Here is a 56,732-nt window from a genome sequence, read left to right on the forward strand (position 1 = left end):
CAGGCCTATCTGGCCGGCGGCGCGGTGCCGTCGTTCACGTATCACCGGTTCTGGGCCCAGGCGGACATCGCCCTGGCCATGGGCTCGTACGCGGAACTCCTCGAGTAGCCCCCGCTGAGACCGCGTGCGCGACCCCGTCACCCGGCGACGGGGTCACCAGCCGGGCGGCCTCCACCCCCTTGGGGGCCGCCCGGTACCCGGATCCACAAGTTGTCGGGGCCCGTTCCACCCGCATCACCAGCCGCTTCGGAGAATCACCTCAAGACACCCGAACCACCCCCTTGTCAGGAACATGATCCTCTCCTACAGTCCCAGCGAGGTCGCTGTTTGGGAGCGCTCCCAATCCCATGCACAAGCCCTCGCCCCCACATCCCTCGCGGAGGACCCGCATGCAACCCTCACGCCATCAAGTCCGCAGGATGCGCGCGCTCTGCGGTGCGCTGCTGACCACGCTCGTCGCCCTGGCCGCGCTGCTGACCGGCGCCACGGCCTCCCAGGCTGACACAACGATCTGCGAGACGTTCGGCACCACCACGATCCAGGGCCGTTACGTCGTGCAGAACAACCGCTGGGGCACCAGTGCCACCCAGTGCATCTCCGTCACGGACTCGGGCTTCAGGGTCACCCAGGCCGACGGCTCGGTTCCGACGAACGGGGCCCCGAAGTCGTACCCGTCCGTGTACAACGGCTGCCATTACACCAACTGCTCGCCTGGCACCAACCTCCCGGCCCGGCTCAGCTCCATCTCGAGCGCGCCCACGGGTATTTCCTACTCCTACGTGAGCGGTGCGACCTACGATGCCGCCTACGACATCTGGCTGGACCCGACTCCGCGCACCGACGGCGTGAACCGGACCGAGATCATGATCTGGTTCAACCGTGTGGGGTCCGTGCAGCCGGTGGGCTCTCCGGTCGGTTCCGCCACGGTGGCCGGACGCCAGTGGCAGGTGTGGTCCGGCAACAACGGCTCCAACGACGTCTTGTCCTTCGTCGCGCCGTCGGCGATCGGCAGCTGGAACTTCGACGTGATGGACTTCGCCCGGCAGGCCGTCTCGCGCGGACTCGCTCAGGACAGCTGGTACCTGACCAGCATTCAGGCCGGCTTCGAGCCGTGGCAGAACGGTGCGGGCCTGGCCGTGAACTCGTTCTCCTCCACGGTGAACCTCGGTGGCAGCACCCCTGGCGGTCCCGGCACCCCCGGCGGTCCCGTCGCGTGCAAGGTGACGTATGGCACGAATGTCTGGCAGGACGGCTTCACCGCCGACGTCACCGTGGCCAACACGGGTTCTTCCCCGGTCGATGGCTGGAAGGTCGCGTTCACGCTGCCTTCCGGGCAGCGGATCGCCAACGCCTGGAATGCCACCGTCTCGGCGTCAACGGGGTCCGTGACGGCCGCCAACGTCGCGCACAACGCGTCCATCACGCCAGGTGGGCAGGTCTCCTTCGGGTTCCAGGGCACCTACAGCGGCAGCTTCGCCAAGCCGGCCGCCTTCAGCCTCAACGGCACCTCCTGCACCACCGCGTAACCCGCAGAGGAATCCTCCGCGGGGCCCGCCCGGCCGGCCGCCTGCCGACAGGGCGGGTCCCGCTCCTCTCCTCGCGGATCTCCTCGCCGCATCCGGCGACGAGTGCAGAGCAGAGACTCCGCAACGACCAGCACCACACCCCCCTTGGCTGACACGGCACGGGTTCCGGACGGAAGGCGTGTGCCCGGTTCCCTCGGCCCGTAAGATCGGCTATCTCGTGGGGGAGGTGGTCATGGGCACGCGACGCCCCGGTACGCCGACGCTGGAAGAGGTGGCCGCTCACGCCGGGGTGGGGCGGGGCACGGTCTCCCGCGTCATCAACAACGCGGCGGGCGTGAAGGAATCGACACGCCGGGCTGTGCAGCACGCCATCGAGGAACTGGGGTACGTCCCCAATCTCGCGGCCCGCTCCTTGGCCGGCCAGCGAAGCAACGCCGTCGCTCTCGTCCTGACCGAACCTGACTGGAGAGTGTTCGCGGAGCCCTTCTTCTCCGAGATCGTCCGCTCGCTCGGTGACGCGCTGGCGGGCGTCGGAATGCAGCTGATGCTGACCCTGGTCCGCTCGGACGACGACCGGAAGCGCTTCCTGGAGTACGCACGCGGCAGCCGGGTCGACGGAGTTGTGCTGCTGTCCGTGCACGCCGGGGACCGGCTGCCGGACATGCTCGCCGAGGCGCGGCTGCCGACCGTGATGCTGGGTCGCCGCTCGGGCGACGAGTACGTCAGTTATGTGGACGCGGACAACGTGGGGGGTGCCCGCAGCGCCGTCTCCCATCTTGTGTCGCGGGGCCGTAGGACGATCGCCACCATCACCGGGCCATTGGACATGTACGCCGCCCAGTGCCGACTTCGCGGCTATCAGGACGCTCTGGCACTGGCCGGCCTGGACAGCGAGAGGTCCCTGGTCGCCGAGGGTGACTTCACGCAGGACAGCGGACGCCGCGCCATGACCGAACTACTCGAACGGCATCCGGAGATCGACGGCGTGCTCGCCGCGTCCGACACAACGGCCGCAGGGGCTCTGCAGGCCTTGCGCGCGGCAGGCCGAAGCGTGCCGCAGGACGTCGCCGTGATCGGCTTCGACGACTTCCCGCTGGCCCAACGCACCGAGCCACGGCTCACCACGGTGCGTCAACCGCTGGAGGAGATGGGCCGGGCCATGGTCCGGCTGCTCCTGGAGGACATGGAAGAGCCGTCCGTGGCCTACCGCCATGTCATCCTCCGGACCGCGCTGGTCGTCCGCGAGTCGGCCTGAGAACGCCCACCGCTCTGCAACCGACGTGACCACGCAGGATTCGGGAGCGCTCCCGGCCTGCAGGGCACTCGTACGCGTGCCGGCCCGCCCCCAGTTGGGCCCCAAAGTCGTCGGCAACCTTTTCGCCCTGGGCGGCCACTGACCAGTGCACCATCGGCTCGATCCTGAACGGACTGATTGATGACAACGAGGCAGGTCGCGCGGCAGCGCAGGCGCAGACGCAGACTCGTGTTGGGCACCACGGCGGCGGTGGCGACCGCGGGGGCTCTCGCGTTCCTGGTCATGGCGTTGCTCCCCAGCCACAAGGTCGACGCGGGGCCGGCCGCGGCCACCCCCCTCGTGACCACCCAGCCAAAAGCCGCCGACACCTCCGGCCCAGCGTCTCCCAGTGCGACGCCGAGCCCGTCGTCGAGCCCGAGTGCGAGCGGCTCGGCCAGCCCGACAACCACAGCGAGCCCCAAGGCGGCGAAGTCCTCGTCCAAGGGCGTCCAGAAGTCCTCGCGCGGCTCCACCACGCCCCCGTCAGCAGGCCGGATCCGGCCCAACACCTCTTATCAGGGCGTCGCGACCGCCTATGAGGCCGGTGTCGGGGATGGGGCGTGTCTCTTCGGTCCGAGCCCGGACATGATGATCGCGGCGATGAACACCACCGACTACGAGACGTCCAGGGCCTGCGGCGCATACGTGCTCGTCCGCGCGGCCAACGGCAAGTCCATCACCGTACGGATCACCAACGAGTGCCCTCTGCCCTGCGCACCCGGGCAGATCGACCTCAGCCAACAGGCCTTCGCCAAGCTCGCCGACCTCAAGGTCGGCCGGCTCCCCATCACCTGGAGCCTGGTGAGCCCCGGCTCCGTCGGCACCATCTCCATCCGGTACAAGACAGGATCCAGCGCCTACTGGTGTGGCATCCAAGTCATCGGTCACCGCAACCCGGTCGCACGGCTGGAGGTGAGCACCGGGAGCGGCTGGCGACAGTTGCCCCGCACCAGCTTCAACTACTTCATCGCCGCCGACGGTAGCGGCTGCGGAAAGGCGATCAGAGTCACCGACATCTACGGCGAACAACTGACCGTCAGCGGACTCGCAGTGCTGGCGAACGTCGTACAACCGACGCAGGTCCAGTTCGCCCGGCACTGAGGCATGACCGGCCCTTCCAAGCTCGCGGACAGCCGGGCCAACGTCCGGTCCCCAGCACACGTGTGCATCGTGGGGGCCGGACGGGAAGAATCACCGAAGCGGTCTTGGGTCCGCCCAGCGGCGTCGGGCGGCGGTCATCAAGGCCAGTAACAGCGTGATGGCTGGGCCGCGCCACCGCAGAACCAAGAGGCCGCCGCCTGTGACCAGTGCACCACCGACCAGGAGCCACATTCCCAGCCACGCCATCGTGGGCGCACCGGGCAAGCTGCCCTGATCGCAGCCGTCGGCCCAGCCGGTCATCCCATAGCGGAACACCAACCACCCGATGACCAGCAAGTCGACGATGAGGAGCGCCAGGCTGACCCCAACCTGTCGACCGGTCGACGGCACACTTCCGCGTTCCATTCTCACCACCGGTGCCCAAGACGGCTTGTTGACCACATAAGGTCCGCCTGCAGCAGTGACAGACCCTGCACATGAGTACGGCCACTCAGCGAACTGTCGATAACGGGGATGCAGAACTGGCCACAGGATCGTTCTCACTACAGGGCTGCTGGTGCACCTCCTATCTGAACTTTCACTCAGTGTGACCACACTGCACGAAGTGGACCGAGCCCGCTGTCACCTACGAAGCCGACCTCACAGGACGCTCGACGGCAGCCCTGCACCCTCGCCTGTCCACCACCCAACCGCCCTTTCGGTAAGGACACTTCCGACCTCCCGGCGCCGACGGTCGCTACGATCTGCGGCGTGTGCGCAAACATTGTGGTCGCCGAAGACGACGCGAAGCAGGCCGAACTGGTGCGCCGTTACCTGGAGCACGAGGGTCACGCCGTCACGGTCGTCGAGGACGGCCGGACGGCTCTCGAGACGGTCCGGCACCAGGAACCCGACCTGGTCGTCCTCGACGTGATGATGCCCGGAGCCGACGGCCTCGACGTCGTACGGATCCTGCGCGCCGAACGCCGGGAGGTACCGGTGCTGATGCTGACGGCCCGCAGCACCGAGGACGATCTGCTGCTCGGCCTCGACCTCGGCGCCGACGACTACATGACCAAGCCGTTCAGCCCGCGTGAACTCACCGCCCGCGTACGGACGTTGCTGCGGCGCAACCGGCGCGGCCCCGATCCGGCTCCGGTGACCGCACTTGTCTCCGCTCCCGTCTCGGAGCCCGAAGCGGCCCCGGACGACGAGGTGTTGACGGTCGGCGCGCTCAGGGTCGATCCCTCGCGGCACGAGGTCTCGGTCGACGAGACACCCGTCGAGTGCACGCCCGGTGAGTTCCGTATTCTGGCGGCGATGGCGGCCGAGCCCGGCCGGGTCTTCACCAGGGCACGGCTCCTGGACGAGCTGCACGGCTTCGACAAATACATCAGCGGCCGGACCGTCGACGTGCACGTCATGAACCTGCGCAAGAAGATCGAGCGCGCCCCACGACGGCCGGCCCGCCTCATCACCGTCTTCGGCGTCGGATACAAACTCACGGACCCCGCGAAGAACGTGCGCCATGCGTCGTCCTGACAAGGGAGGTGCGGCGGGGGCCGCCCGGCTGCCGCTGCGCAAGAGCCTGGCGGGGCGGCTGTTGACCGTGACGGCGCTGGTGGCCTCGTGCTCGGTCGCCGCGACCGCCTGGCTGGCCGTGCAGACGACCTCCGTCGCGATCCGCCAGGAGCAGGGGCAGAACCTCAAGTCCGACGCGAAGATCTACAACACCCTGCTCGGCTACGCGGCCACCCACCCCGACTGGGACGGCGTCGACACCACCGTGCGAGATCTGGCCCAGGAGTCCGGGCGCCGGATCGTGCTCACCACGCCGGGCCGACGCCCGATCGTGGACTCGGCCGACCCCCGCTCAGCGGGCGGCGGTTCGTCCGACGATCTGCTCGCTCAGCAGGCCTCGGCGGTCGTGGATCCACGCTCCGTCGACCCCGTGCTGGTGCCCGACGCGGCCAAGGCCGGCGCCAACCGCGTCGATCCACGGGCCGTGGGGCCCTTCCGGCTGCCCGCGAAGGAACGCGACGCACTGCGGAAGGCCGCCGCCAGGAGGGTGGAGTGCCTCAGTCAGATGGGTATCGCCGCCGACGTCGTCGAGAGCCCGGGCGGACGGCCCCGCGTCCAGTTCGTGAGCGACGAGACCGAGGGCGGGACCGACAGCGTGACCGACCGTGACATGGCGGCGAAGTGTCTGTCGTCCTACCCGGTCGGTCCCACCGCGACCGAGCGGAAGGCCCTGAGCGCCCTCAACCAACTGGCCGACGCCTGCCTGAAACGACAGGGCCGCACCGCCGTGAAACTGAACCTGGACCTGTCCTGGGACCGGAGTTACGGGTACGGGCGGGACGACGCGGCCCCCGTTACCGAGGACGGCCTCAGCGATCGGGAGGCGAAGGCCCTGGCCGCCAAGAAGGCGGAGGACGCCGCGACGGCCCAACGCGAGGCGGCATCCGGCGGCGCACTCGACTACGCCCCCGGCGAGATCCGCGACAGCGCGTACGACCGGGCCGTGGCCAACTGTGTCGACAGCGCCCGCCGGGAACAGCTCACGGGCTATGTCGCAGATCCCGCACTGCTGTTCATCGACGGCCCAGGAGCCGCCGGCGTGCCCGGCTTCGACCTCTCCCGCGCCAACACCGCGCGCATCGCCGGTGTCACCGCCCTGGTCCTCGCCCTCACCGTCGGCGCCTCGGTGCTCGCCGGAGCCAGACTCGTACGCCCGTTGCACGCGCTCACCGGCGCCGCTCAGCGCATGCGGGACGGCCTGGACGCGACGCCGGTGCCCGTGCCCGTCGTCTCCGACAATGAGATCGGACGGCTGACGGCGGCCTTCAACGACATGGCCGCGCACCGGGCCCGTCTGGAGGAGCAGCGCAAGGTGATGGTCAGCGATGTCGCCCATGAGCTGCGAACGCCGCTGAGCAACATCCGGGGCTGGCTGGAGGCGGCCCACGACGGACTGGCCGTGCCGGACCCCGCGTTCGTCTCCTCGCTCCTGGAGGAGGCGGTGCAGCTCCAGCACCTCATCAACGACCTCCAGGACCTCGGCGCGGCCGACGCGGGCGCCCTGCGGCTGCACCGGAAGCCGGTACGGATCGACGAGCTGCTTGGCCAGGTCGCCGCCGCGCACCAGGGGCTGGCCGAGACTGCGGGCATCACCCTCACGGTCCTGACACCGCCACCGGGCGCCCCTCACCCGCCGCTCCTCGACGCCGACCCCGTACGGCTGCGGCAGACCGTCAGCAACCTGCTCTCCAACGCGGTGCGCCACACCCCGGCCGGCGGCACGGTGACCCTGCGCCGATACGTCACCGACCCGGGGGGCGAGCTCGCCGTGGAGGTGTCCGACACCGGCAGTGGCATTCCGGAGGGCGACCTCCCGTACGTGTTCGACCGTTTCTGGCGGGCGGAGAAGTCCCGCAATCGCAGCACCGGCGGCAGCGGCCTCGGCCTGGCGATCGTCCTCAAGCTCGCCGAGGCCCACGGCGGCACGGTGGACGTGGCGAGCACGGAGGGAGAGGGGGCCACCTTCACCCTGCGGCTGCCGACAGCCGAGTCACGGAAGCCGGAGGGCCCCGGTCGGCCCTGATGGGATGACGACAGCGCTCTGACAGTTTCTTCACAAGTGGCCGTCAGGGTGTGGTCATGCCCGGAACCTGGTGCGGATCGGCAACCAGGAACGACCAAGCCGGGCTGGAACTGGAGCCCTTACATGTCCCGCCGTCTCACCCTGCGCCCGCTGCGTATCGCCGTCCTGACCGGCGTCGCGGCCGGCGCGCTGCTCGTCCCGGCCACCGCGGCCTTCGCCACCGACCCGACGCCGAGCGCGACCGCCGCGACCCAGGCCGACAAGGAGGCCCTGGCGAAGAAGAAGGCCGAGGACGCCAGGACGCGCAAGGAGACCGAGGCCAAGAAGGCCGCCGAAGCCCAGAAGACCGGAGGCAAGGGCTACCCCCGTGGCGGTGTCGCCGCGGGTGAGGCCCCCGCCCAGGACGACAACACCGGCACGCTCATCGGTTCGGCCACCGGCGCGCTGCTGCTCGCGGGCGCCGGCACCTACGTACTGCGCCGCCGCACCACCGCCCGCCGCGAAGGCTGACCCGGCAGCACGACCTCTCGTACGAAACGGTGGCGCCGCCCTTCACCAGGCGGCGCCCTGTCCGTTCCGGCGAACCCTCGCACCCTGTTCTGGAGCCCGAGTTGCCCCCTGCACACCGTCCGGCCCTGTCCCGGGCCCACCTCGCGACCCTCACCCTGTTGACCCTTGTCACCCTGCTCACCGGTTGTTCGTCCGGCCCCGACCCGACGGTCCAGGTCGCCCCCACCGCCCCCGCCGCCGCGTCGGGCGCTCCCAAGTCCGAGCGGCCTGCGGCCGACGCTCCGGCGGCCCCTGCCAAGGTGGCCGTTCCCTCCGTGGGGATCACCAGTTCGCTGATGGAGTTGGGCCTCAACACGGACCAGACGATCCAGGTCCCGCCGGCCGAGGAGGGGATGACCGCGGGCTGGTACACGGGCGGTGCGGTGCCCGGTGAGATCGGCGCGGCCGTCATCATCGGCCACAACGACACCCGCTTCGGCAAGGCCGTCTTCCACGACCTCAAGAAGATCAAGGAGGGTGCGGACATCACCGTCACCGACAAGACGGGAAAAGCCCTCCACTTCACCGTCACGGCCACGGAGAGCGTCGCCAAGAACGCCTTCCCTACGGAGAAGGTCTACGGACCGACCCAGGAACGTGCTCTACGGCTCATCACGTGCGACGGCGACTTCGACGCGCAGGGGCACCCTGTCGACAACCTCATCGTGTACGCGACAGCGAGCTGAGGGCCGTAGGCGTGTCCGTTTCGCCCTGTCGTCACGAGTAACGTCCGCGGCTCGATCGTCAGCGGCCGGTTCCAGAAGTGCGCCGCCGAACCGTCGATACGCGTCAGCCACGGCGAGGCGATCCGCCGCGACTGCCTGGAGGCCGTCACCGCTCTCGCCTGCGCCGCCGGCGACCACCGCCGGGCGATGTGGATGCGCGGCAACGCCGCCTTTGAGGAGGCCGGCACCGAGCGGATCGAGGCCCTGCGCGGTGAGAGCCACATGACCCGGTCTGCCGTCGCCCGCCCGCTGGTGGCACTGCGGGGGCGCTGTCACGTTGTTGAGCATGTTGGAATCTGACATGGTGCCAGGGTGTGGCCGGCCCTGGCCTCCACTCTTGATTCAAGCTGCGGTGGGCTGGCCGACGATGCTGGTGATCTGGTCCCAGATCGTGAAGCGGGTGGTCATCTCGGTGCGGTGGTCGGGGGCGTTCATCAGGTGCCGTCGGGGGCGGAAGTGGGGCGAGATGCCACTGAAGGCGGACAGAAACCGCTGGGCTGCGCCGACGCTGCGGAAGCCCTTCATCGCGCGTTCGCGTTGTCTGGTGCGCTGGTGGGCTGGTGGCTGTACTCGGCCCGGTCGTTCAGGTACTTCGACTGCCGGTGCCCGACAGAGGGCATGACCTCGCGGTGGGCCGCGCCGTAGGTGGTCCCGGGCGTGACGGGTGAAGTTCCGTTCCACCAGGTGAGCGACGGATGGGGTGACGTGCTTGGCGCGGGGCGCCGGCTGCCGGGCAGGCCGACGCACTACATCAGCAGCTCCACAGTGCCGTGGCCGACATGGACGCGCAGGCCCAGGCCGAGTTCGGCATGGACCCGTCGGGAGCCGTAGGTGCCGCGGGCGACGGTGTGGATGCCGACGACGGCCTCGGCCAGTCAGGCGTGCTTGACCAGGCGGTTCGACGGCGGACGGTCCTGCCAGGCGTAGTACCCGGACTCGGCGACGTACAGCACCCGGCAGGCCACTTGCACCGGCAGATGCTCACCGGCCATCACGCGGATGGCTTCGAACCGCCTTTTGGGGACGTCACCTCACCCAGCAGTCCGGCAGCACGGCGATGGATGGCCAACTCGGCCTCCTGCTCGCGCTCGCCCGGCGACGGGTCGACGTGCTGTGGGCCATGCTGCGCGACAAGAGGCTGTTCACCACCGTCTCACCGGTCACGCAGGCGGCTTGACACGGTCATTGAGATTTACCTTGCTCGTGCTGATGAGGTGCAGTTCGGGCGTCCGGCGCCGCGAGGAGTACGACGGCGTCGGCGACCGCAGTGCCGCCCGAGGTGAGCTCGACGACGGAACGGCTCAGGGCCGGCTCGTGCAACGCGGCGTCGATGAACGCCGCCACGTCCTCGCGGGGCACCTCTCCGTACTCGACGGCAGGACCGGCGGTGACTCGACCGGTGCCGGGGGTGTCCAGGAGCGTGCCGGGCCGGACGATGAGCCAGTCCAGAGCGGTACGGGTCAGATACACATCAGAGGTCTTCTTGACCTTCATGTAGTGCTCGAAGCCCTCACCGCCCTGGCCACCGCGGAGGGCATCCGGGAACACGGACACGAGCACGAACCGCTTCGCCCCCGCCCTCGCCGCGGCATCGGCGGCCTTCTCCAGGCCACGGCCATCGATCAGCGTGGTCTTGTCCAAGCCGGTGCCATGAGCGCCGGCCGAGAACACCACGGCGTCGTGCCCGCGCATCTTCTGCGCGAGCTCGTCCACCGAGTCGCCGATCAGGTCCCCCACCAGCGGTGTCGCACCGGCCGCACGCACGCTCTCGCCCTGCTCGGGCCCGCGGTGCATGCCGGTCACCTCGTCCCCGCGGGCGGTGAGCAGCCTGCTGAGGGGGCGGCCGACTCCTCCGGCAGCTCCGATCTGGAATACCTTCATGATCTTCTCGCTTCTCTGCGGACGTCGTACGAGGGGCTCGAACGTGCGGATCACCGGTCAGGCGGCGAAGACCTGGGAGTCGTCGGCGAACGCCTTGAACTCCAGTGCGTTGCCGGCCGGGTCGAGGAGGAACATCGTTCGCTGCTCGCCCTGCTGCCCCGCGAAGCGCACATAGGGATCGATGACGAACTCGGTGCCCGCGGCGCGCAGCCGTTCGGCGAGCCGGTCGAACGCCTCGATCGTCAGGATCAGACCGAAGTGCGGCACCGGGACGTCGTGGCCGTCGACCGGGTTGTGCATGCGCTGGGCGCGCTGCGGCGCGAGGTGGGTGACGAACTGGTGGCCGTGCAGATTCCAGTCCACCCAGGTGTCCGCGCTGCGGCCCTGTTCCAGGCCGAGCAGCTCGCCGTAGAAGCGGCGTGCAGCCGCCAGGTCATCGACCGGCACGGCCAGGTGGAACCGCGGGATCGGGGAGTCGAGAACGCTCATGACACTGCCCTCCTGTGACGGGTCCGGGCGCACCGTCCCGACACATGTAGGAATGTTGACATTACGACAACGCTGGAATGTTAACATTAGAACAACGAGAAGGGGAGGCCATGATCAATCGGGACGAAGTGGCACCGGCGCGCCGCCGGGGGCTGGCCGACGAGGTCGCCGACCGCATCCGGGAGGCCATCTTCAGCGGCACCTACGCTCCCGGTGCCCAGCTGCGCGAGGTCGAGCTGTCCGGCGTGATGGACGTGAGCCGCGGCCCGGTGCGCGAAGCACTCCGGCTGCTCGAACGCGAGGGCCTGGTTCACTGCGCATGGCACCGAGGCACCACGGTGACGACGCTGTCCCCCGAGGATGTGGCCGAGCTCGACAGCCTGCGAGCCGCACTGGAGGACCTGGCCGTCCGGCAGGTGGTCACTCACGCCTCGGACGAGGACCTCTCGACCATCGCGAAGACCGCCGAAGCAATGGAGCGCGCCGCCGACGCACACGAAATGGTCCGTTGCGACATCGAGTTTCACGACGCCGTCTTCGCCGCCGCCCGCCACCAGCGCCTCGCCGACGCGTGGGAGGCCCTCCGCTGCCAGGTCCACCTGTTCCTGCTGACACGGATCAGCCACAGCACTGAGGGATACCTCAGCCGCATCCCGCGAGAACATCGCGAGCTCGTCACGGCACTGCGCTCCCGCGACATCGAGACCGCACTCGATCTCTTCGCCGCACATCGCCGCCACGCCGTCGACGTGGTCGCCGGAACCCTCACCTGAGTGTCGTCAAACGAAACGAATGACGACAGGCGTCCCGTACGTCCAATGTGTGCAACATTCCGCGAGTTCCTCTGAGCCCTGCTGAGTCCGTATCCGTGTGGGCAGGGTGTTCTGTCTTCCCGGGCGTTCGCACTGAGGGCCGCCGGCCTGCCCGCTGGTGTTCCTCCCCCATGGCCGGGGTCAAGGCCCGCAGCCCCCCGGGCCAAAACAGCCCTCATGCCGATGACCGTAGGCCGGACCAGGCAGCGGCATCGGCCAAACGGCTGAAGGTCTGGTAGGTCCGGCCTGCGGTCCTGACCGTTCGGCCGAGGCGCATGTCCGGGCCCACGGGCGAGGGTGGAGCCGCATCCTCACCACCGGACACCAGGAGTACGCGATGCAGCGAAGCAAGTTCCTCATCGGCGTCGGCGGCGGCGTGACAGCTGTGGTCGCGCTCGGCGGTCTCGGAACGCATCTGCTCGCCGGCACCGAGTCGACCACCGGGCTGGACGACCACACCACGGCATCGGTGGACGGCCACCGGGCGCTCGCGGCGAACATCGTCGCGGGCCGCACCGAGAGCAAGTACCACCCGCTGCCCTGGGTCGGCGACAAGCTTTCCGACGTCACCTGCCCGACCGGCCTCAAGGCCGTGACCGGGGCAACCCTCACCTGCACCGGCAAGAAGAGCGACGGTGCCACCATCAAGATCCCCGTCCGTGTGACCAAGGCCGGCGCCAAGAGCGTCACCTGGAAATTCGAGCGCTGAGAAGGGCCGACCACACACTATGAGCACCGTCCTGGCCGGACACGGCCTCGTCAAGAAGTACGACTCCACCACCGCCCTGGCCGACGTGGACGCAGACGTCCGCAAGCGCGACACACTGGCGATCATGGGCCCGTCGGGGTCCGACAAGTCGACCCTGCTGCACACCCTCGCCGGTATCGTCCAGCCCGACGGCGGCCAGGTGCTGCTGCGCGGCGAGCGCATCGACAAACTGGGCGAGAACAGGCTCAGCACACTGCGCCGCAAGCGGTTCGGGTTCGTGTTCCAGTCCGGCCAGTTGCTGCCGGAGCTGCCGGCTGAGGAGCACGTGGCGCTGCCGCTGATGCTGGAGGGCATCCCACGCAAGGCAGCCGTCGAGCGAGCCCGTGAACCTTCCTCTTGATCGTGGACACCTGGAGACTGGGGCCTGAGGGTCCAGAGGAAGTAGCACCAGGTGGGAAGCAAGTACACGAAGCGGTACACCGAAGAGTTCAAGCGGGACGCGATCGCGCTCGTCGACTCCTCGGGCAAGACGGTCACGGCGGTCGCCCGGGAGCTCGGCATCAGCTCCGAGTCCCTGCGTGGCTGGTACCGCAATGCAAAGGTGGACCGGGGCGGGGGCGCGTCCGGCGAATTGAGCAGTACCGAGCGCGAGGAGCTCAAGCGGTTGCGGCGGGTCACGTCCGCTGATGCCAGAGCCAACCCTCGGATCAGGTCGAACCCGTACGCCACTTCCCTGAACGCAACCGCCTTCCGCACCCCACCCGGCGGCCCGGCGCAGACCGCCTCGGCATACGACAGCCGCGCGTCAAGCCGAACACCACCGCATCAGTTTCAGGAGTTCTCATGACACTCGCCCCTCCGCCCTCGGTCTCCTCGTTGTCCGACGTCCGCCTGCGCCCGGTGGCTCAGCCGTCACGCGGCCTCACACCCGAGCGCATCGACGGCACCTGGTGGCCCCGTTCGTACGATCTGGCGTCCGAACTGCCCAGGCTGCTGGACGAACTCCCGCATACCTGGGGGTAAATCACCAGCATCCTGGTGGACGGGGCGGTGTGGCCCCCGTTCCCGGGCCGGCTTCTCGTCGCCGGCGAGGTCGTACGCCTGCTCCGGACGACTGCCCGGCATGCCCCTCCACGGTCTGCCTGTTCGCTCCGGGCCGCCGCCGGTGGGACCTGGTGGTGGCCGCCCGGTGCCACGGAGGCGGAGGCGCAACGGCTCATGGATGGTAGGGACGGTGCCGTGGCGGACAACAGCGCGGCGTGAACGGACCGGAACCCGGCAGCCACAGCCGGGCGGGGCGGGGTCCATGGGGCGGACGCCCGGTCCAAGGCCGGCATGCTGTCCGGACGTGGAGCCCGTTTGAGGCGCCGACGGAGTAGCCTTGGGCTACCGAGGGTATTCCGTGCATCGGCTTCCGTGCCTGTGTCACTTTCGGCGAGTGACTACGCCGGGCCGGTTCCGGCCGGTCCGGGGCAGGGTCCGCGTCATGACTGCGACCGCTTCCCCCACGCCGATTCCAGCAGGGCCCTCCGCTTCGTCTCCCCCACTGCCTCCGGCCCTCCTCGGTTTCCCGATCGCTCTGCCCCATCCGCTGTGGGAGCGGACCACGCGGGGCACGGCGAATCCGCCGTATCCGCCTGCCGGTTCGGGTGACATGTCCGTCGCCGGGCAGGTGTGGTCGCCTCCCGTCTCGGCTGCCCAGCTGATGGCGGCCGGGAGCGACGGCCTACGTACATCGGCCGTGCGCGGGCTGATGTCGGAGGCGGCGCGCCTGCGCACGGTGTCGGAGACCGACTTGGCCGTGGAGACCGCCTGGGAGTCCGAAGGGGCCCCCTCGGTCCGCGCGGCCCGCGATCCGGGCGCACGTCCACGGATCCCGGCGGTTTCCGCCGCGCCGGTCGATCCGGCGAGGGGGCGTTGAAGCCCGTGGAGACCCTGGTGACCGTGGGTGTGATCCTGGCGATGATCGCCCTGGGGACGCTGCTGATCCGCCTGCTCGACAACCCAGTACGGCCGGAACGGCACGTCCGGAGGCGAGGGAAGGAAGTCACCATGAACACCGTCAGGCTCCTGGCCGACTCCGGCGACGAGCCGGTGCGTCCCGGCACCGCGGTCCCGTGATGGCGACGGCGCCCCGGCGCACGGGGACGTTCGACGCAGTGCGGTGGCTGCGGTCACGTGACGACGTCGAGAGCCGGTTGCCCGGCCTCCTCGGCGTACCGACGGGCCGCCTGGGCCCCATCACCCGGGCCGACGTACCGCGGAGTTCACCCGGCTGAGCCGGGTCGACGCGACAGAACTACGACAGCAGCCCCGGACCCCGGCCGCACCGCAGACGACGGACCGGGGTCCTCCCGTGTCGTGTGCATTCCGGACCACTCGGGTCCGGGACCGTCATCGACGTGAGGAAGGTGAGAACCATGGGTGTTCTGATCACCGTGCTGGCAGTGTGCGCCGTGGCCGGACTGGCCCTGCTGGCCCTGAGCCTGCGCAGCGTCCAGCAGTACGAGAAGGGCGTGGTGTTCCGCTTCGGGCGGCTGCTGCCGGACATCCGAGGGCCGGGCCTGCGTGTCATCAGGCCGATCGGGGACCGGCTACGGAAGGTGTCCGTGCAGACCGAGGTCCTGGGCATCCCGCCGCAGCGGTCCATCACCGCCGACAACGTGACTCTCACCGTCGACGCGGTCGTTTACTTCCGGGTCGTCGACCCCGTCAAGGCCCTGGTGAACGTGAGCGACTACCCCAGCGCCGTCTCCCAGATCGCCCAGACCTCGCTCCGCGCGGTCATCGGCAGGGCCGACCTGGACACGCTGCTCTCCGACCGCGACCACATCAACGCGGAACTCAAGAAGGTGATGGACGCCCCCACCGAGGAGCCCTGGGGGCTGCGCGTCGAACGCGTGGAGATCAAGGACATCGCGCTTCCGGAGTCGATGATGCGCTCGATGTCCAAGCAGGCCGAGGCCGAGCGGGAACGTCGTGCCCGGGTCATCGCCGCGGATGGAGAATTCCAGGCATCCCAGCGGCTGACCGACGCCGCCGCGACCATGGCCGACACTCCCGGAGCACTCCAACTGCGCCTGCTCCAGACCGTGGTGGACGTCTCCGCCGAGAAGAACAGCACCCTCGTGATGCCCTTCCCCGTGGAGATGCTTCGCTTCTTCGAGCGCCAGAGCGGGGACAGCGACGGCGAGTCCGCCGGACGGCGCGTACACCGGACCACCAGGCGCCCCGCGCTCTCCACGGGCGCTGCGATCCCCGGACCCGCCACCCCGGCGCCGGTCGTCGTGCCGTCGCCCTCGCTGCCCGGGGAGCGGATCGGCGGCCGGGCGGAAGTGGCACGGGAGCGACGGAACAACTGGCCGACGAGGAGTGACGCCGAGGAGGCGCTGAACGGCTGACCCCGGACGGCCCGCCGGTCACGCGCACAGCAGAGAGAGCCGGCTCCGCATCACAACGTCGGCCGTCACACGTCACAGCACTGACCACCCAGCGCACAGCGTCAGTCGGACACCACGCGCCTGGGAGGCCGGACAAGCCGTCCGGCCCCTCAGGGCGTACCGCTGGTACACCACAAGGCCGGGTCCGGCCCGCGTCGCGCATGCTCCGACGGACACCGAGAAACCGAGGCGTCAATGTCCTTCCCACCATCAGACATCCTCCGGTACCACCGGATCCCGTGCGGTGCGCCGTGACGGCCTCGCCGCCGCGGAAGCAGCCGCCGCGAGGTGAGGCGAACGCGCCCACCCCCATGCACACGACGCGCCTGCGCAGGCTGAACCGCTGGCAGGCCGAGACCCGGCGGGAGGACCTGGCCGATCTCTACGTGGAGTCCGTCCGGACGCGGTCCGGTGAGGAGTACCGGGGCCGGGAGGCGTTTCTGCGACGGCTGACCGGCGACATCCGCCGGCCCGGGTTCGCCCTCCTGGTCGCGGAGGACACGGGTTTCGCGGGGTGTGTCTTCGGGTTCCCGGTGGGGCGTGAGGGGACCTGGTGGAAGGGGTTCTGCGGGCCCCTGCCGCGGAACGTCGGACAACTCACCGCGTCCGGGCACGCCTTCGCCATCACCGACACCGTGGTGCACCCGCACGCACGGGGCCAGGACATCGCCCGCAGGCTGCAGGAGCGTCTGCTCGCCGACCATCACTCCTCGCTCGGCGCCACGCTCGTGGATCAGGACGACGTCGTGTCCCTCGCCGCCTTCCGGTCCTGGGGATGGCGGGACATCGGGGAGGTCCGTCGCTCGGGCGACAGCACGGTGCTGCTGGCCCTGGTCCTGTCCGTCGGGCCGCGTACAGCCGCTCATCCGGACGGACTCACCCACGAGGACCGCACCCAACGCCCCGACTGACTGCCGCGTCGACGGCCTGGTGGTCGGTCGCGCGGGACGGCCGCGCTGTACGGACCGCCGGTCGGCCGCCCGCGACGGCCGTACGACGCACACGACGCGCGCCGGTCACGGTGTCACAGCGGTCCGGGGTGGCTGAAGCGGCCGGCCCGGCGCTGGATGCGGTGCCGGCGGGTGCGGTGGCGTACACGCGGATGTGCGGCCCGCGCGTCGAGGCGGGCGTAGAAGACGTGTTTGGCACCCTCGATCAGCACCAGGTAGCTCACGACCATCAGGCCCAGGGTGAGGAGGAGTCCGAGCGGCAGGGACTCGAAACCGAGTGGTCCAGCGAGCGGAGACAGAGGTAGCGCGACACCGACGGCGACGACGCCGATGGCGCTGACCAGCAGGGGTCGGCTCGGCCGACTGCGGTAGAACGGCACCCGGCGGGTGCGGATCGCGAAGACGACCAGCGCCTGCGTGGCGAGGGACTCCACGAACCAGCCGGAGCGGAACAGATCGGCGCCCGTGTGGAAGATCTCGATCATGACCGCGAAGGTGAGGAAGTCGAAGGCGGAGCTGACGGGTCCGAAGAAAAGCATGAAGCGACGGATGAAGGCGATGTCCCAGTGCGAGGGCGCGCGCAGTTGCTCCGGGTCGACGTGGTCGGTGGGGATGGTCAACTGCCCCGCGTCGTAGAGGAGGTTGTTGAGCAGGATCTGCGAGGGCAGCATCGGCAGGAAGGCCAGCACCAGGGAGGCTCCGGCCGCACTGAACATGTTGCCGAAGTTGCTGGAGGTGCCCATCAGGACGTACTTGATGGTGTTGGCGAAGATCCGGCGGCCCTCGGCGACGCCGTCGGCGAGAACGCCGAGGTCCTTCTCCAGGAGCAGGACGTCGGCCGCGTCCTTGGCCACGTCGGTCGCGGTGTCCACGGACAGCCCCACGTCGGCGGCGTGCAGGGCCAGCGCGTCGTTCACGCCGTCGCCCAGGAACCCGATGTCCCGGCCCCGACGCCGCAGCGCGCGTACGACCCGGGCCTTGTCCTGGGGCGAGACACGGGCGAAGACGGTAGTGCTTTCGGCCGCCCTGCTCAGCTGGTCGTCGTCCAGCTCCCCGATGTCCCGGCCGGTCAGGGCGCGGCCGGGCGGCAGGCCGAGGTCGGCGCAGACCTTCTGGGCGACGAGCGCGTTGTCGCCCGTACAGATCTTGACGGTGATGCCGAGGTCGGCGAGGCGGCGCAGTGAGTCGGCGGCACCGGTCTTGGGCGGGTCGAGGAAGACCAGGAAGCCGGCCAGGCGCAGCCGGTACTCGTCGGTGGGGGTGAGGGACGTCTGCCCGTCCGCGTCCCGGGTGGCCACGGCGACCACCCGGCTGCCCGCCGCGAAGTGCCCCTGGAGCACCGCCGCGGCCGCCTCCGGTACGTGACCGCAGCGGGCCAGGACGGCTTCCGGCGCGCCCTTGGCGACGAGCAGGCGGCTGCCGTCCGGGCGCTCGACGAGCGCGGAGCCCAGCTGTCGGTCGTGGTCGAAGGGCAGCAGCGCGAGCCGGTGGTGTCTGGCCGGGAGTGTGCCCGTGGCCTGCCACAGCGCGCTGTCCAGCGCGTTGCCGCCCACGTGGTCGAGGTCGCCCTCGGTGGCCAGCAGGCCGAGTTTCAGCACCGTGTCGGAGAGTGTGCCGGTCGGGTCGACGGCCGCCTCGAAACGGATGCGGCCCTCGGTGAGCGTGCCGGTCTTGTCGGTGACCAGGACATCCATGTCGCCCAGGTCCTCGATGCACACCAGCCGCTTGACGAGGACCTTGCGCCGGGCCAGCTGCCGTGAGCCGGTCGCCAGGCTCGTGCTCACCACGGCCGGCAGCAGCTGCGGGGTGATGCCCACCGCGATGGCCAGCGAGAAGAGCAGGGCGTCGAGCAGCGGCCGGTGGAGCAGCACGTTGATGACGAAGATCCCCGTGGTGAGGGCGGCCGCTACCTGGAGGAGCAGCATGGAGAACCGGCGCAACCCCGCCTGGAAGTCGGTCTCCGGCTGCCGTTCTCCCAGTCCCAGCGCGATCCGCCCGAACTCGGCACGGCCCCCGGTGGCGACCACCACTCCGATCGCGCTGCCCGCGTGCACCACCGTTCCCATCAGCGCGCAGGAGGTCAGCTCGGCCAGTGCCGCCCCCGCGGCGACCGGCTCCGGGTCCTTGTCGGCGGGGGCGGACTCTCCGGTGAGGACGCTCTCGTCGCAGGCGAACGCGGTGCACTCCAGCAGGCGCAGGTCCGCCGGGACCACCTGCCCCAGCGCCAGCCGGACGACATCGCCCGGCACCAGCTCTGTCACATCGACCTCGGTGGCCGCGCCGCCGCGGATCACCACAGCCGTGTGCCGCACCCGCGAGTGCAGGGCCTGTGCAGCCTTCTCCGCCCGGTACTCGTTGACGAAGCCCAGCGCCACACTCAGCACCAGAATCCCCGCGATGATGACCGCACCGGTCCGCTCGCCGAAGAAGTACGAGACCCCGGCCGTCACCGCGAGCAGGATCAGCAGGGCACTGCGCAGCTGCCGCCCGAGGACCGCCAGGACGCGGACGTGGTGAGTGCGCACGGCGTTCGGCCCGACGGCCGCGAGCAGCTCGGCCGCCTCACCCCCCGACAGGCCGTCGGGGCTGCTCGCGAGCGCGGCCAGCACGGCCTTCGCATCCTCGGCGGCGGCGTCCCCCACCCGCAGCTCCGCCGCACGGGTGGTCACCGACTCCGTGGTCACTGACTCCAGGTCCATTCGGCGACCTCGGGCAGGTCCGCCCCATGGGCACGGATCCAGTCGTGATGGCGGTAACGGGCGTCGACCATCCGCTGCCGCAACGCAGCCGCGCGGACCGCGAGGCCGGGCACCCGGTCGATGACGTCCATGACCAGCCGGTAGCGGTCGAGGTCGTTGCGTACGACCATGTCGAACGGGGTCGTGGTGGTGCCCTCCTCCTTGTAGCCGCGCACGTGCAGGTGCGGGTGGTTGGCGCGGCGGTAGGCGAGCCGGTGGATCAGCCACGGATAGCCGTGGTACGCGAAGACGACGGGCTTGTCGGGGGTGAACAGCGCGTCGTACTCGCTGTCGGGCATGCCGTGCGGATGTTCCTCCACGGGCAGCAGCCGGGCGATGTCCACAACGTTGACCACCCGTACCGCGAGGTCGGGCAGATGGCGGCGGAGCAGCGAGGCCGCGGCCAGCACTTCCAGGGTGGGGACGTCACCCGCGCAGGCGAGCACCACATCGGGCTCGCCGGGGTCGGACTCGGTGCCCGCCCACTCCCAGATGCCGGCGCCGCGGGCGCAGTGCGCGCGGGCGGCACCGAGGTCGAGCCAGTCGAAGCAGGGCTGCTTGCCCGCGACGACGACATTGACGTAGTCGCGGCTGCGCAGCACGTGATCCGCCACGCACAGCAGGGTGTTGGCGTCCGGCGGATAGTAGACCCGTACTACCTCCGGCGACTTGTTGAGTACGTGATCGACGAAACCGGGGTCCTGGTGTGAGAAGCCGTTGTTGTCCTGGCGCCACACGTGCGAGGTGAGCAGGTAGTTGAGGGAGGCGATCGGGCGGCGCCAGGGCAGCCGACGGGCGACGCGAAGCCACTTGATGTGCTGGTTCGCCATGGAGTCGACGATGTGGACGAATGCCTCGTAGCACGAGAACAGACCATGCCGTCCGGTCAGGAGATAGCCCTCCAACCAGCCCTGACAGGTGTGTTCGGAAAGGATCTCCATCACCCGGCCGCCGCGCTCCAGGTGCTCGTCGGTGTCCAGGACCTGGGCCTCCCACGCCTTGCCGCTCGCCCCGTAGACGGCTTGGAGCCGGTTGGAGGCCGTCTCGTCCGGGCCGACCAGCCGGAAGTCGCGCCGCCCGCCGGTGTCCGTCATCACCTGCGCCAGCAGGTCGCCGAGGACACGGGTCGGCTCGTGCGCCGTCGCACCGGGCTTGTCGACCGGGACGGCGAACCGCTCCAGGGACGGCAGGGGCAGGTCGTGCAACAGCAGGCCGCCGTTGGTGTGCGGGTTGGCGCCCAACCGGTGTGCGCCATCGGGGACACACGCCAGGACCTGCTCCCGGGGGCGCCCGTGCTCGTCGAAAAGTTCCTCGGGCCGGTAGGAGCGCAGCCACCGCTCCAACTGCCTCAGGTGATCCGGGTTCTCGCGTACGGCCGACAGCGGCACCTGGTGCGCTCGCCAGGTGCCCTCCACCGGGAGGCCGTCGACCTCGGCGGGCCCGGTCCAGCCCTTCGGCGTACGCAGGACGATCACCGGCCACCGTGGGCGTTCGGCAGTGCCCTCAGTGCGGGCGGCCCGCTGGAACGCGGCGATACGGTCCAGTGCCTGGTCCATGGCGCGGGCCATCGCCCGGTGCACGTCGTAGGGGTTGTCGCCGGTGACGTGGAGGGGCTCGTGGCCGTATCCCCTGAGCAGGGAGTCGAGTTCGGGCTCCGGTATCCGCGCCAGGACCGTCGGGTTGGCGATCTTGTAGCCGTTGAGGTGCAGGATCGGCAGGACGGCACCGTCCCGTACCGGGTCGAGGAACTTGTTGGAGTGCCAGGACGCGGCCAGCGGGCCCGTCTCGGCCTCACCGTCGCCGATCACGCAGGCCACCAGGAGCCCCGGGTTGTCGAACGCGGCCCCGTAGGCGTGCGAGAGGCAGTAGCCCAGCTCGCCGCCCTCGTGGACCGATCCCGGGGTCTCCGGTGCGACATGGCTGGGGATGCCGCCCGGGAAGGAGAACTGCCGGAAGAGGCGGGTCATGCCGGCCGCGTCCCGCGTGATGTCCGGGTACGTCTCGGTGTAGCTGCCCTCCAGCCAGGAGTTCGCCACCACGGCCGGCCCGCCGTGACCGGGCCCCCAGACACAGATCGCGTCCAAGTCCCTCGCCTTGACGACCCTGTTGAGGTGGGTGTGGACCAGGTTCAGCCCCGGTGAGGTGCCCCAGTGCCCCAGCAGCCGCGGTTTGACGTGCTCAGGCGCCAACGGCTCGGTCAGCAGCGGGTTGGACATCAGGTAGATCTGCCCGACGGCCAGGTAGTTCGCGGCCCGCCAGTGGGCGTCCAGCGCGATCAGTTCCTTCTCGTCGGGGCGGTCCGGGCCGTCGGGGCTGTCGCGTGTGTCGAGGGAGGTCTCGGGAGGAGGATCGAGGGGCATGACGAGCCCTTCTTGTGGGGGTCGGCTCAGGAACTTCGGGCACTGAGGCCGGGGAGGTGTTCGGAATCCTCGATGAAGGCGCGGGCGACGTCCGCGAGGCGGCGGTTGTGGGAGCGGGCGTAGGCCCGCAGCGTGCTGAAGGCCTTTTCCATGTCCGTGTGCTGGCGTTCGGCGAGTTTCCCCTTGGCCTGTTCGATCAGGACACGGCTGTTGAGGGCGGTCTGCAGCTGCTCGTTGAGCAGCGTGTCGCGCTTGGTGGTGCGTTGTTGAAGCAGGCTGATGGTGGCGACGTCGGCGAGGGCCTGGGCGAAGGGGGTGGCGGCGGCGCTGATGGGCGCCGGGGTGGTGTGGAAGAGGTTGAGGGCGCCGACGACCTCGTCGCGCAGGCGCATGGGCAGGGCCTGGACGGCGGTGAACCCGAGGCGCTGGGCCTGGGCGGTGAACAGGGGCCAGCGTGCGGCCTCCTCCCGCAGGTCGGGAACGGACACGGGGATCCCGGTGTGGAAGCAGTCCAGGCAGGGGCCTTCGTGGTTCTGGAGCTGGAAGAGCTCCAGGAGGCGCACCCGTTCGTCGGAGGCTGCCATGACGCGCAGCACGCCGTCACGGTCGGCGAGCAGGACGCCCGCCGCACTCGCGTCGAGCAGGTCGACGCAGCGGTCGGTGAGCAGGCGCAGGAAGTCCATGAGATCGAAGTCGGCGACCAGGTTGTCGGCGAGCTCGACGAACGTCCTGGCCATGAGCTGTTCCTTCATCGGAGATACCTCTGTCGGGAGATTCCGGGGGCTGGTCCCGCCCGCGGGGGGACGGAGAAGCGGGGGCGCCATCGTTCGGATGGGGGCGGGTACATCAGGACTCCTCGGCGGGCGGCTGCGCGTCGGACGGCGGGATGTCCGAGGAGAGACGGAGCCGGTGAGCCAGCACGTCGGCGGCGACCACGCCCAGGCGGATCCCATGGGCGTAGGCATAGGCGCGCAGCCGGACGAAGGCCTCCTCGACGCCGACACCGAGCTGGACCATGAGAACGCCCGTGGCCTGGTCGATCTCGGCCCGGTAGCCGCCCAGGCCGTCGATCCGACCGCCACCCTGGGGGTGAGTGTCGGGCGGGTCGCCGCCGGATCGGTTTGCATCAGATCGATATGTGTCGGCTCGGTCGATATCGACGAATGAACCGGCATCGCTGATCCGGCTGTCGAGCAGGAGGAGGGTGGCGGTGACGGCGAAGGCCATCGCGTCGGCCACTTCGTCCGCGTCCAGCTCGACCGAGCTGCTGGAGTACAGGTCGAGTACGCCGGGGCTGATGGCCCCGATCTGCAGCGGGAAGGCGAAGACCGCCCTGGCGCCCGCGTCCAGGGCGGCGTCGGCGAACATCGGCCAGCGTTCTCGGTGTTCACCCGCCAGCAGATCGGACGACAAGACCGTCGAGCCGAGCACGTAGGCGTCCACGCACGGCCCCTCGCCCAGCGTGAGCTGTAGTTCTTCCAGCTGCTCGCTGATGCCATCGGTGCTGCACAACAGATGACTGGCCCGGTCGCGGGACATCGCGGACACCCCGGCCCCGCCGACCGGCAACGCCGCCACTGCCGCCGTACACACGTCGAGGACGGCGACACTGGCGCCCCGCAGGGCCGCCTGCTCGGCCACCAGGACCTGGATCCGCTCCGACCGGCCGCCGGGCATCATGCGGACTCCCGGGTCCAGGAAGGATGGTCAAGTCCCTCCAGCCTCACGCTCGTTCGCTCCCCCAACGCGAGAACCAGCGACGGGGACACAGTGTCGTCGGTCAGTCTGCGGACATCTCCGATGTCCCTCCAGCCCCAAGAGCGGAGGGCGGTGAGCAACGACCGGTCGGTCCGGTCCACCAAGGTGACACCGAGCGACGCCTGGTGGTCGGTGAGCAGCCGTTCCTGAAGCGGTCGGGCCACGTCCACGCCGCGCGGGTGAGGGTGGACCAGGATCCTCGTGATCGCGAAGGCACGGTCGGAGCCCGTGAGTTGCCTGATGCTGAGCGGAGTCGCTCCGTCGAACCCGAACCACCAGGTTCCGTCACCGCGTACAGGCAATCCGAACGCCCGTCCTGCGAGGCCCGTCGTCTCCGCGATCACCAGGGCGAATCCGGGCTGCCGCAGGGCGCCGGCGCAAGGTTCCAGGAAGCCCTCCCGGATCTCCCCGCGAACCCCTTCGCCGGGAGGCCCCGCGACAGCAGAGTCCAGGTACAGGTCCGCGAGGTCCCCCTGCAGACTCACGACCTGCCAGCGGTTCAGCCGGCGCAGACGCATCGGCTCGGTGGCCGTCGGCTCGCGGCTCTCCCCCATGCTCGATGGCCTGTGCACCTGGCCTGCAGTCATCAGGCACCGCCCGTGGGAGCGTGCGCGACCGGGGCGCGCCGATGCGGGGCGGGTCGGTGGATGTTCGGCTGCGGAACGCGCACGACGCCTCTGTTCAGATCTGCTGGAGACTCACTCGGCGCCGCGACGCCTCGGGCCTCGCGCCCTGAGTGGCGGCCCGAAGTCGGGGCCTACGAGGGATGGGGCAGGCAGGTCACCAGGTGGGCGCTCCGAGCATCGAGCCCGGTGCACGTCTGGATCTCCTCGGGGATGCCACGAGGCCGAACAAGAGACCGCCCCCGATGCATCACGATCAGCTCGAACTGGGTGCCGCCGGGGTCCTGGGCGTCTACTCAACAGTGTAGCCCCCGGCCCCGCGCCACGATCGGCCCCCTGCTGTTCGGACGCTCCTCCGTCGGACGGCTCGGCCTGTTCGTCGAGATCACCGCCCCCTTTGGGGACCTCGGCTTCCACGGCCAGTGGACCCTGATGCTGACCCGATCCGCCCGCTGCACGTCTACGCGGGCATGCGGGTCGGGCAGATCATGTTCTTCGCCGCCACCGGCCCCGTCGCCCTCTACTGCGGCAAGTACCAGTCGGCCACGAGCTCGCAGCCGCCCGGCTACTGGCGCGACCTGGCGAAAGTGCGGGCGGTGGCCTCGTGATCCTCACCGGATCCGCCATCGCCGCCGCACAGACGGCGGACGAGATCACCATCGAGCCGTACGACCCGGCTCGTCTGTCTCTCAACGCCTACGACTGGTGCCTTGCGTGCCGCTCTCGCTCGCCTGTGGCCTGCGGGCGGGCGCCGTTCACCTGACCGGGGTGGCGGCGTGGGACTACGACCTGCGGCTCAAGGCGACGGCACGCCGTCGGTGCCGATCGGCAGGGTCTGCTTCACCAACGTTCTGACATAGCCGACCTTGAGATGGTCGGGTCTGGCGATCGCGTCCTGAAGGGGGAAGGCGGTGCCGGGTGTCCGGTCCGTACCGTGGCCATGGCCGGTTCGTCGGTGGTGGTGTCCACGTAGACCGCCTCCAGGACACCGATCTTGTGCGACTCGGTGTCGACGACATCGCGGTCGCGCCAATCCCGGACGTCTGCTGCGTGAATCATGGCCTCTCCCTGGACCGCTCATCTGCCGGGGGGTGAGTCGCACCGTCGGTCTTCCGCGTAAAGCCGCCGCAGGGTACGCCGCAGCCCCCGCTGCATCCGCTCCGGGAGCGGCTTGCCCTCCCAGGCGGCGACCATGGCCGCGGCCACCTCCGGAAGTTTGGTGTTGCACTGCCGAGAGATGTCGACCAGGAGGTCCCTCGCCGTCCCGCGACTGCAGGGGGCCAGGACCATCATCATGCCGCGGGCCTGGTCGATGACAGCGCGGCCGGCCAGCGCCCGCCGCAGCTGATCGTTCTCGGCGCGCAGCGCGACGAGATCCTCTCCCGCGGCTGCGTTCCCCCACGTCGCCTCGGCCCGCAGTTTCCAGTAGTCCTCATGTAGCAGGGTTGTGCGATGCATGACATGTGCCTCTCGATGAGTTCGACGTGTCCGGTCCGGCTGGAGCCGCCCGGAAACCGTGGCTGCCGGCCCCTCCACGGAGTCACCCGTGGTGTTCGTGGTCCCGGCGGTCCTCGCGCCTCCAGCGCGTCCGGTTCTGGCGGCTGTAGCGGCGGTCCCAGCGGTCCTGACGATCCCGGCGCTCCCGGTAGTCCCGGTAGTCCCCGAGATCGGAACCGCCGCCGCGGCTCCGGCCTCCGCCACGATCGCGGGCGTGCCGGGTCGCGCCGTAGACCAGCACCGCTGCGGCCACCCACCAGATCGGGTGGAGGAAGCCGAAGCCGAACAGGGCGGCGATGAGGATGAGAAGCAGGACGAACACGGCGGGCCTCCCCGGGAGTGGACACTGCATCGATACCGGGGACTGGGGCCTCACACCTGAGCGTAGTCCTGCACAACGGTTGTGGATACCGTGCGAGGTCAGCGCATCTACCCGGCATGGATGGCTGCTTGACACCTGTCGGTGAACCGCTGCGAGGGCTAGCGTGCGACGTGCCGCCCCTGCCCCCGGCAGCGTCGATCACCTCTCGCGCTCCTTCCGGGGGCGCACCCTGCGCATCGGTGCCGGGACCCACCGCGTCACGAGCGAGGCCGTTCCCGCACACGCTCAGCGTCACGCGATCCCGGCGCGCCCGATACGCCTCAAGCGGGCAACGATCTGGTGCCCGCTGCGTCGTACGCATCCCAAACCAGGCGGCACGCATGTACGCGCTGATCGTTACGGCTTCAACCCCCTTTGTCCTGCTCACCGTCGTGATGGCCCTGTCCTGGTGGGAGGACCACATCCTGCCGACGTCGCCGACCGAGCCGACCGAACCACCCGCCGAGGCTCCTTTCACCCCGGCGGCCCCTGCCCAGCTCCCACAACTCCTCAGTGTCGACACCGCGTTGACAAGGGAGGATGCCGGGCGTTGACTGGCAACACGGCGTAGGACCATGCCACTCCGGATCATTTCGGGCGCAGCATTCCGCCTTCCCGCTTCGCCCGGACCCCGCGGAAATCAGGAAATCCCCGCGATCCGGAGGCCCGGCAATGATCTGGTTTCTTCTCGTTCTGCTGATCCTGGTGGTCTTCGGGCTCGGCTTCACCCTGCAGATCCTGTGGTGGGTCGCCGCCGTCCTCCTGGTCCTCTGGATCGTCGGCTTCACCATGCGCGGGCGCGGCGGTGGCCGCCGGTACAGCCGCCGGTAGTCCGTTCCGGAGGTCGGTCCTGCCCACAGGGGCAACGACCTGTACGGCGATCACGCGCGGGTGCACACTCACCAGCCAGGCAGGCGGCTCCCATGAGCGTCGGACGGACAATCAGGCACAAGGCACAGGCATTGAAGGGCCGGGTCACCGAACGCATCGGCCGGGCCAACCGCAACAGGCGACTGCAGCGGCCCGGCAGGACCGAACAGATCTCGGGAGTACCTGAAGCAGTCCGGCGACAAGGCCAGTTGCGGTGGGCGCGTGTCGCGCGCCCACACCATGGGGAGGCCATCGTGACGTCCTCCAACACGCAGGGGCGTGGCCAGGGAGCGAACTCCGCGGCCCGTTCCACGGAGCGCGAGACGCTGACCGTGCCGCAGGGCGGGCGGGCTTTGTCGCGCGCGGCATCATGTACGTACTGATCGGGCTGCTGTACATCCGGATCGGTGTCGGGAGCGGCGGCGACCAGGGCGGACCGGCAGGGCGCGCTGCACGAGATCGCGACGCAGCCCTTCGGGAGAGTGATGCTCTGGGCGCTGACGGTAAGTTTCGCGGCCATGTTGCTCTGGCAGGGAGTCCCCGCCAGAGCAACATCGGGCGCCAACAAGAGGCGGGTTCGCGACTCCTCGACGGCGGGTGGGCGGTCTTCTACACCACCGTCTGCTGGACCCCGGCGGCGTACGCCGCCGGGGCGGACAGAGCGCCAGCGGCAACACGCAGTCGCAGGACTGGATGACATCGGCGCTCAAACTGTCGTACAGGCAAGTGCTGATGGGATCGGGGCTGCCTTCTGATCGGCATTGGCGGGGTACTCGCCATCCGGGCGGCCCTGCGGAGCTTCCTGGGGCAGCTGGACACCGCCGCCATGAGTCACCGTACGAAGCAGGTCGTCAGCGCTCTGGGCGTGGGCGGAGGCGTGGTACGGGGCGTGCTGTTCGCCGCGGCCGGGATCTTCATCCTGGCGGCAGCCGTCCGCTTCGATCCGGACGATGCCAAGGGCGTGGACGCGACGCTCCGCAGCTTCACGCAGACACCGGCGGAACCGTGGCACCTGGTCGCCGTCGCGATCGGGCTGATCCTCTTCGGCGTCTTCTCCTTCGCCTCCGCTCGCCGGCGCCGGCTGTGAACGCTGCCCCGAGGCACTGCCAGAGCCGCGTCGGCAGCGTCTGCGGAGGCGACAGCCCGCGCCAGGGTGGTCAGGCCACCAATCCGGGCAGGGGTTCGGAGTCGTCGATGAAGATGCGGGCCACATCGGACAGCCGCCGGTTGTGGGCGCGGGCGTAGCTCCGCAGCGCAGTGAACGCTTGTTCCATGTCGATGCTCTGGCGCTCGGCGAGTTTTCCCTTGGCCTGTTCGATCAGTACGCGGTTGTTCAATGCCGTCTGGAGTTGTTCGTTGAGGACGGTGCTGCGCTGGGCGGAGCGTTGCTGTAGGAGGCTGATGGTGGCGACGTCGGCCAGGGCCTGGGCGATGAGTGTGGCGGGCGGGTCGAAGGGGCCGGGGGCGGCGCGGAAGAGGTTCAGGGCGCCGACGGTCTCGTCCCGCAGACGCATGGGCAGGGCCTGGACGGCGCCGAACCCGCTGCGGTGGGCCGCCGCGACGAAGCGGGGCCAGCGGTCGACCTCGCGGGTCAGATCGGGGACGATCACCGGTGCGCCGGTACTGAAGCACTGCAGGCAGGGGCCCTCGTCGTTCTGGAGCTGGAAGAGCTCCAGCAGGCGCACCTGTTCGTCGGAGGCGGCCATCACGCGGAGTTTGCCGTCGCGGTCGGCGAGCAGCACCCCGGCGGCGCTCGCATCGAGCATGCTCACGCAGCGGTCGGTGAGCAGGCGCAGGAAATCGATGAGGTCGAAGTCGGCGACCAGGTTGTCCGCCAGCTCGACGAAGGTCTTGGCCAGGAGCTGCTGATTCATCGTGACACCCTCGATTGAGACTGCTCCCGCCGGGAGGGGGCGGGAAGCGCAGCACGTTCGTCGGCCTGAGCCGATGGGTCAGTTGCCGTTGTCGGCCCCCTTCGGTTCACTGTCCGGGGAGAATCGGAGCCGATGGGCCACCACGTCGGCGGCCACGTCGGCGAGCCGGCGCCCTTGCGTATAGGCGTAGGCGCGGAGCCGGACAAAGGCTTCGTCGATGCCGACTTCGAGCTGGACGGTGAGGATGCCGGTGGCCTGGTCGATCTCCGCCCGGTATCCGCCCAGGTCCTCGAAGCCGTGGTCCGGTGACGGTGCGCCGACCTGCGGGCCCGTCTCGTCGATCCGCGCGTCGAGCAGGAGCAGCGTCGCGAGATCGGCGAACGCCAGCGCGTCGGCCAGCTCCTCCGCGTCCAGCACGGTCGGCACGTCGGCATACAGGTCGAGGACTCCCGGGCTGATCGCCCCGACCTGCAGGGGAAGTGCGAAGACGGCGCGTGCGCCGGCTTCCAAGGCCGCGTCGGCGAACAAGGGCCAGCGGTCCTGCAGCCCGCCGGTCAGCAGATCGGGGGTCAGGACGGCCGAGCCGTGGGTGAAGGCGTCCACGCAGGGGCCCTCGCCCAGGGTGAGCTGGAGCTCCTCCAACTGCTCGCTGATGGTGTCGGTGCTGCACAGCGGATGGCTTGCAGCGGTCCGGGACATCGCCGATACCCCGGCTCCGCCGACCGGCAATGCGGCCACGGCCGCGGCGCACACATCGACCACACTGGGCCGGGCGCCGCGCCGGGCCGCCTGCTCGGCCACCAGCACCTGGATGCGGGCCGACCGCCTGTCGGCCCTCATCCGGGCCACCGGGTCCAGGCCTCGTGGGCCAGGCTCTCCAGCCGCGCCGTGGTTCGTTCCCCGAGGGGGAATACCAACGCACGGAACATGGTCGGGCCCCCCGGCCGCCACACCTCTCCCATGTCCAGCCATCCCCAGGAACGGAGCGAGGCGAGGGTCAGGTGATCGTCCGGATCCACCAAGGTGGCGCCGAGGGATGCCTGGTGGCCGCTCAGCAGCCGCTCTTGCAAACGGCGGGCCACGTCCTGGTCCTGTGGGTGGGGCTGGACCAGGATGCCGGTGATCGCGAAGACGCCACCGGACGCGGTGAGCTGCTCGATGCTCTGCGGCAGTGCTCCGTCGAACCCGAGCCACCAAATTCCGTCCCTGCCCACCGGGAACCCGAAGGCGCATCCCACCAGGTGGTCCGTCTCCGCGATCACCATGGCGAACCCCGGCCGGCGGATGTCGCCGCTGAGCCGGTTCAGGAAGTCTCGGCGGCTGCGGCTGCGGTACGCCTCAGCGGCGGACGTCTCGTGGGAGTCGACGTACAGATCGGCCAGCTCCCCGGCCAAGTCCTGCGCCAGCCAGCGGTTCACGCGGCGCAACCGCACCGCGTCCATGGTGGACGACTCGCCCGCATGCCGCTCGTGCGACTGCCCCTGCCTGGGCCGGGCCATCACCGCACATCGCCCGAGAGGACAGCCACCAGCGGAACACTCCGGTCCGGCAACGCCGGAGCGACCGGGTCAGGGACGTCCCCGCGAGACGGTGGCAGATGCCCGGGCGGAAGGCCGAGAAGCAGGAACCCGCAGCCGGCGAGGTCGAGGATCCGCCCCAGTGACGTTGGCGGGTTGTGCAGTCGTAGGATCCCGCCGGCCTCCCGGGTCCGCTGCGCGGCGTAAAGGAAGGTATTGAGGCCACTGCAGTCGCAGAAGGTCACAGGGGTCAGGTCGACATCGACGATGCGGATGCCGTCGCTCAGGCATCGCGCCAGTGCTGCGCACACCAGCGGTGCCGAATCCAGGTCGATCTCACCAGCCAGGGTGATCAGTGCCCGTTTCCGTCGGTCATGACGATAGATGGTGAGCCGTGGGAGGGGCATGACGCCTCGGTTCCAAAGACCATCCGGCAGCGTAAGGGGAACGCCGGAATTCCCGGCTCCTCCTGGCGCGCTGCTGGTAGGGGTGTACGTGCGGCGGAGGCGGAACCACGGGCCGGTCCGACGGCCTGTGCAACAGGGCACAGGACCCGCCCGGTTCTCTCCAGGGACGCGTCGGGTGACGGACGGGAGGTCCGCTCCCCGCAGCCATCTGTGTCGCCAAACGACAAGCCGCCGGGGTCTGGGACGCTTGTACAGCAGCATAGTCCTGGCCCAGTGGAGCAGACGGCCCGAAGCCGCCTTATCTCAGGATGCGGACAATGTCGAAGTGTGACGGCGCGCTCATATCCGGTGCCCTGCACGGTACTTGGGCCCGTAACGGGAAGGTCTCCGCTCGCGTCGGGCATCCAGGACGGCTATGCCCTGGGCCGGGCGATCGCGTCCGGACAGCTGGACGGCTACGAGGTGCGGCGCCGTCCCGTGGACCAGCGGGTGGTTGCCTTCACCCACCGGATGACCCGCGTGGCCACCACGCGCAACCCGGTGACCCGAGGAGTACGCAACACAGTGCTCCCCCCCTGCTCGGCCACACGGGCATGCCGAAGAAGCTCGCCACCGAACTCGCCGAGCTCAACTACCGGTAGTGCAAACATCGTTCGGGGTTCTCTCAGACGGTCGTCTCCTCGAAGGACAGCACATGGTGGCCGGTGTCCCAGAGCAGGGTGAGCAGGGCACGTACCGATGCCTGGTCGATGTTCTCGACGATCAGTACCGTGCCGTCCGCGCCGGGTGTCGACACGTGGTCGAACCTGGTCCGGATCATGTCCAGCAGGGTGCGGGAGATCGGTCCGCGCAGCGTCAGCTCGTAACGGGAAAGGGCCATACGCCCCAGGAAACCCGCCGCCTGGAGGGCTGCGCACCACCCGCCGGGAGAAGCACCCGGGGTGGGATCAGATCAAGCCGAGTTCACGTGCCGCTGCGACGGCGTCCTGCCGGGAGGCGACGCCGAGCTTGCGGTACAGGCTCTTGTTGTATGCCTTGACCGTGTTGATGGACAGGAACAGCGCGGCCCCGATCTCCCGCTGGGTCGCCGACCCCTGCAGGGCCCGGATCGACAGTTCGCGGTCGGTCAGTTCCTCCGCGAGGACACCGGAGCGTACGGCGGTGCGGGCGCCGACCCGGCCCAACCGCGCCTCGCTCTCCTCGAGCCGCCGCTGCGCGTAGGCGCTGACCGGCTCCTCGTCCACCACCTCGCGGGCCCGGGCCAGTGCGGCGCGGGCGGCTGACCGGTCGCCGCAGGCGAGCTCGGCGTCCGCGAGATACAGCAGACCGAGGAAGAGCACGGTCGGCCTCGGGTGCAGTTCAGCGAGGGTGACGGCACGGCGCAGCAGAACGGCGGCCGCCTCCATGTCGGCGTTCTGGTAGTGGCGCCGGCCCTGGGCGATGCGCAGGGGGGCCAACCCCGGCGTACTCGTCTCTCGCCCGTCGCGCTCGACGGCGTCGGCGAGCGTAGCGGCCTCGCGCAGGACCCGGTCGCAGTCCTGGCCGCGGCCGGCTTCCACGAGGCTGATCGTCAGCGTGCCAGCTCCGTGTGGTCGTGGCGATCGGTGTTCTGGCTGAACGCGGTGATGGCCGCGGTGGCGTTCATCGGCACCTACCTCTTCGTGCCGGAGTCCGCGCAGCCGGGCAGGCAGCGCATCGATGTGACCGGAGCAGCTCTCACGGTGGCGGGGCTGGGGGTGCTGGTCCACTCGGTCATCGAGGCGCCCGAGCACGGCTGGGGCAGCACCCGCACCCTGGCGGGCATCGGTGTCGGGCTCGCCGTGATGGTCGTCTTCGTCGCCTGGGAGCTGCGGCACCCGCACCCCCTGCTCGATCCGCGGCTGTTCCGCAACAAGCTGTTCGCGGCCGGATCGATCTCGACCACCCTGCAGTTCTTCGCGTTCTTCGGGTTCATCTTCGTCACCATGCAGTACCTCCAGCTGGTGCGCGGTGACAGCGCTCTGATGGCCGCGGTGAGCGTGCTGCCGATGTCCGCGGCGATGATCCCCAGTGCCCGCCTCAGTCCGCTCCTGGTCGCCCGGCGGGGCATCCGAGCCCCCTGGACCGTCGGCCTCGTCCTGGTCACCACCGGCCTGGTCGTGCTGGCCCAGCTCGACGCCGGCAGCTCCTACTGGCTGGTCGTCGGCGGGCTCCTGCCGCTCGGTGCGGGCATGGGCCTGGCCACGACGCCGGCCACCGCCGCCATCACCGACGCCCTGCCGCCCCACCTGCAGAACGTGGGATCCGCCGTGAACGACCTCTCACGCGAACTCGGCGGCGCCCTGGGCATCGCCGTCCTCGGCAGCCTCATGAGTGCCCAGTACCGTGACTCCCTCGACACCGGCGGCCTCCCCGCCCCGGTCGCGGAAGCAGCCCGCTCCTCCCTCGCCGCCGCCGACCACATCGGCCACGCCACAGGCAACCCGGCACTGATCGACGAGGCCCGCGACGCCTTCGCCTCCGGTATGCACCTCGCACTCATCAGCGGCGCCGCAACCACCCTCCTGGCCGCCGCCGTCGTCACCCTCCTACTGCGCCGTCCCGGCAAGCCCGGCACCGTTGTCCCGACGACGCAGACCGACGACACAGACCGGGAAACGGCCGCTCAGACGACGGCCTAGCACCAACCGACTGCCGGACAGATCCACCAAGACGGGCGGCGCGAGGGGCCACGAACTCGGCCCGCGCGCCGTACCGGGAACCGGGAAGGGAACCGACATGACTCCGTTGCGCACCCAGACGGTGCACCAACCCGGCCCAGAGCGGCTGCCGGAGCCTTTGAAAGCCCTCACCAGGGCTTTCGCTCTCCTCGGTACACGCGGCACCGGGCTCATCATCACAGCCCTCGCCAAGGGCCCGGCCGACCCCCACCTCATTCACGAGCGCGTCCCCGGCCTCAGCGACGGCCTGCTCACCCGACGCCTCCGAGAGATGACGGCCCTCGGCCTGGTGGCCCGAACCGCCCACCCAGGCAGACCCACAAGCACCGTCTACACGCTCGCCTCCCACGGCAAGGCACTCCTCATACCCCTGACCGCCCTGACCGTGTGGGCAGAGGACCACCTCCCAGCGGAGACCTCCGAGGGAACGCCATCCCCGCAACGCGACTGGGCCAGTGCGAAGCCGAGTTCCACGGACCTGGTACACCACCGAGGCGATGGCGCAAGTCGTCGCAGAACGGTCCGGGAAGACAACGCCTGATCGTAGGCGCCGGGGTGCAACGCGTCCTGGCGACCTGACGAATCGTCGACGGTGACGCCCACTGTTTCGACCGTCGTTTCCCCATTGATATTCACAGAATCGGACTGCACAAAATGAGCGCGCACGGAAACGTGGACCTGGGCCATAAGGGCTTGCCGGGAATCAAGTCATGGCTTCCGGCTTCGGAACTCGTTGTTCTGGACGGGGAGACTGGAGGGGATCGAGGCGGTCCTGGCTGCGAAGTTCCAGGTGTTGTTGCCGCATCTGGGCGAGCGTCAGCGTGATCCGCAGCCGCTGGTCGCTGGGGGCGCAGATGGGCCAGGAGCACAGCGCCGACCACTTTTACCCGCGGTGGAGGCGTGCGGATTGGTAACGTGCCGGTCATGATCGAGAGTTCGGGTGCCGGTGTCGAGGCGTTGCTCGGTGAGGAGATCGTCGCTCTCGCCGCGAGTACGTTCGTCGCGGTGTTCACAGGCGTCGGGCTGGGACATGAGCAGGCCCGGAACCGGGTGGACAAAGAGCTGTACGGCCGGTTCGGGAAACCTCGGGGAAGCGACGCCCACCGTGCCTACCAGGCGGTCATCCTGCAGATCGTCCTGGTTTGGGAGCGGGCGGGCATCGCGGCACGGGCTGCTGCTTCAGGCCAGCTGGTTCTGCTCCCGGACGGCACCCGCCTGCTCGACGCCACCGACGCGGCCCGTGAACTTCGTGCCCTGCTCTGAGTGGACGGTTCGTGGGGTGATATCCGTTTCTGGCTTAGGTCGGGGCAAGGTCGCTGGTGAGGGGTTCCGTCAGCTATTGCCTCCTGGCGAAGGTGCCGGTGTCGACCTCGGTGAGGATCCCGAGTTCGACCAGGCGTTTCAGCTTGGCGCGGGTGCCTTCGACGTTCGTCGGCAGCAGTTCGTGGCCAAGGGCTTTGCAGACGTCTTTGGCTCGTAGCTGCCGGTCGCGTGGTTGAACACGGCGAGGATGCGGGGGTAGTCCGGGCGGTCGGGCAGGTCCGGCGCGACGGCAGGGAGCCAAGAGGTCGTAACACGATCATGGGTGGGCCTTCTTGAGGCGTCGCCAGCAGATGAGGCTGCATGCCAGGGAGACGAAGGCGTCGTGGAGTTCGAGGCGTCGTTCCCGTCGGATGGCGGGGCGTTTGAACTGGTGGAGGAGGTGATGGCTTGCTCGACGACGTAGCGGAGTGTGTGAAACTCCGCCTGCCGTTCGCGAAGTTCAGCCGTGTGGCGTGTCTGCTGCCGGTTGGCCGCGAAGGAAGTCCTCCAGGATCTCGACCAATCGCGCCGGCTCCTCCTCGGCTGGGTAGTGGCCGCAGTCGTCGAGGACGACCCCTGTGACATCGTCGGCCGCGAGCTGCATCGTCTGGGCGGCAGCCGCGCCGCTCCACAGCGCGCCGCCGAGGGCGAGCACCGGCAGCGTCAGCCGGGTCTTGCTGCGCTGCTCGTTCTGCGCGATCGTCTCGTCCAGGGCCCGGTAGTAGGCGAAGCTCGCGCGCAGTGCGCGAGGATCCGCGGTGATCGCGTCGACGTAGACGTCGACGGCGTACGCGGGGATCGCGGCCGGGGTGGCGGCCTTGGTGGCGAACTGCCAGCCGAAGAAGAGCCGTTCCCGTCCCCGGACCAGTTCCTCGTTGAGGTCGGTGAGCCGGTTGAAGCCGAACTGCCAGAGCCGCTGGTTGGCCGCGGCCGGGCCGAAGAGCGGCGGGGACGGCGTGAGGCCGGGGATCACTGCTTCGAGGATGGCGAGCCGTCCCACCTGCTCGGGGTGATCGGCGGCGAGGGCGTATGCGGTCCATGTGCCGATGTCGTGGCCGACCACGTCGAACCGGTCGTGCCCGAGCGCGGCCATCAATGCGAGCAGATCGGCAGCGAGCGTGCCGGCGTCGTACCCGTGGTCGGGCTTGTCGGAGAGCCCGGCGCCGCGCGAGTCGACGGCGACGACGGTGTGCCGGCGGGCGAGCGCGGGCATCACCTCCCGCCAGGCGTACCAGGTCTGGGGCCACCCGCCGATCAGCAGCAGGGCCGGGCCGTCCCCACCGGTGACCGCGTGCAGCCGCAGCCCGTTCACCTCCACGAGCCGGCTGGTGAAGACGTCAAGGAATCCGTCAGGCAGTCGCAGCGAACGTAAGCGTGTCATGCCGGCGACCCTACCCATCTTTGAACGATCGGTACAAGATGTGTAGGCTGACGGACCATGGCAGGCCGCAAGCAGTTCGACGTGGACGAGGCGCTCCGACGTGCGATGCACGTCTTCTGGCGCTGGGGTTATTCGGAGGCCTCGATCGACCGCCTGACCGAGGGCACGGGCCTGGGCCGGGGCTCGCTCTACGGCACCTTCGGCGACAAGAGCGCCCTGTTCCGCAAAAGCCTCCAGCAGTACGCGCAGACCTACCACCCGCAGTACGAGCAGGCACTGTCCGGCCCCCACCCGAGCCCGAGCGCCGTCGTGGCCGCCTACCTGCAGGTCGCCCTGAACCGTATCGCCGACCCGACGGTCCCGGATGGCTGCCTGCTCACGGTGTCGGCAACTCAGTTCCCGGCCCTCGACGCGGAGGGCCAGGCGATGGTCCGCGCCATGATCGACGGCCTGCGGGCGAGGCTGGAACAGGCGTTGCTGGCAGCGGGCGCCGATGAACAGGCGGCCGCAGAGCTGGCGTTGTGCACGCTGGCGACGAACAAATCCCTGGCCGTGCTGAGCCGCGCCGGCTTCTCGGGCGAAGACCTGGCAACCGTCGCGGCAGCCGCCGCCAAGAATGCCAAGGCTCTGCCGAATCGACCGGCCGAACCGACGGGGCCGCGATAGGCGGGGACGGCTCCGGCGCCAATGGATCTGCAAAGGCCCTGGGGCAGCCGGCGGCTCGGCGAGAAGCGACTCGACCCACCCCTCATGGGGACTGAACCGACCCGGGCGACGAAATCCTCTCACCGGGGAAGAAGCTGACCTGAGCGGCCTCCGCCTTCGGGCTCTTGGACCTCGTAAAAGGATCACGGGGCGGCGATTCCCGACTGCGTCCGCGCCTGCCCATCCCGTCCTCCCACGCCTCAACTCCAGCCCGGGCATGGGCGAAGGGTCGCAACAGGGATGGCAGCAGCCCGACCACGCCAAAACCGCTTACTGACGTGCACAGATGCGAGCGGGGCCTGGCAAATCCCGCAGCACTTACCGCAGTACTTGTCGCAACACCCAGCGCAACCTCACGGGCTCGCCGGGTCGGGTGTCGGATGCCTGGCGAAGCGGTCGTCCTGCTGGGCTGGTCGGTTCGGCTGCCCCGCCGTTCTGTCACCGCTGGGGGATCTCACCGCCCATGAAGCCTCGGAGGTGGTCCTGGCAGTTTGGGCGCCCCTCCAGCGGCGGCAGTCCGGCGGCCTCGGCCGCATGCCACATCACTTCGACCATGATCCCTGCCGCCTCGTACCACTCTTCGTCCCTGTGGAACGTAATAGCGGCCGGGCGGGCCATTGCCCGGGCGGCTTTCCTGGCGGCCACGGCGGTCGCTTGCCGGGGCCGGTGAGGCCGGCGGCCGTGTCGTACGTGAAGGGGGCCCGCCCCTCGTGGCCGCCGTCGCCAAGAACGCCGGCGCCCCGCTCACTGCGCTCGCCTCACCCGGCGAGTACGACGCCACCTGGCTGGGGCGGCCGGTCGAACTCGTCATCCTCCTCGACCTGCCGGCCGTCTCCATCGGCGTCTCCGTCCCCGTCACCCGCGGTGTCCTGACGAGGGCGCGTGACGGCCGGTCGCCGAAGCCGCTCGCCCGCGTCAGTGCCCGCCACGGCACCCCGATCGGCGGCACGGCACTCGTCGGCAACGCCCACGTGCTCACTCCGATGGTCAGCCAGGCCTTCCCCAAGGGCATCTCGGTGCCCGGTCTTCCGGACCACTTCAGCTGGTACGCCTGACTGTCCGCGTTCGGCATCTTCTGCATCGCCACCACCCTCACCGTCGACGGCGGCACCACGGTCATCGACCCCGGCGCGGTGCCCTTCGACTTCCGGATCACTCCACGGCACGGCCACGACTGAGGAGCGACAGACCTTCCACGGACCTTCTGCCGAAGGGCCGCACGGCCCTCGTCACCGGCGGCGCCGGCGGTATCGGCCGCGCCGTTGTCACCGCACTGCGCGCCGAGGGGGTGCGTGTCACAGTGCTCGGCCGCGCCCAACGGCCGTCGGACCACCTCAGTTCCCTCCACGTCGGCGCTGTGTTGTCGTGACAGTCCGGCCGTCGACTGTCGCTGGTCCAGGCGCTCTGGAGAGGTTCCCCGTCGGAACCTGTGCGCCGGCTGACGGACGTTCTGGCGCAACCTTCCGGTGTTCTGACGTGTCCACGTTGTGTGCTGACGATACGCAGAACATGGCGAACAGCGGCGGCCGCCGCTTTCGTGACCGCCGTCATGGCGGTCACGACCCCGGCCGCGCATGCCGCCACAACGACGCTCGTCCTGGACACCCAGGAGAACTACTACCTTCCCACCGGGGGCGAGGGCCCGAACCTGGGCCTGGGCATCACCGCCTCGGGCGGGGACGCCCATGACGTCTCGGTCGTGGTCGACGCGTCGTCCCTCGCCGGGAAGGCGACGATGGTGGTCACGGGGGACTGCGTGAACACCGGCACCCTGAAGGTCAGATGCGACGTGGGCCCGCTGTCGGGCAAGGAGTCGATCGACCCGTTCCTCCTGAAGCCCACCGCGGCCGCCAAGGCGGGCGACACCGGTGCCATCACCTACACCGCCACCGCCTCCGACGCGGCCACCGTGACAGGGAAGACGGACGTCCTGGTCGGCGGGCCGAAGCTCGTCAGCCGGCCCTATCCGGCGCTGAAGGGCATCGCGCCCGGCGCCGTCTTCGAGCGCACCCCCGCCTTCGCCAACACCGCAACAGCCCCCGCCGGCAAGGGCGTCATGCTGCTGGTGCAGGACTCAGAAGGCGTCTCCCTCGCCCGTGACCACTCCAACTGCCACTACGCGGACCAGCCCGACGCCGGCGCCTGGTGCCGGTTCGACACCCCGGTAGCGCCCGGCGCGGCCTACGAGACGGACGCGCCGCTGCGCTACACCGCCTCCAAGGACACGATGTACGGCTACAACTCCTACGTCGTGTGGCCGGTCGGCGGCACCGCGCCCGACTCCTTCGACCCGTCCGACTTCACCGGGACCGGCACCGGCGCGCCGCTCGGCCTGAAGTCCGTCGCCTCCGGCTCCGGATTCACCGGCTCCGGGTACGGCACCTTCGCCACCACCCAGCACGCGGACTACCAGGCGCTCGGTGACACCGTCGAGGGCAAGGTCGGCGAGACGGTGAGCATCACCGTGGGCGTGCGGAACAACGGGCCGGGCTGGATGAACTTCCGGTGGATGGACGCCGACAACTCCGGCACGTTCGTGGTGACCCCGCCCGCCGGCACCACCATCACCGGCGCCCCCGGCGCCGGCGAGCAGGGTGACCCCGGGCCGCTGTGGAACTGCTCACCGGGCAAGGCCGGCGCGAAGGCCTACACCTGCGACATCGCCAGCACGGACTTCAAGCCGGGCGACTCGGTGACCCAGGAGTTCACGGTGCGGATCGACAAGGTCGTCCCCGGCGCGCAGGGCAGCGTGCGGGCAGTGGAGAACCCCGAGTACCCCAATCGTGACGACGACCCAGCGAACGACACCGCGGCGATCGCGGTGAAGGCAACCGGCTCGGCGACGTCCAGTCCGTCGCCCAGCGCCTCCGCGTTCCCGTCGGCCACGGCCACCGCGAGCCCGTCCGGCTCCGGGACGGGAACCAGCGGCGGGACGACGACCGGCGGCGGGCTCGCCGCCACGGGCACGGACGCAGTCCTGCTGCGGGCGGGCACCGCCGTCCTACTGGTGGCGGCCGGCGCGCTGGTCTTCCTGACGGCACGGAGGTCGCGGCTGTCACGCGCCCGCTGACACCCCCCGCGTGACACTGCGTCAGCGGCCGACACGGCATTCCGCCGCCTTGCGAACCGCATTTTCGTCGGTAGCCCCGGTTGGGCGCCAGTGTGACGAAACACGGCGGGCCCCCGGCGAAGTAGGCGAATTCGAGGGGTCGTTGCAATACGTGGTGAGTTGATCAAGCCGCGAACAGTTCAGACAGACGCTCGGCTGGGGTCTCCCAGCCGAGCGTTCTGCGTGGGCGGCTGTTGAGTTCGGCGGCGACGGTGTCCAGGCCCTCGCGGGTGTGGCGGGACAGGTCGGTGCCGTTGGGGAAGTACTGGCACGACAAGCCGTTAGTGTTCTCGTTCGATCCGCGCTGCCAGGGCTGGCTGGGTCGCAGAAGTAGACCGGGATGTCGGTAGCGACGGTGAACTGCCGGTGTGCAGCCATCTCGACACCCTGGTCCAAGGTCAGGGACTGCATCAGGTGCGGCGCAAGGGCCTGGACGGTCTCGGTGCGTGCCTTGCGGACGACGTCGGCCGTGTCACCGTATGAGAGATGTACGAGCATCAGGTAACGGGTGCTGCGCACGACCAAAGTGGCGCTCGCGGAGCGGGGGTTGGGGCCGACGATGAGGTCGCTCTCCCAGTGGCCGGGAACGGCCCGGTCGGCGACCTCGGCAGGTCGCTCGCTGATCATGACCATCGCGTGCGTGAACCGCGGTCTACGGCTCGCTACCTGCCGGTGGGGGCGGCGCATCTCACGTCCGGTGCGCAGTGGGCGGGTCAGCTCCCGCTTCAGCCTCGCCGCGGCACTGGGCGTAGAGGGCCTGGTAGACCGTCTCGTGGACCACGTGCATCTCCGGGCGGTCGGGGAAAGACCTGCGCAGCGCGTGGCATATCTGCCCAGGACTCCACCGTAGGGCCAGGTGGTCCTGAATAAAGCCCGAGCCTGGAACGTCCGCTGGCAAGCAGTGCGACGAGTACCCCTTCGCCTCGACCTGGCAGGGCACAAGCACCGGCGGCGGCGACTACAGCCGCCGCATGCTCAACGGGACGCAGAACGAGGACGGCGGCCGGGCCCTGAGCCGCTTCCACCTGTATAACCGCATCATCGAAAAGGACAGGTTCCTGGTGTGGATCAAGTAGGCACCACCGCGGAGGACTGAGATGAGCGACGAGGTCGAACGCGGCAACGGACACGTCCCGGTGCAGTACCACCAGTTCGACATCAGCGACGAGGACGGGCCGACCGGACCCGACCTGGAGCGCGGGCACAACGGACTGGTCCGGGTCGCCGACGGCGTCACCATCGTCATCACCGGCATCCACACCGGTGACGTCGACGTCACCGTCACCCTCCATGAAACCGCACCCGCACCCGACACCAGGGACTGGCAGGAGATCGTGGAAGTCTCAGCGCACTCCGCATCCGGCGACCTCATGGTCCGCGGCATGATGGACGACCTGGACGAAGAACTGCCCACCCTGTCGTTCCACGGTCCCGGCGACTACCGGCTGCGCGTACACGCCCGCGGCCGGGACACCGCCATCGACCAGGCCCCGGACCAGATCACCGAGTGGTACCTGATCCAGGCCTGGCCGACACCTGCTCAAGCACCACAGGTGCTCCGCCAGACCGACGGCTACGGGGCCTCTGTGCGCCCACACTGACCATCAGTTCAGCAAGTCCACGGCCGAGCCCGGTGCAGCTGTCGGGCGCTCGCTCATGGCACCGACCGTGCGCGGGCCCCGGCAGAAACTCGCACGACAGGGCAGTCGGAGCCTTCGCCTCCTTCAGCACGGGTGGGGCCGAAGGGCGAGCGTCGGGAGCAGCAACCGCGGAGCCTCACCCTACGGAGCTCTGCACCGGCCGGGCTCCGTGCGTCGTAGGCGCCTGCCTGGAAAGAAGTTCGGATCAGGGGCGGACGCTTTACCGAGCGCACCTCCTCGGGCACGGTGGAGACGGGGCCGGGGCGGCACGGCAGGGTCATGCAGTAGGGGGCGCGATGGCGAGGCGGAAGGGTGCGTACCGCTCGGGCGGGCTCCGGCGACCCGGGGGGTGGCGGCTCCTGTACTGGACGGCGTTCGCAGCCGCGGCCGTACTCCTCCTCGCCGGCGCGTGCATCGACCTCGTCACTTCCGCCGCCGGTCCCGAACTGGCCGTCGCCGTCGTCATGGCCCTGGTCGCCGAACTCCCGCTCGCGACCCTGTGCACAGCCGTCGCCGTACGCCCGGCGCGCAGTGGCCAGCGCTCTGACCGCGCAGGATCGCCAGGTTGCCGGCGGGGACGAGTGGACCGGTGCGCTCTCACTGCGGCAAGGCCACGACCATCAGCCTGGCCGTGGCTGAGGCCGTAAGGCGTGGCCGGTGGCCCACCACAGAGTGAACCGGGCATCAGTGCCGCCTGCCCGGATGGGGAGTCGTCGACGGCGACGCCAATGGCGAGCACCCATCGCGACACCACTCCATGCCATCAAGCCCGCGCCGACTCGGCCGCCCCCTCCGCAGAGCGGGCTAGCCGACGGCAAGCGGCGCGGGCGGCCACCGCGAACGTCTCCGAGTTCTCAGAGTGTGATGCCGTCGATGACATGGCCGAGGAAGCCGGCCGCGGTGCCGCCGTCGCAGACACGGTGGTCGAAGGTCAGAGACAGGTGCAGAACCTTGCGCACCTCCACACGGCCGTTCACGGCCCAGGGGCGGTCGAGGATTCGGCCGACGCCGAGCATGGCCGTCTGGGGGTGGTTGAGGAGGGGCGTGGCTCCGTCGACGTTCAGCGGGCCGTAGTTGTTGAGGGTGAAGGTGCCGCCGGTGCGGTGTTCGGCGGGGAGTGCGCCACGCCGGGCCAGGGCGGTGAGGCGGCGCAGTTCGGCGGTGAGTTCTTCGAACGGCAGCCTGTCGGCGTGCCGTACGACGGGGACGATCAGGCCGTGGTCGGTCTGCGCCGCGAAGCCGAGGTGCACGTACGGAAGCCGCACGGCCTCCGAACTCCCGGTGTCCACGCGGGCGTTCAGCTCAGGGAAGGCGGCGAGGGCGGCGAGGCAGGACTTGGCCAGCAACGGGAGGAGGCCCACGCCCTGAGCATCCCGGGCCGCGAGCAGGCCGGTGGCGTCGGCGTCGGCCCAGATGGTGACGGCGGGAACATCGCGCTGGGTGGTGAGGAACTTCCCGGCGGTGGCGTCGAGAGGGACTCGGGCGAAGGGCCTCTCGCCGGTTCCCTCGTCATCGGTGCGCGGAGTCTCGGTCGGCTTCGGCATGCGTACAAGACCGTCCCGGGCCCGGCCCGTCCCGTACCCGGTGAGCAACGCGCCCGATCCCGTCTCCGGGCCTGACTCCGTGACTGACAGCAGCGGTGCCCCGACCTGCACGCTCTCTCCAGCGCGACAGTGCAGGGCGGTGACCGTTCCGGCGAAGGGGCTCGGCAGGTCGACGACGGACTTGGCCGTCTCGACCTCGGCGACGGTCTGGTCGTGGGTGACGTGGTCGCCGACGGCGACCTTCCACTCCAGTACCTCAGCCTCCGTCAATCCCTCGCCCAGGTCGGGCAGTCGGAAAGTCCGGACGGTTCCGTGTGCGGTCTCCGACCGGTCGTCGGAAGCGGGGATCCGGCGCCGCGCTCCCGATCCGCCGGTGGGTAGCAGTCGGCGCAGAGCGGCCAACACCCGGCCCACGTCCGGCACATGGACGCCCTCCAGCAACGGCGGCGGATACGGGATGTCGAGACCCGTGACCCGCAGCACCGGCGCGCGCAACGCGTCGAAGCAGCATTCCTGCACCCGTGCCACGATCTCGGCGCCGACGCCGGCGAACCCCTGGGCCTCGTGCAGCACCAGACAGCGGCCGGTGCGCCGTACCGACGCGGTGAGGGTGTGGTCGTCGAGCGGGACAAGGGTGCGCAGGTCGAGCACCTCCACGTCCAGGCCGTCGGCCGCCGCCTCGCGCGCCGCCGTCAGGGCCACGTCGAGGGAGGGGCCGTAGGTGACGAGCGTGGCGTCCGTTCCCGGGCGGCGTACCGCCGCGGTGCCGAACGGCTCGGTGTGCTGCGGCAGTTCGACGTCGTCCTTGGACCAGTAGTGACGTTTGGGCTCGAGGAACACCACCGGGTCCGGGTCGTCGATCGCCTCCCGCAGCAGCGAGTACGCGTCGGCGACCGTGGCGGGGGCCACGACTTTCAGGCCCGCGGTGTGCGCGTAGTACGCCTCGCTGGAGTCGCTGTGGTGCTCGACTCCCCCGATGCCGCCGCCGTACGGGACCCGGATCACCATGGGCAGGGCGAGGGCGCCGCGGGTGCGGTTGCGGAACTTGGCCACGTGGGAGGCGATCTGCTCGAACGCCGGGTAGGCGAACGCGTCGAACTGCATCTCCACCACCGGACGGAACCCGGCCATCGCCAGACCGACCGCGAGGCCCACGATGCCCGCCTCGGCGACCGGGGTGTCGAAGCAGCGGTGTTCGCCGAAGGTGTCCCGGAGTCCGTCGGTGATCCGGAAGACACCTCCGAGGCGGCCGACGTCCTCGCCGAAGACCAGGACCCGTTCGTCCGCCTGGAGCGCGTCCCTCAGGGCGGTGTTCAGGGCCTTCGCCATGGTGGTCCCGGTGGTTCGGTTCTCACCCGACCTCGCCCCAACCGACGTCCCCGTCGCCTGCGTTGCCTCCGTCATCTCAGATCCTCCCCGACTCGGCCCGCAGTCGCGCCCGTTGTTCGGTCAGGTGAGGCGTCGGGGTGCTGAACACGTGGTCGAACAATCCGAGCGGATCCAGGGCCGGTTCCTCGGTGAACCGGGTGCGCACTTCGGCCGCGTACGCCTCGGCCTCGGCCGCGACGGCCGCGATGTCGTCCTCGGTGAGCAGACCGCGCTCGCGCAGCCAGTTCTCCAGCCGGTCGATCGGATCGCGTCCGCGCCACTGCTCGGTCTCCTCGGGTGACCGGTAGCGGGACGGATCGTCGGCGCTGGTGTGGGGGGCCATGCGGTAGGTGTGCGCCTCGACCAGCCAGGGGCCGCCACCCGCGCGGGCGTCCTCGACCGCGCTGGTCAGGACGGCGAGTACGGCCGCCGCGTCGTTGCCGTCCACCTGCTCCGAACGGACGCCGTAGCCGATGCCCTTGTACGCCAGGCTCGGTGCCGCGCTCTGGGCGGCGAGCGGGACGGAGATGGCGTAGCGGTTGTTCTGTACCAGGAAGACGACGGGGGCCCGCAGTACGCCCGCGAGGCCGAGGGCTTCATGGAAGTCTCCCTCGCTCGTGGCGCCGTCGCCGACGAGTGCGAGGGCGACGGTGTCCGTGCCCTTGAGTCGCTCGCCGTGGGCGAGTCCGGTGGCGTGCGCGGCGTGCGTGGCCAGCGGGGTGCACTGCGGTGCCGTACGACGGCTCACGGGATCGTAGCCGCAGTGGCCGTCACCGCGGAGCAGGGTCAGTGCCTCGACGGGGTCGATGCCCCGGCTGACCAGTGCCACGCAGTCGCGGTAGGTGGGGAACAGCCAGTCGGACGGGCGCAGGGCGAGCGCCGCGCCGATCTGGCAGGCCTCCTGGCCGAGGCTGGACGGGTGCACCGCCAGCCTGCCCTGTCGGGCGAGCGTGGTGGCCTGCTCGTCGAAGCGACGGCCGACGACCATTTTCCGGTACGCGCTGAGCAGCAGTGCGGATTCCGGCATTTGGTATTCGACGTCACCGTTCGATTGCCGAGGCTTTGCTATTTCCTGGAGAAGGCGGACCGGAAACCGGGATGGCAGCCATGGCGACGGAGAAGGAGCAAACGAATTCTCTGCCCCTCCCGGCATCACTTCATGCATAGGACTCTCGCTCAATTCCTCGCCGTCCTCTCGTCCGGGAGCCTGCGCCCCGAGGTACGCGAACAGGCATAACACGCCGTCACGTGCACGTCAGGTAAGGCGAGATGAAGCGGAACTGAACAGTCCAAAGGTATGGACCAGTCCGATGTTCGGGGCGCAATGTCAACCGACAGTTGAGGAGATCGTAACCTTCGGTCCGCCCGTTCTTCAGGAATTCCCGGGTGCAATTGGCCCGCGAAGCACGGCCCTTCGGAAGGCAATGGAATGTCCCGAGTACACCCCCAGGTACACGCGGGAAACCGTCACTACTCGATCGTCTGTTCTTCCTGCGGAGCCCGCTACGAGGACGACGGACTCATCCTCGACTGCCCTGGTGCGCACGAACCGGCGTTCCTGCGCACCGAGTACGCCGGCGCCCAGGCCCCGCACACCGCGACCGGCCTGTTCCGGCACGCCCGACTGCTGCCCGTGGCCAGGGCCTTCCCCGACACGCCCGGCCCGGTCGTACACCGCGCCGACCGGCTCGGGAGCCGCATCGGACTCAACCGTCTGTGGGTCGCCTTCAACGGTCACTGGCCCGAACGCGGAGCGTCGCTGCCGACCTGCACGTTCAAGGACCTGGAGGCGTACACGGTGCTCGGCCGACTGCCCGCCGACCCGCCCGTCCTGGTGATCCCCTCGGCGGGCAACACCGCCGCCGCCTTCGCCTGGGCCGCGACCCGCCATCAGGTGCCCTGCCTGATCGTGGTGCCCGCCCCGGCCCTGGACGGCATGTGCTTCCCGGACCCGCTGGCCCCGTGCGTACGCATCGTCGTCCTCGACGGCGGCGCCACCTACAGCGATGCCATCGCCTGCGCCGACCTGCTGGCGCGGCTCCCCGGCCACCGGGCGGAGGGTGGCGCCCGCAACGTCGGTCGCCGCGACGGCCTGGGCACCGTGATGCTCGCCGCGGCCGAGACCCTCGGGCGCCTCCCGCAGACGTACGTCCAGGCGGTCGGCAGCGGCACGGGGGCCATCGGGGCACACGAGGCGGCGCGCCGGATCCGCTCGGCGGGCGAACCGATGCCGCGCCTGCTGATGTGTCAGAACGCTCCGTTCGCTCCGCTGTTCGAGGCATGGCATCGCGGCGGCCCGGCGCCCGCGGACCGTGAGCGCGATCCACTGGCCCGTGAACTGACCAACCGCCGCCCGCCGTTCACCGTGCGGGGTGGGGTGCGCGAGGTTCTCGGCGAGAGCGGCGGCGACGTCCTGTGCGTCGACAACTCCGCCGCGCTCGCCGCGATGGCGCTGTTCGAGGAGATCGAGGGCATCGACATCGAGCCCGGCGCCGGTGTCGCCCTGGCGGCCCTCGCCGACGCGGTACGCGCCGGGTGCGTCGATCGCGACGAGCTGGTCCTGCTCAACATCACCGGCGGCGGACGGGCCCGGCAGGCCCGCGAGATCCCGCTCGTCCCCGCCGAGCCCTGGCTGCGCGTCCCGTGGCCCAAGGACGGCGACGGTCCCCGCAGGGTCGCCGAACAGGTGAGCCTGCGCCTGTCGTACGCGCCCGTCGGCTCGGGAGCGGCCCGTTGACCCGTCCGCACCTCCGCCTGATCACCCGGCCGACATCGGTCACCACCCCCACCGGAGCACGCCGATGACCACCACTCGATGGATCGAACCGTCCGCCGCCCAGCGTTCGATATGGTTCGGACAGCGACTCGACAGCGCCGGTGCCGCCTACAACGTGGGTGAGTACACGGAGATCCACGGCCCTCTCGATCCGGGCCTGATGCGCACGGCCGTACAGCGGGTGGTGGACGCCACACAGACGCTGCACTCCCGGTTCACGGCCGCCGACACCGGCGTACGACTGCTCCTGGACGCCGATCCCACGTGTGCGATGCCCGTGGTCGACGCGTCGGACGCCGAGGCTGCCGGGCGGTGGATGGCGGACGACTTCGCCATGTCCTTCGATCTGGAGCGGGGCCCGCTCTTCCGCTACGCGCTGCTGCGGCTCGCCGACGACCACTGGATCTGGTACCAGGCGTACCACCACATCGCCGTCGACGGCTTCAGCTGTTCCCTGATCGCCCGCCGGGTGGCCGACGCGTACAACGCGCTCGCCGAGGGTGCACGCAGGTTGTCGCCCTCCCTCGACCAGCAGCGGTCCCCGCTGCCGCTCGCGCCGCTGGTCGCCGCCGACGACGCGTACCGCGCGGACGGGCGGCACGAACGGGACCGGGCGTACTGGATGCGTGCCCTCACCGACCGCCCCGACCCGGTGAGTCTGTCCGCGCGCCCTCCGCGCATCGCCGGCGGCTTCCTGCGCCGTACGGGTCATCTCCCCGCTGCGGCGGGCGACTTGGTGCACGCCGCAGCCGAACGCGCCGGGACCCGTTGGTCCCGTGTGGTCCTCGCGGGCACCGCCGCCTATCTGCACGCGCTCACGGGAACCAGGGACGTCGTGCTCGGCCTCGCGGTAACCGGCCGGGAGAGCGAGAGCGAACTCTCCACTCCGGGCATGGCGTCCAACGTGCTTCCGCTGCGGCTTTCGGTGCGCCCGGACACCACCGCCGCCGACCTCGTGCGGCAGACCGCCCGCGCCACCCGCGGCCTGCTCGCACACCAGCGCCTGCGGGGAGAGGATCTGCGCCGGGCGCTCGACTGGCCGCAGGACGGGCGCCGCTTCTTCGGTCCGGTCGTCAACATCATGGCTTTCGGGCCGGAGTTGCGCTTCGCCGGGCACCCGACGACCCGCCACAACCTGTCCACGGGGCCGGTCGAGGACCTGGCGGTCAACGTCTACGACCGCGCTGACGGCGACGGCATCCGCGTGGACCTCGACGCGAGCCCCGAGCACTACGGCGAAGACGAACTCAGCGCTCACCACCGCCGTTTGCTCCGCTTCCTGGAGCGGTTCGCGGCGGCGGCCCTGGAGGCGGGCACGGCGGTGGGCGGGGTCGAGACGGCCCTGCCGGGTGAGGAGTCGCGGCTCGACGGCTCGCCACCCGTCGCAGGGGCCGGCGGGGTTCCCGCGGTCTTCGCCGCCCGCGTGGCCGCCGACCCGGACGGCCCGGCCGTCGTCCACGGAGACCGCACGACCAGTTACCGGCAGCTCAGCCAACGCGCCAACCGGCTCGCGCACCGCCTGCTGCGGCTCGGCGTCCGCCCGGAGGACCGGGTCGCGGTCCTGATGCGCCGCTCCGACGACCTCCTCACAGCCCTGCTGGCCGTCCTGAAAGCGGGCGGCGCCTACGTCGGCCTCGACCCGCGCGCCCCCTCCGCGCGCACCCTGCGGCTGCTGGCGCAGACCGGCGCGGCGGTGCTCCTGACCGACAGCGAGGGTGAGACGTACGACGGTCTGCGCGTCGTCTGCGTCACCGATCCCTCGCTCGCCGCGGAGCCGGACACCGCGCCCGCTGTGCTCGTGCACCCGGACCAACTGGCGTACGTCAGCTTCACGTCAGGCTCCACCGGCGTGCCCAGGGGCGTCGCCGTCACGCATCGGGACATCACCGCGCTGGCCGCCGACTCGGCGTTCGGCGGCGGGGCGCACGCTCGGGTCCTGGTGCACTCGCCGACGGCGTTCGACGCATCGACGTACGAGGTGTGGGTGCCGCTGCTGGGCGGAGGCACCGCCGTGGTCGCGGGCCCGGACGAGGACGTGGACGCCGTCGCAGTGGCCCGGCTGACGGCACGGCACCGGCTGACCGCGGTGTGGTTGACCGCGGGGCTGTTCCGGCTCGCCGTCGAACAGGACCCGGGCTGTTTCGCCGGGCTCCGTCAGGTGTGGGCCGGTGGCGAGGCCGTCCCCGCGGCCTCGGTGCGCAGGGTCCTGGCAGCCTGCCCGGGGCTGACTGTCACCAACGGCTACGGCCCGACCGAGACGACCACGTTCGCCACCAGCCGCCCCTGCACCGACCCGGCCACGATTCCCGACGCGCTGCCCATCGGACGCCCGCTGGACGGCATGCGCTGCTACGTGCTCGGCGACGGTCTGCGCCCTGTTCCGCACGGCACGGTCGGTGACCTGTACGTCGCCGGGCCCGGCGTGGCCCGCGGCTATCTCGGCCGCCCCGACGCCACCGCCGGACGCTTCACCGCGGACCCGTACGGCCCGCCCGGCGCCCGCATGTACCGCACCGGAGACCGCGTCCGGCTCACCGACGAGGGTGAACTCGAGTTCCACGGGCGGGCCGACGACCAGGTCAAGCTACGCGGTTTCCGCATCGAGCCCGGCGAGATCGAGGCCGTCCTGACCTCGCATCCGGCGGTCGCCCAGGCCGTGGTGCTGGTGCGGGAGGAACGCCTGATCGCCTATACGGTGCCGGCCGGAAGCACGGCCCCGCGCACCCTGCCGACCGGGAGCACGGACGCGGACGCACCGCCCGCCCACCCGACCGGGGGCACGGACCCGCACGCCCTGCACGCCCACCTCGCCGAGCACCTGCCCGACCACATGGTCCCGGCCGCCGTCGTACACCTGGACCGGCTGCCGCTGACCGCCAACGGCAAGCTCGACCGCGGCGCCCTGCCGGCCCCGTTCACGCGGAGCGGCGACAGCCGTGCCCCGCGCACCCCGCTGGAGGAGACCCTCTGCGGTCTCTTCGCCGACGTCCTGGGGCTGCCGGCCGTCGGTCCCGACGACAGCTTCTTCGCCCTCGGCGGCCACTCGCTGCTCGCCCTGCGGCTGATCGGCCGCATCCGCGACACCCTGGGTACGGAACTGACGCTGCGCCATGTCTTCGCGGCGCCCACGCCTGCGGCGCTGGCCGCTGCGGTCGACCCGAGCACCGTCGTACGGCCGGTCTCCCGGCCGGTGCCGGGGGCCGTCCCCGACCGGGCCCCGCTGTCGTCCGCCCAGCGGCGCCTGTGGTTCCTCGACCGGCTGGAGGAGTCGGGCGTGGCCTACCATGTCCCGCTCGCCCTACGGCTGAGAGGGGCGGGGCTCGATCCGGACGCCCTCGGTGAGGCGCTGGCCGACCTGGTCACCCGGCACGAGATCCTGCGCACCGTCTACCCGGACGTCGACGGCATCCCGTGTCAGCGGCTGCTGGACCCGGCGACGGCCAGGCCCCGGCTCCACGGTGAGCGAGCCGCGCCGCACGAACTACCGGAGCGGCTGGCCGAGTTGGCGGGTCAGGAGTTCCGGCTGGCCGACGACATCCCGATCCGCGCCCACCTCCTCACCCTCGGCCCCGACGAACACGTCCTGCTGCTGGTCCTGCACCACATAGCCGCCGACGGGCGCTCCCTCGATCCCCTGGTCCGCGATCTGTCGACCGCCTACCGCGCCCGGCACGAAGGCCGCGAACCCGACTGGGCGCCGCTGCCGGTGCAGTACGCCGACTTCGCCGTCTGGCAGCGGCAGCACCTGCTCGACAGCACCCTGCTGGACCCGCAACTCGCCTACTGGCAAAACAACTTGGCGGACCTGCCCGACGAACTCGCGCTCCCCGTCGACCGTCCCCGCCCGACCCGCGCCACGCACCGGGGCGGCGATGTGCCCGTACGGCTGGACCCTGAGCTGCACCGGCGGCTGCGTGAGCTGGCCGGGGAGACCGGGACCACACCGTTCATGATCGTCCAGGCGGGGCTCGCCGCCCTGCTGACCCGTCTCGGCGCCGGTACTGACATCCCGCTGGGCACCCCGGTCGCGGGCCGCTCCGACGAGGTACTGGACGACCTGGTCGGGTGTTTCCTCAACACCCTCGTCCTGCGCACCGACACCTCCGGCTCCCCCACCTTCCGGGAGCTCCTTGACCGGGTCCGGGAGGCCGATCTCGCCGCCTACGCCCACCAGGATCTGCCGTTCGAGCAGCTGGTCGAGGCCCTCAATCCGCCTCGCTCAACGGCCCGGCACCCCCTGTTCCAGGTGATGCTCGCCTTCCACCCCGACACCACCGGACCCCGCCTCGAACTGCCGGGTCTCACCGCCGAAACGGTCCCCGTGGAGACGGGGGCCACCAAGATCGACCTCACCTTCAACCTCGGCGAGCGCACTGCCCCCGACGGCTCCCCGGACGGCATCGAGGGCATCCTCCAGTACAATGCCGACCTCTTCGACCGCGAGACGGCCACGGAGTTCGCCTCCAGGCTGGAGCGGCTCCTGCGGGCCGCGGTCGAGGATCCCGGCCGGCCCGTGGGGGCGCTGGACATCCTGGGCGCGGACGAACGGCGCCGCCTGCTCGTCGAGTACAACGACACCGCGCGCCATGTGCCGCAGACGACCTTCCCGCGGCTCTTCGAGGCCCGCGCGGCCGAGCAGCCGGACGCGGTGGCCGTCTCGCACACCCGCAACGAGCTGACGTACGGTCAACTGGACCTGCGGGCTGAGAAATTGGCCCGGGTCCTGGTCTCGCACGGGGCCGGACCGGGCGGGATCGTCGCCTTCGCGCTCCCCCGCTCCGTCGACATCGCGGTTGCCGTACTGGCCGTGCTCAAGACAGGTGCCGCCTACCTGCCGCTCGATCCGGAGCACCCCGCCGAGCGCACCGCGCAGCTGCTGTCCGACGCCGACCCGGTGTGTGTCATCGCCCGGGAACCGCTGGACACCGACTGCCCGGTGGTGAGCCCGGACGCGGAAGCTCCCATCTTCGAGGGCGAGTTGGCGAAGGCCCGGCCCGCCGACCCGGCCTACCTCATCTACACCTCCGGTACCACCGGGCGCCCCAAGGGCGTCGTCGTCGAGCACCGCAACCTCACGACGTACGTGGCCCGTTGCATCGAGACGTACCCGAGTCTGCGCGGCGCCTCGCTGCTGCACGCGACGATGTCCTTCGACGCCACGGTCACGACCTTGCACGGAGCGCTCGCGGCAGGGGGCCGGGTACACATCGCGGCCGTGCACGAGGCGGGCACCGAGCCGCTGCCCGGCGGCTACACGTTCCTCAAGGCCACCCCCAGCCATCTGGCGCTGCTGCCCGCGCTACCACACGACATCTCACCCAGCGGCGAGTTCATGCTGGGCGGCGAGGCACTGGTGGGCGAGGCCCTGCGCGCCTGGCGCCGGGACCACCCCGGTGTGCGGCTGATCAACCACTACGGGCCGACCGAGGTCACCGTCGGTTGCACCGACCACCGCATCGACCCCGGCGACGTCCTGCCGTCGGGCCCGGTGTCGATCGGGCGCCCCATGTGGAACACCCGTGCGCACGTCCTGGACGCCTGGCTGAACCCCGTCCCGGTCGGTGTCGAGGGCGAGTTGTACGTGGCCGGCGACCTGGTGGCCCGGGGGTACTTGAACCGGCCCGGCCTGACCGCCGAGCGGTTCGTCGCCGACCCGTACGGCCCGCCGGGCACCCGGATGTACCGCACCGGCGACCTGGCCGTGCGCCGCGCCGACGGCACTCTGGTGCTGCGCGGCCGGGCCGACGGCCAGCTGAAGATCCGGGGCCTGAGGATCGAGCCGGGCGAGATCGAGGGCGTCCTCACCGCCCACGGCGGGGTCGAGCAGGCCGCGGTGGTGGTGCGCGAGGACGCCCCCGGAGTCCGGCGGCTGGTCGGATACCTGGTGGGACCGGCCGGGGCCGACGTCGCCGCCGTACGGGCGTACGCGGCCCGGCGGCTGCCCGGGCACATGGTCCCGGAGGCGTTCGTGGTGCTGGACGCGCTGCCGATGACACCCAACGGCAAGCTGGACCGGGCAGCGCTGCCCGCCCCTGAGGCACGGACCGGGAGCCGGGCCCCGCACACCGCGCAGGAGATGATCCTGCGCGATCTGTTCGCCGAGGTTCTCGGGCTTGACCCGGACGAAACGGGCGCGGAGGACGGCTTCTTCGACCTCGGTGGGGACAGCATCGCCTCCATCCACCTCGTCAGCCGGGCCCTCGCGGCCGGGCTGCGGCTGACCCCGCGGGACGTGTTCGAGCACCGCACGGCGGCCGGTCTCGCCGCCGTGGCCGCGAGCCGGCCCGCCGTGTCCCGGGGGCCCGCGCGGGAGTCGGGCGTCGGTGACCTGCCGCTCACCCCGGCCATGCACCGCCTGCGCCAACGCGGCGGACCCGTAGGAGCGTTCAGCCAGTCGCTGCTCCTCGTCACCCCGGCGGGCACCGACGAGACAGGGCTGGCCGCCGCCCTGACGGCCGTAATCGATCACCATGACGCGCTGCGGCTTCGGGTGGCGACGGAAGGCGACTGGACCTCGCACATCCCGCCGGCCGGGAGCGTGAAGGCTCCGCTGGAGCGGATCGGCGTACCGGACGGCGACTTCGAGTCCGCACTCCCCCGTCGTGCGCCCCGACTGAGCCCGGATCGGGGCGAGTTGGTACGAGCGGTCTGGTACGACGCCGGCCCCGATCGCCCGGGCCGACTGCTGCTGACGATCCACCACCTGGCCGTGGACGCCGTGTCCTGGGGCATCGTCCGTGCCGACCTGGCCGCCGCCCGGCGGGGAGACGAGCTGCCGCCGTCCGGTACCCCGTTCCGGCACTGGGCACGGCTGCTGCACCGCGAGGCCGAGGCGCGCGGTGCCGAACTCAACCTCTGGCGCCGCACATTGGCGGCCCCGACGCCGGGCGTACGACACCCCGACCCCGCGCGGGATGTCGTCGGCAGTCTGCGCCACCTCACCCGCGTCCTGGCGCCCGAGCCCACCGCCGACCTGCTGACCACGGTCCCCGCCGCCTTCCGCACGGGCCCCGAAGACGTCCTCCTCGCCGCCCTCGCTCTCGCCTTCGCCCGCGGACGACGACACCCGGCGCTGCTGGTGGACATCGAGCGGCACGGGCGGGAGGAACTGGCCGAGGGGGTGGACCTCTCCCGCACGGTGGGCTGGTTCACCAGCGTGGTCCCGGCCCGCCTCGACCTCACCGGGCTCGACCTCGGCGATCCCGCGCAGATCCTGCGCGGCGTGAAGGAGCAGCTGCGGGCCGTCCCCGACCACGGCATCGGGCACGGCCTGCTGCGCCACCTGAACCCGGAGACCGGCCCGCTCCTGGCCGCCCTCCAGACACCGGCAATCGGCTTCAACTACCTGGGCCGCACCTCCGGTGAACGGTCCGATGACTGGTCGATCGCCCCCGAGGAACTCCCCGGCACGCTCGCCCTCGGCACCCACCACGACCCTGCCCTGCCCGTCGCCCACGGCCTGGAGATCACCGCCGTGGCCGGAGTGGAGGGGCTGCGCGCCACCTGGTCGTGGGTGCCCGGCATCTGGTCCGAGGACGAGGTGAGCGCCCTCGCCGACCTGTGGTCCGAGGCGCTGACCGCCCTCTCCCACACCACGGCGGCGGGCGGACACACCCCGTCCGACCTGCCGCTGGTGTCGCTGTCCCAAGCAGAGATCGACGAACTCGAAGCCGAGTTCGGAAGCGAGTGGAGGTAACCCACGGTGACTCGGTCCGGAATCTCCGACGTCCTGCCCCTGTCGCCCTTGCAGGAGGGGCTGCTCTTCCACACCCAGTACGACGACGGCCACGGCCCCGACGTCTACGCCGCCCAGCAGGTGCTGGAGCTGACCGGCCAGGTCGACCCGGCCGCCGTACGAGCCGCCGGGCAGGCCCTGCTCGACCGGCACCCGAACCTGCGCGCCTGCTTCCGCCGCCGCGACACCGGGGCGCCGATCCAGATCGTGCCTTCGGACGTCGAACTCCCCTGGGCCGAGGCCGACTTGTCCGCATTCGACGAGGACAACCGGGAAACGGCCTGGCGGCGGCTGCTCGACGAGGAGCGGGGCCGCCGCTTCGACCTGGCCCGGCCGCCGCTTCTGCGCCATCTGCTCGTCCGGTGGGCTTCCGACCGCTACCGGCTGGTGATCACCAACCACCACATCCTGTTGGACGGCTGGTCCAAGCACCTGCTCTTCCGTGAGTTCGGCGCCCTCCACGCGGGCGAGCACCCGGCCGCGCTTCCGCCCGCGCCGCCGTACCGCGACTACCTGGCCTGGCTGGCCCGGCAGGACCGTACCGCCGCCGAAGCGGCCTGGCGGAACGCCCTCTCCGAGGCGACGACGCCCACACTGCTCGCCGCCGGGGCACCCACCTCGCCCGTACTTCCGCACGAACTCATCGTGGAACTGCCCGAGAGCGCCACCCGCCTCGCCGAAGCGGCGGCGCGCTCGCTCGCCGTCACCCTCAACACCCTTGTGCAGGGCGCCTGGGGCGTCCTGCTGGGTCGGCTGACCGGCCGCAGCGACGCCGTGTTCGGCCAGACCGTCACGGTCCGGCCGCCGGAACTGCCGAACGTGACGTCGCTGGTCGGCTTCTGCATCAACACCGTTCCCCTGCACGTCCGCTGGAACGAGGGGGACACCGTCGCCGAGTTCCTCACCGGCCTTCAGGGCCGGCAGGCGGCCCTGCTCCCGCACCAGTACCTCGGTCTCGCCGACATCCGGCAGGCCACCGGAGCGGGCGACCTCTTCGACACCCTGCTGGCCTTCGAGAACCACCCCGCCGCCGCGGACACGTCCCAGGTCACCCAGCTCGCCGGCCGCGACGCCACCCACTACCCGCTGACCCTCGCCGCACTGCCCGGCCGCCGACTGGCCCTGCGCCTGTCCTACCGGCCCGGCCTGTACGACGAAACCGGCGCCCGCACCCTGCTGGACCGCCTCGCCACCGTCCTGACGGCCCTGGCCTCCGACCCCGCACGACCTGTCGGTGAGATCGAGGCGCTGCTGCCCGGCGAACGGGAACAGCTGCTGAAGCAGACGAACACCGGCACAGCGCCGCCCGACAGCACCCTGCCCGAACTGTTCGCCCGCCAGGCCGCCCGCACCCCGGACGCGACAGCCGTGGTGCACGACGGCACCCGCCTCACCTACGCGGAACTCGA

Annotated in this window: 49 protein-coding genes and 9 pseudogenes (1 of these 58 running past the window's edge); 34 read left to right on the plus strand and 24 right to left on the minus strand. The window is 70.5% G+C overall.

Annotation, left to right across the window (positions count from 1 at the left end):
* From ACZ48Z_RS11715 to ACZ48Z_RS11750, 8 genes are all read left to right on the plus strand, one after another.
* Nucleotides 1–108: glycoside hydrolase family 48 protein (locus ACZ48Z_RS11715; protein ID WP_389821076.1), on the plus strand; the 108-nt coding region annotated here is incomplete at its 5' end.
* Between the two features lie 281 nt (nt 109–389).
* Nucleotides 390–1,526 carry a glycoside hydrolase family 12 protein gene (locus ACZ48Z_RS11720; protein WP_468735655.1) on the plus strand — a complete coding sequence of 379 codons (1,137 nt, stop codon included), beginning with the start codon at nt 390–392 and terminating at the stop codon, nt 1,524–1,526.
* Nucleotides 1,527–1,758: 232 nt separating this feature from the next.
* A complete protein-coding gene (locus tag ACZ48Z_RS11725) occupies nt 1,759–2,781 on the plus strand; it encodes a LacI family DNA-binding transcriptional regulator (RefSeq protein ID WP_468735656.1) in 1,023 nt (340 codons plus the stop codon).
* Between the two features lie 180 nt (nt 2,782–2,961).
* A complete protein-coding gene (locus ACZ48Z_RS11730; protein ID WP_468735657.1) occupies nt 2,962–3,921 on the plus strand; it encodes an expansin EXLX1 family cellulose-binding protein in 960 nt (319 codons plus the stop codon).
* Nucleotides 3,922–4,671: 750 nt separating this feature from the next.
* Entirely contained in the window at nt 4,672–5,442 is a 771-nt protein-coding gene (locus ACZ48Z_RS11735) for a response regulator transcription factor (RefSeq protein WP_468735658.1), read from the plus strand.
* Nucleotides 5,429–7,504, plus strand: a complete 2,076-nt coding sequence (locus ACZ48Z_RS11740; protein ID WP_468735659.1) for a sensor histidine kinase — start codon at nt 5,429–5,431, stop codon at nt 7,502–7,504. Before ACZ48Z_RS11735 ends, ACZ48Z_RS11740 begins: the two co-directional genes overlap by 14 nt.
* 123 nt (nt 7,505–7,627) lie before the next feature.
* Entirely contained in the window at nt 7,628–8,014 is a 387-nt protein-coding gene (locus tag ACZ48Z_RS11745; protein ID WP_468735660.1) for a sortase-dependent protein, read from the plus strand.
* Between the two features lie 101 nt (nt 8,015–8,115).
* Nucleotides 8,116–8,739, plus strand: a complete 624-nt coding sequence (locus ACZ48Z_RS11750; RefSeq protein WP_468735661.1) for a class F sortase — start codon at nt 8,116–8,118, stop codon at nt 8,737–8,739.
* 381 nt (nt 8,740–9,120) lie between these two features.
* Here the strand turns inward: ACZ48Z_RS11750 and ACZ48Z_RS11755 are convergent.
* The 4 genes and pseudogenes from ACZ48Z_RS11755 to ACZ48Z_RS11770 all read right to left on the minus strand — a co-directional run.
* Nucleotides 9,121–9,425, minus strand: a pseudogene (locus ACZ48Z_RS11755) (IS6 family transposase); the annotation flags it as partial.
* Between the two features lie 99 nt (nt 9,426–9,524).
* On the minus strand, nt 9,525–9,653 hold the full coding sequence (locus tag ACZ48Z_RS11760) for a transposase (protein ID WP_468735991.1): 129 nt from the start codon (nt 9,651–9,653) through the stop codon (nt 9,525–9,527).
* 307 nt (nt 9,654–9,960) lie between these two features.
* On the minus strand, nt 9,961–10,659 hold the full coding sequence (locus ACZ48Z_RS11765) for an NAD(P)H-binding protein (protein ID WP_468735662.1): 699 nt from the start codon (nt 10,657–10,659) through the stop codon (nt 9,961–9,963).
* Nucleotides 10,660–10,716: 57 nt separating this feature from the next.
* Entirely contained in the window at nt 10,717–11,148 is a 432-nt protein-coding gene (locus tag ACZ48Z_RS11770; RefSeq protein WP_468735663.1) for a VOC family protein, read from the minus strand.
* A gap of 110 nt (nt 11,149–11,258) precedes the next feature.
* Here ACZ48Z_RS11770 and ACZ48Z_RS11775 point away from each other — a divergent pair, with 110 nt between their 5' ends.
* The 8 genes and pseudogenes from ACZ48Z_RS11775 to ACZ48Z_RS11810 all read left to right on the plus strand — a co-directional run bounded on the left by ACZ48Z_RS11775 (nt 11,259) and on the right by ACZ48Z_RS11810 (nt 17,020).
* Nucleotides 11,259–11,921 carry a GntR family transcriptional regulator gene (locus tag ACZ48Z_RS11775; protein WP_468735664.1) on the plus strand — a complete coding sequence of 221 codons (663 nt, stop codon included), beginning with the start codon at nt 11,259–11,261 and terminating at the stop codon, nt 11,919–11,921.
* 376 nt (nt 11,922–12,297) lie between these two features.
* Nucleotides 12,298–12,669: a DUF4333 domain-containing protein gene (locus tag ACZ48Z_RS11780; protein WP_468735665.1), complete on the plus strand. Its 372-nt coding sequence runs from the start codon at nt 12,298–12,300 to the stop codon at nt 12,667–12,669.
* A gap of 19 nt (nt 12,670–12,688) precedes the next feature.
* Nucleotides 12,689–13,054: pseudogene (locus ACZ48Z_RS11785) on the plus strand (ATP-binding cassette domain-containing protein); the annotation flags it as partial.
* A 66-nt stretch (nt 13,055–13,120) separates the two neighbouring features.
* Nucleotides 13,121–13,516: a transposase gene (locus ACZ48Z_RS11790; protein WP_468735666.1), complete on the plus strand. Its 396-nt coding sequence runs from the start codon at nt 13,121–13,123 to the stop codon at nt 13,514–13,516.
* Complete coding sequence (locus ACZ48Z_RS11795) at nt 13,513–13,692, plus strand: DUF5994 family protein (RefSeq protein ID WP_468735667.1); 180 nt, start codon at nt 13,513–13,515, stop codon at nt 13,690–13,692. Before ACZ48Z_RS11790 ends, ACZ48Z_RS11795 begins: the two co-directional genes overlap by 4 nt.
* A gap of 903 nt (nt 13,693–14,595) precedes the next feature.
* Entirely contained in the window at nt 14,596–14,790 is a 195-nt protein-coding gene (locus ACZ48Z_RS11800; protein WP_468735668.1) for a hypothetical protein, read from the plus strand.
* Between the two features lie 299 nt (nt 14,791–15,089).
* Nucleotides 15,090–16,070 carry a slipin family protein gene (locus ACZ48Z_RS11805; RefSeq protein WP_468735669.1) on the plus strand — a complete coding sequence of 327 codons (981 nt, stop codon included), beginning with the start codon at nt 15,090–15,092 and terminating at the stop codon, nt 16,068–16,070.
* 350 nt (nt 16,071–16,420) lie between these two features.
* Entirely contained in the window at nt 16,421–17,020 is a 600-nt protein-coding gene (locus tag ACZ48Z_RS11810; RefSeq protein ID WP_468735670.1) for a GNAT family N-acetyltransferase, read from the plus strand.
* A 113-nt stretch (nt 17,021–17,133) separates the two neighbouring features.
* On the opposite strand, the gene mgtA is transcribed toward ACZ48Z_RS11810, so the two are convergent.
* The 5 genes from mgtA to ACZ48Z_RS11835 form a co-directional block, all read right to left on the minus strand.
* Nucleotides 17,134–19,758, minus strand: a complete 2,625-nt coding sequence (mgtA, locus tag ACZ48Z_RS11815) for a magnesium-translocating P-type ATPase (RefSeq protein WP_468735671.1) — start codon at nt 19,756–19,758, stop codon at nt 17,134–17,136.
* Nucleotides 19,740–22,157 carry a phosphoketolase family protein gene (locus ACZ48Z_RS11820; RefSeq protein WP_468735672.1) on the minus strand — a complete coding sequence of 806 codons (2,418 nt, stop codon included), beginning with the start codon at nt 22,155–22,157 and terminating at the stop codon, nt 19,740–19,742. The genes mgtA and ACZ48Z_RS11820 overlap by 19 nt, the downstream gene beginning before the upstream one ends.
* A gap of 26 nt (nt 22,158–22,183) precedes the next feature.
* On the minus strand, nt 22,184–22,909 hold the full coding sequence (locus ACZ48Z_RS11825; RefSeq protein WP_468735673.1) for a GAF and ANTAR domain-containing protein: 726 nt from the start codon (nt 22,907–22,909) through the stop codon (nt 22,184–22,186).
* Between the two features lie 94 nt (nt 22,910–23,003).
* The gene (locus ACZ48Z_RS11830; protein WP_468735674.1) at nt 23,004–23,837 is read right to left on the minus strand and encodes a GAF and ANTAR domain-containing protein; all 834 of its coding nucleotides are present in this window, start codon (nt 23,835–23,837) and stop codon (nt 23,004–23,006) included.
* Nucleotides 23,834–24,469 carry a hypothetical protein gene (locus tag ACZ48Z_RS11835; protein ID WP_468735675.1) on the minus strand — a complete coding sequence of 212 codons (636 nt, stop codon included), beginning with the start codon at nt 24,467–24,469 and terminating at the stop codon, nt 23,834–23,836. Before ACZ48Z_RS11835 ends, ACZ48Z_RS11830 begins: the two co-directional genes overlap by 4 nt.
* A 393-nt stretch (nt 24,470–24,862) precedes the next feature.
* Here ACZ48Z_RS11835 and ACZ48Z_RS11840 point away from each other — a divergent pair.
* Nucleotides 24,863–25,146 (plus strand): annotated as a pseudogene (locus ACZ48Z_RS11840) (dCTP deaminase); the annotation flags it as partial.
* A pseudogene (locus ACZ48Z_RS11845) lies at nt 25,143–25,250 on the plus strand (dCTP deaminase); the annotation flags it as partial. The pseudogenes ACZ48Z_RS11840 and ACZ48Z_RS11845, both read left to right, overlap by 4 nt.
* A 96-nt stretch (nt 25,251–25,346) precedes the next feature.
* Here ACZ48Z_RS11845 and ACZ48Z_RS11850 read toward each other — a convergent pair.
* The 3 genes and pseudogenes from ACZ48Z_RS11850 to ACZ48Z_RS11860 form a co-directional block, all read right to left on the minus strand.
* A pseudogene (locus ACZ48Z_RS11850) lies at nt 25,347–25,597 on the minus strand (PRC-barrel domain-containing protein); the annotation flags it as partial.
* Between the two features lie 18 nt (nt 25,598–25,615).
* The gene (locus ACZ48Z_RS11855; RefSeq protein ID WP_468735676.1) at nt 25,616–25,996 is read right to left on the minus strand and encodes an ANTAR domain-containing protein; all 381 of its coding nucleotides are present in this window, start codon (nt 25,994–25,996) and stop codon (nt 25,616–25,618) included.
* A gap of 82 nt (nt 25,997–26,078) precedes the next feature.
* Nucleotides 26,079–26,357 (minus strand): hypothetical protein, encoded by a 279-nt coding sequence (locus tag ACZ48Z_RS11860; RefSeq protein WP_468735677.1) that lies wholly within the window; start codon nt 26,355–26,357, stop codon nt 26,079–26,081.
* A 380-nt stretch (nt 26,358–26,737) separates the two neighbouring features.
* Between ACZ48Z_RS11860 and ACZ48Z_RS11865 the strand changes: the two genes are divergently transcribed.
* The 4 genes from ACZ48Z_RS11865 to ACZ48Z_RS11880 all read left to right on the plus strand — a co-directional run bounded on the left by ACZ48Z_RS11865 (nt 26,738) and on the right by ACZ48Z_RS11880 (nt 28,353).
* On the plus strand, nt 26,738–26,950 hold the full coding sequence (locus ACZ48Z_RS11865) for a hypothetical protein (RefSeq protein WP_468735678.1): 213 nt from the start codon (nt 26,738–26,740) through the stop codon (nt 26,948–26,950).
* Nucleotides 26,951–27,068: 118 nt separating this feature from the next.
* Nucleotides 27,069–27,227, plus strand: coding sequence for a hydrophobic protein (locus ACZ48Z_RS11870; RefSeq protein WP_468735679.1), 159 nt, complete (start codon nt 27,069–27,071; stop codon nt 27,225–27,227).
* Between the two features lie 446 nt (nt 27,228–27,673).
* Nucleotides 27,674–28,021: a DUF1206 domain-containing protein gene (locus tag ACZ48Z_RS11875; protein ID WP_468735680.1), complete on the plus strand. Its 348-nt coding sequence runs from the start codon at nt 27,674–27,676 to the stop codon at nt 28,019–28,021.
* Nucleotides 28,022–28,092: 71 nt separating this feature from the next.
* Nucleotides 28,093–28,353, plus strand: coding sequence for a DUF1206 domain-containing protein (locus ACZ48Z_RS11880; protein WP_468735681.1), 261 nt, complete (start codon nt 28,093–28,095; stop codon nt 28,351–28,353).
* A gap of 70 nt (nt 28,354–28,423) precedes the next feature.
* Here ACZ48Z_RS11880 and ACZ48Z_RS11885 read toward each other — a convergent pair whose 3' ends face one another.
* From ACZ48Z_RS11885 to ACZ48Z_RS11910, 6 genes are all read right to left on the minus strand, one after another.
* Nucleotides 28,424–29,140 (minus strand): ANTAR domain-containing protein, encoded by a 717-nt coding sequence (locus tag ACZ48Z_RS11885; protein WP_468735682.1) that lies wholly within the window; start codon nt 29,138–29,140, stop codon nt 28,424–28,426.
* 78 nt (nt 29,141–29,218) lie between these two features.
* Nucleotides 29,219–29,980, minus strand: coding sequence for an ANTAR domain-containing protein (locus tag ACZ48Z_RS11890; protein WP_468735683.1), 762 nt, complete (start codon nt 29,978–29,980; stop codon nt 29,219–29,221).
* Complete coding sequence (locus tag ACZ48Z_RS11895) at nt 29,977–30,639, minus strand: hypothetical protein (RefSeq protein WP_468735684.1); 663 nt, start codon at nt 30,637–30,639, stop codon at nt 29,977–29,979. The genes ACZ48Z_RS11890 and ACZ48Z_RS11895 overlap by 4 nt, the downstream gene beginning before the upstream one ends.
* Entirely contained in the window at nt 30,639–31,064 is a 426-nt protein-coding gene (locus tag ACZ48Z_RS11900) for an STAS domain-containing protein (RefSeq protein WP_468735685.1), read from the minus strand. The genes ACZ48Z_RS11895 and ACZ48Z_RS11900 overlap by 1 nt, the downstream gene beginning before the upstream one ends.
* 664 nt (nt 31,065–31,728) lie before the next feature.
* Nucleotides 31,729–31,944 (minus strand): hypothetical protein, encoded by a 216-nt coding sequence (locus tag ACZ48Z_RS11905; protein ID WP_468735686.1) that lies wholly within the window; start codon nt 31,942–31,944, stop codon nt 31,729–31,731.
* A gap of 67 nt (nt 31,945–32,011) precedes the next feature.
* On the minus strand, nt 32,012–32,623 hold the full coding sequence (locus ACZ48Z_RS11910) for a helix-turn-helix transcriptional regulator (protein WP_468735687.1): 612 nt from the start codon (nt 32,621–32,623) through the stop codon (nt 32,012–32,014).
* A gap of 45 nt (nt 32,624–32,668) precedes the next feature.
* Here ACZ48Z_RS11910 and ACZ48Z_RS11915 point away from each other — a divergent pair, with 45 nt between their 5' ends.
* The 3 genes from ACZ48Z_RS11915 to ACZ48Z_RS11925 all read left to right on the plus strand — a co-directional run bounded on the left by ACZ48Z_RS11915 (nt 32,669) and on the right by ACZ48Z_RS11925 (nt 35,026).
* Nucleotides 32,669–33,724 (plus strand): MFS transporter, encoded by a 1,056-nt coding sequence (locus ACZ48Z_RS11915; protein WP_468735688.1) that lies wholly within the window; start codon nt 32,669–32,671, stop codon nt 33,722–33,724.
* A gap of 97 nt (nt 33,725–33,821) precedes the next feature.
* Entirely contained in the window at nt 33,822–34,304 is a 483-nt protein-coding gene (locus tag ACZ48Z_RS11920) for a winged helix-turn-helix transcriptional regulator (protein ID WP_468735689.1), read from the plus strand.
* A 383-nt stretch (nt 34,305–34,687) separates the two neighbouring features.
* Nucleotides 34,688–35,026, plus strand: coding sequence for a hypothetical protein (locus ACZ48Z_RS11925; RefSeq protein ID WP_468735690.1), 339 nt, complete (start codon nt 34,688–34,690; stop codon nt 35,024–35,026).
* A gap of 73 nt (nt 35,027–35,099) precedes the next feature.
* Here the strand turns inward: ACZ48Z_RS11925 and ACZ48Z_RS11930 are convergent.
* Nucleotides 35,100–35,323, minus strand: a pseudogene (locus ACZ48Z_RS11930) (hypothetical protein); the annotation flags it as partial.
* A gap of 202 nt (nt 35,324–35,525) precedes the next feature.
* Entirely contained in the window at nt 35,526–36,446 is a 921-nt protein-coding gene (locus ACZ48Z_RS11935; RefSeq protein WP_468735691.1) for an alpha/beta fold hydrolase, read from the minus strand.
* 57 nt (nt 36,447–36,503) lie between these two features.
* On the opposite strand from ACZ48Z_RS11935, the gene ACZ48Z_RS11940 reads away from it, so the two are divergent.
* From ACZ48Z_RS11940 to ACZ48Z_RS11955, 4 genes are all read left to right on the plus strand, one after another.
* Nucleotides 36,504–37,112 (plus strand): TetR/AcrR family transcriptional regulator, encoded by a 609-nt coding sequence (locus tag ACZ48Z_RS11940; protein WP_468735692.1) that lies wholly within the window; start codon nt 36,504–36,506, stop codon nt 37,110–37,112.
* A gap of 749 nt (nt 37,113–37,861) precedes the next feature.
* Nucleotides 37,862–38,206: a hypothetical protein gene (locus tag ACZ48Z_RS11945; protein ID WP_468735693.1), complete on the plus strand. Its 345-nt coding sequence runs from the start codon at nt 37,862–37,864 to the stop codon at nt 38,204–38,206.
* A gap of 149 nt (nt 38,207–38,355) precedes the next feature.
* Nucleotides 38,356–38,520, plus strand: a complete 165-nt coding sequence (locus ACZ48Z_RS11950) for an SDR family NAD(P)-dependent oxidoreductase (protein ID WP_468735992.1) — start codon at nt 38,356–38,358, stop codon at nt 38,518–38,520.
* Nucleotides 38,521–38,700: 180 nt separating this feature from the next.
* Nucleotides 38,701–40,221 carry a hypothetical protein gene (locus ACZ48Z_RS11955; protein WP_468735694.1) on the plus strand — a complete coding sequence of 507 codons (1,521 nt, stop codon included), beginning with the start codon at nt 38,701–38,703 and terminating at the stop codon, nt 40,219–40,221.
* A gap of 163 nt (nt 40,222–40,384) precedes the next feature.
* On the opposite strand, the pseudogene ACZ48Z_RS11960 reads toward ACZ48Z_RS11955, so the two are convergent.
* Nucleotides 40,385–41,193: pseudogene (locus tag ACZ48Z_RS11960) on the minus strand (IS30 family transposase); the annotation flags it as partial.
* A gap of 2 nt (nt 41,194–41,195) precedes the next feature.
* Between ACZ48Z_RS11960 and ACZ48Z_RS11965 the strand changes: the two are divergent.
* Both ACZ48Z_RS11965 and ACZ48Z_RS11970 read left to right on the plus strand, forming a co-directional pair.
* Nucleotides 41,196–41,336: pseudogene (locus tag ACZ48Z_RS11965) on the plus strand (hypothetical protein); the annotation flags it as partial.
* 21 nt (nt 41,337–41,357) lie between these two features.
* On the plus strand, nt 41,358–41,861 hold the full coding sequence (locus tag ACZ48Z_RS11970; RefSeq protein ID WP_468735695.1) for a hypothetical protein: 504 nt from the start codon (nt 41,358–41,360) through the stop codon (nt 41,859–41,861).
* 893 nt (nt 41,862–42,754) lie between these two features.
* On the opposite strand, the gene ACZ48Z_RS11975 is transcribed toward ACZ48Z_RS11970, so the two are convergent.
* From ACZ48Z_RS11975 to ACZ48Z_RS11985, 3 genes and pseudogenes are all read right to left on the minus strand, one after another.
* Nucleotides 42,755–43,849 carry a dihydrolipoamide acetyltransferase family protein gene (locus ACZ48Z_RS11975; protein ID WP_468735993.1) on the minus strand — a complete coding sequence of 365 codons (1,095 nt, stop codon included), beginning with the start codon at nt 43,847–43,849 and terminating at the stop codon, nt 42,755–42,757.
* A pseudogene (locus ACZ48Z_RS11980) lies at nt 43,826–44,848 on the minus strand (alpha-ketoacid dehydrogenase subunit beta); the annotation flags it as partial. The gene ACZ48Z_RS11975 and the pseudogene ACZ48Z_RS11980, both read right to left, overlap by 24 nt.
* 1 nt (nt 44,849) lies before the next feature.
* The gene (locus ACZ48Z_RS11985; protein ID WP_468735696.1) at nt 44,850–45,839 is read right to left on the minus strand and encodes a thiamine pyrophosphate-dependent dehydrogenase E1 component subunit alpha; all 990 of its coding nucleotides are present in this window, start codon (nt 45,837–45,839) and stop codon (nt 44,850–44,852) included.
* 402 nt (nt 45,840–46,241) lie between these two features.
* On the opposite strand from ACZ48Z_RS11985, the gene ACZ48Z_RS11990 reads away from it, so the two are divergent.
* From ACZ48Z_RS11990 to ACZ48Z_RS12000, 3 genes are all read left to right on the plus strand, one after another.
* A complete protein-coding gene (locus ACZ48Z_RS11990) occupies nt 46,242–47,549 on the plus strand; it encodes a cysteate synthase (RefSeq protein ID WP_468735697.1) in 1,308 nt (435 codons plus the stop codon).
* 64 nt (nt 47,550–47,613) lie between these two features.
* Nucleotides 47,614–55,284, plus strand: a complete 7,671-nt coding sequence (locus ACZ48Z_RS11995; protein ID WP_468735698.1) for an amino acid adenylation domain-containing protein — start codon at nt 47,614–47,616, stop codon at nt 55,282–55,284.
* 6 nt (nt 55,285–55,290) lie between these two features.
* Nucleotides 55,291–56,732 carry the beginning of an amino acid adenylation domain-containing protein gene (locus ACZ48Z_RS12000; protein WP_468735699.1) on the plus strand. Its footprint extends 4,804 nt past the window's final position, so only the first 1,442 of its 6,246 coding nucleotides appear in the window; the start codon lies at nt 55,291–55,293; the stop codon falls past the right edge of the window.

The sequence above is a fragment of the Streptomyces sp. NPDC031225 genome (genome assembly GCF_055570355.1).

Bases quoted from the DNA above. Each gene is read 5' to 3' on its own strand.
- ACZ48Z_RS11905 (WP_468735686.1), bottom strand. From the start codon at position 31,944: ATGGCCCTTTCCCGTTACGAGCTGACGCTGCGCGGACCGATCTCCCGC.
- mgtA (WP_468735671.1), bottom strand. From the start codon at position 19,758: ATGGACCTGGAGTCAGTGACCACGGAGTCGGTGACCACCCGTGCGGCG.
- ACZ48Z_RS11720 (WP_468735655.1), top strand. From the start codon at position 390: ATGCAACCCTCACGCCATCAAGTCCGCAGGATGCGCGCGCTCTGCGGT.
- ACZ48Z_RS11730 (WP_468735657.1), top strand. From the start codon at position 2,962: ATGACAACGAGGCAGGTCGCGCGGCAGCGCAGGCGCAGACGCAGACTC.
- ACZ48Z_RS11830 (WP_468735674.1), bottom strand. From the start codon at position 23,837: ATGATGCCCGGCGGCCGGTCGGAGCGGATCCAGGTCCTGGTGGCCGAG.
- ACZ48Z_RS11770 (WP_468735663.1), bottom strand. From the start codon at position 11,148: ATGAGCGTTCTCGACTCCCCGATCCCGCGGTTCCACCTGGCCGTGCCG.
- ACZ48Z_RS11870 (WP_468735679.1), top strand. From the start codon at position 27,069: ATGATCTGGTTTCTTCTCGTTCTGCTGATCCTGGTGGTCTTCGGGCTC.
- ACZ48Z_RS11895 (WP_468735684.1), bottom strand. From the start codon at position 30,639: ATGGCCCGGCCCAGGCAGGGGCAGTCGCACGAGCGGCATGCGGGCGAG.
- ACZ48Z_RS11765 (WP_468735662.1), bottom strand. From the start codon at position 10,659: ATGAAGGTATTCCAGATCGGAGCTGCCGGAGGAGTCGGCCGCCCCCTC.
- ACZ48Z_RS11955 (WP_468735694.1), top strand. From the start codon at position 38,701: ATGGCGGTCACGACCCCGGCCGCGCATGCCGCCACAACGACGCTCGTC.
- ACZ48Z_RS11725 (WP_468735656.1), top strand. From the start codon at position 1,759: ATGGGCACGCGACGCCCCGGTACGCCGACGCTGGAAGAGGTGGCCGCT.
- ACZ48Z_RS11925 (WP_468735690.1), top strand. From the start codon at position 34,688: ATGATCGAGAGTTCGGGTGCCGGTGTCGAGGCGTTGCTCGGTGAGGAG.
- ACZ48Z_RS11825 (WP_468735673.1), bottom strand. From the start codon at position 22,909: ATGAAGGAACAGCTCATGGCCAGGACGTTCGTCGAGCTCGCCGACAAC.
- ACZ48Z_RS11880 (WP_468735681.1), top strand. From the start codon at position 28,093: ATGAGTCACCGTACGAAGCAGGTCGTCAGCGCTCTGGGCGTGGGCGGA.
- ACZ48Z_RS11745 (WP_468735660.1), top strand. From the start codon at position 7,628: ATGTCCCGCCGTCTCACCCTGCGCCCGCTGCGTATCGCCGTCCTGACC.
- ACZ48Z_RS11855 (WP_468735676.1), bottom strand. From the start codon at position 25,996: ATGCATCGCACAACCCTGCTACATGAGGACTACTGGAAACTGCGGGCC.
- ACZ48Z_RS11740 (WP_468735659.1), top strand. From the start codon at position 5,429: ATGCGTCGTCCTGACAAGGGAGGTGCGGCGGGGGCCGCCCGGCTGCCG.
- ACZ48Z_RS11780 (WP_468735665.1), top strand. From the start codon at position 12,298: ATGCAGCGAAGCAAGTTCCTCATCGGCGTCGGCGGCGGCGTGACAGCT.
- ACZ48Z_RS11885 (WP_468735682.1), bottom strand. From the start codon at position 29,140: ATGAATCAGCAGCTCCTGGCCAAGACCTTCGTCGAGCTGGCGGACAAC.
- ACZ48Z_RS11920 (WP_468735689.1), top strand. From the start codon at position 33,822: ATGACTCCGTTGCGCACCCAGACGGTGCACCAACCCGGCCCAGAGCGG.
- ACZ48Z_RS11990 (WP_468735697.1), top strand. From the start codon at position 46,242: ATGTCCCGAGTACACCCCCAGGTACACGCGGGAAACCGTCACTACTCG.
- ACZ48Z_RS11810 (WP_468735670.1), top strand. From the start codon at position 16,421: ATGCACACGACGCGCCTGCGCAGGCTGAACCGCTGGCAGGCCGAGACC.
- ACZ48Z_RS11820 (WP_468735672.1), bottom strand. From the start codon at position 22,157: ATGCCCCTCGATCCTCCTCCCGAGACCTCCCTCGACACACGCGACAGC.
- ACZ48Z_RS11795 (WP_468735667.1), top strand. From the start codon at position 13,513: ATGACACTCGCCCCTCCGCCCTCGGTCTCCTCGTTGTCCGACGTCCGC.
- ACZ48Z_RS11985 (WP_468735696.1), bottom strand. From the start codon at position 45,839: ATGCCGGAATCCGCACTGCTGCTCAGCGCGTACCGGAAAATGGTCGTC.
- ACZ48Z_RS11940 (WP_468735692.1), top strand. From the start codon at position 36,504: ATGGCAGGCCGCAAGCAGTTCGACGTGGACGAGGCGCTCCGACGTGCG.
- ACZ48Z_RS11995 (WP_468735698.1), top strand. From the start codon at position 47,614: ATGACCACCACTCGATGGATCGAACCGTCCGCCGCCCAGCGTTCGATA.
- ACZ48Z_RS11890 (WP_468735683.1), bottom strand. From the start codon at position 29,980: ATGAGGGCCGACAGGCGGTCGGCCCGCATCCAGGTGCTGGTGGCCGAG.
- ACZ48Z_RS11865 (WP_468735678.1), top strand. From the start codon at position 26,738: ATGTACGCGCTGATCGTTACGGCTTCAACCCCCTTTGTCCTGCTCACC.
- ACZ48Z_RS11835 (WP_468735675.1), bottom strand. From the start codon at position 24,469: ATGGGGGAGAGCCGCGAGCCGACGGCCACCGAGCCGATGCGTCTGCGC.
- ACZ48Z_RS11900 (WP_468735685.1), bottom strand. From the start codon at position 31,064: ATGCCCCTCCCACGGCTCACCATCTATCGTCATGACCGACGGAAACGG.
- ACZ48Z_RS11775 (WP_468735664.1), top strand. From the start codon at position 11,259: ATGATCAATCGGGACGAAGTGGCACCGGCGCGCCGCCGGGGGCTGGCC.
- ACZ48Z_RS11805 (WP_468735669.1), top strand. From the start codon at position 15,090: ATGGGTGTTCTGATCACCGTGCTGGCAGTGTGCGCCGTGGCCGGACTG.
- ACZ48Z_RS11970 (WP_468735695.1), top strand. From the start codon at position 41,358: ATGAGCGACGAGGTCGAACGCGGCAACGGACACGTCCCGGTGCAGTAC.
- ACZ48Z_RS11935 (WP_468735691.1), bottom strand. From the start codon at position 36,446: ATGACACGCTTACGTTCGCTGCGACTGCCTGACGGATTCCTTGACGTC.